Source organism: Corallococcus sp. CA047B (assembly GCF_003612065.1).
GTDB lineage: Bacteria > Myxococcota > Myxococcia > Myxococcales > Myxococcaceae > Corallococcus > Corallococcus praedator.
In genome coordinates, this window is sequence record NZ_RAWD01000015.1 from 1 (window position 1) to 56,353 (window position 56,353).

At 68.4% G+C, this 56,353-nt stretch carries 49 protein-coding genes and 2 pseudogenes; 23 read left to right on the forward strand and 28 right to left on the reverse strand.

Translation table 11 applies throughout. The features are described 5' to 3' along the window. A partial coding sequence (locus D7X74_RS42915) for a hypothetical protein (RefSeq protein WP_158622178.1) occupies positions 1–1,175 on the forward strand: 1,175 nt, incomplete at its 5' end. A gap of 48 nt (positions 1,176–1,223) precedes the next feature. On the opposite strand, the gene D7X74_RS04495 is transcribed toward D7X74_RS42915, so the two are convergent. Beyond that, on the reverse strand, positions 1,224–2,075 hold the full coding sequence (locus D7X74_RS04495) for an urease accessory protein UreD (RefSeq protein WP_370450708.1): 852 nt from the start codon (positions 2,073–2,075) through the stop codon (positions 1,224–1,226). A 90-nt stretch (positions 2,076–2,165) separates the two neighbouring features. On the opposite strand from D7X74_RS04495, the gene D7X74_RS04500 reads away from it, so the two are divergent. After that, positions 2,166–3,248, forward strand: a complete 1,083-nt coding sequence (locus tag D7X74_RS04500) for an SMI1/KNR4 family protein (RefSeq protein ID WP_120531668.1) — start codon at positions 2,166–2,168, stop codon at positions 3,246–3,248. A gap of 89 nt (positions 3,249–3,337) precedes the next feature. After that, a complete protein-coding gene (locus D7X74_RS04505) occupies positions 3,338–5,608 on the forward strand; it encodes a hypothetical protein (protein WP_233601968.1) in 2,271 nt (756 codons plus the stop codon). Between the two features lie 137 nt (positions 5,609–5,745). On the opposite strand, the gene D7X74_RS04510 is transcribed toward D7X74_RS04505, so the two are convergent. Beyond that, complete coding sequence (locus tag D7X74_RS04510; RefSeq protein WP_120531669.1) at positions 5,746–5,949, reverse strand: YtxH domain-containing protein; 204 nt, start codon at positions 5,947–5,949, stop codon at positions 5,746–5,748. 215 nt (positions 5,950–6,164) lie between these two features. Here D7X74_RS04510 and D7X74_RS04515 point away from each other — a divergent pair, with 215 nt between their 5' ends. From D7X74_RS04515 to D7X74_RS04525, 3 genes are read left to right on the forward strand one after another with little or no spacing between them, the layout of a single operon-like run. Further along, complete coding sequence (locus tag D7X74_RS04515; protein WP_120531670.1) at positions 6,165–7,733, forward strand: alpha/beta hydrolase-fold protein; 1,569 nt, start codon at positions 6,165–6,167, stop codon at positions 7,731–7,733. Next, the gene (locus D7X74_RS04520) at positions 7,730–8,059 is read left to right on the forward strand and encodes a hypothetical protein (protein WP_120531671.1); all 330 of its coding nucleotides are present in this window, start codon (positions 7,730–7,732) and stop codon (positions 8,057–8,059) included. Before D7X74_RS04515 ends, D7X74_RS04520 begins: the two co-directional genes overlap by 4 nt. A 54-nt stretch (positions 8,060–8,113) precedes the next feature. After that, on the forward strand, positions 8,114–9,352 hold the full coding sequence (locus tag D7X74_RS04525; protein WP_233595818.1) for a hypothetical protein: 1,239 nt from the start codon (positions 8,114–8,116) through the stop codon (positions 9,350–9,352). 553 nt (positions 9,353–9,905) lie between these two features. Here the strand turns inward: D7X74_RS04525 and D7X74_RS45185 are convergent. The 3 genes and pseudogenes from D7X74_RS45185 to D7X74_RS43995 form a co-directional block, all read right to left on the reverse strand. Next, positions 9,906–11,321: pseudogene (locus D7X74_RS45185) on the reverse strand (IS66 family transposase). 115 nt (positions 11,322–11,436) lie between these two features. After that, the gene (gene tnpB, locus D7X74_RS04535) at positions 11,437–11,787 is read right to left on the reverse strand and encodes an IS66 family insertion sequence element accessory protein TnpB (RefSeq protein ID WP_120531673.1); all 351 of its coding nucleotides are present in this window, start codon (positions 11,785–11,787) and stop codon (positions 11,437–11,439) included. Continuing rightward, positions 11,784–11,933 carry a hypothetical protein gene (locus D7X74_RS43995; RefSeq protein WP_158622179.1) on the reverse strand — a complete coding sequence of 50 codons (150 nt, stop codon included), beginning with the start codon at positions 11,931–11,933 and terminating at the stop codon, positions 11,784–11,786. The genes tnpB and D7X74_RS43995 overlap by 4 nt, the downstream gene beginning before the upstream one ends. 219 nt (positions 11,934–12,152) lie before the next feature. Between D7X74_RS43995 and D7X74_RS45190 the strand changes: the two are divergent. The 5 genes and pseudogenes from D7X74_RS45190 to D7X74_RS04550 all read left to right on the forward strand — a co-directional run. After that, positions 12,153–12,551: pseudogene (locus D7X74_RS45190) on the forward strand (phage minor tail protein L); the annotation flags it as partial. Continuing rightward, complete coding sequence (locus D7X74_RS45195; RefSeq protein WP_370450709.1) at positions 12,515–12,757, forward strand: hypothetical protein; 243 nt, start codon at positions 12,515–12,517, stop codon at positions 12,755–12,757. The pseudogene D7X74_RS45190 and the gene D7X74_RS45195, both read left to right, overlap by 37 nt. 186 nt (positions 12,758–12,943) lie before the next feature. Next, positions 12,944–15,871 carry a class I SAM-dependent DNA methyltransferase gene (locus D7X74_RS04545; RefSeq protein WP_158622180.1) on the forward strand — a complete coding sequence of 976 codons (2,928 nt, stop codon included), beginning with the start codon at positions 12,944–12,946 and terminating at the stop codon, positions 15,869–15,871. Beyond that, on the forward strand, positions 15,868–16,533 hold the full coding sequence (locus tag D7X74_RS42580; RefSeq protein ID WP_147446469.1) for a hypothetical protein: 666 nt from the start codon (positions 15,868–15,870) through the stop codon (positions 16,531–16,533). The genes D7X74_RS04545 and D7X74_RS42580 overlap by 4 nt, the downstream gene beginning before the upstream one ends. A 575-nt stretch (positions 16,534–17,108) precedes the next feature. After that, positions 17,109–18,323: a methyltransferase gene (locus D7X74_RS04550; RefSeq protein ID WP_120531676.1), complete on the forward strand. Its 1,215-nt coding sequence runs from the start codon at positions 17,109–17,111 to the stop codon at positions 18,321–18,323. Between the two features lie 12 nt (positions 18,324–18,335). On the opposite strand, the gene D7X74_RS04555 is transcribed toward D7X74_RS04550, so the two are convergent. Continuing rightward, entirely contained in the window at positions 18,336–19,583 is a 1,248-nt protein-coding gene (locus tag D7X74_RS04555) for a sterol desaturase family protein (protein WP_120531677.1), read from the reverse strand. Between the two features lie 66 nt (positions 19,584–19,649). Here D7X74_RS04555 and D7X74_RS04560 point away from each other — a divergent pair, with 66 nt between their 5' ends. After that, entirely contained in the window at positions 19,650–20,237 is a 588-nt protein-coding gene (locus tag D7X74_RS04560) for a Crp/Fnr family transcriptional regulator (protein ID WP_120531678.1), read from the forward strand. Positions 20,238–20,354: 117 nt separating this feature from the next. Here the strand turns inward: D7X74_RS04560 and D7X74_RS04565 are convergent, their stop codons facing one another. From D7X74_RS04565 to D7X74_RS04595, 7 genes are all read right to left on the reverse strand, one after another. Beyond that, entirely contained in the window at positions 20,355–20,705 is a 351-nt protein-coding gene (locus tag D7X74_RS04565) for a DUF3969 family protein (RefSeq protein ID WP_120531679.1), read from the reverse strand. Positions 20,706–20,718: 13 nt separating this feature from the next. Then, positions 20,719–20,919: a hypothetical protein gene (locus D7X74_RS42585; protein ID WP_147446470.1), complete on the reverse strand. Its 201-nt coding sequence runs from the start codon at positions 20,917–20,919 to the stop codon at positions 20,719–20,721. Positions 20,920–21,096: 177 nt separating this feature from the next. Then, positions 21,097–22,191 (reverse strand): hypothetical protein, encoded by a 1,095-nt coding sequence (locus D7X74_RS42590; protein ID WP_147446471.1) that lies wholly within the window; start codon positions 22,189–22,191, stop codon positions 21,097–21,099. Next, the gene (locus tag D7X74_RS04580) at positions 22,188–23,270 is read right to left on the reverse strand and encodes a DUF2169 domain-containing protein (protein ID WP_158622181.1); all 1,083 of its coding nucleotides are present in this window, start codon (positions 23,268–23,270) and stop codon (positions 22,188–22,190) included. The genes D7X74_RS42590 and D7X74_RS04580 overlap by 4 nt, the downstream gene beginning before the upstream one ends. Positions 23,271–23,272: 2 nt before the next feature. After that, complete coding sequence (locus D7X74_RS04585; RefSeq protein ID WP_147446472.1) at positions 23,273–23,668, reverse strand: hypothetical protein; 396 nt, start codon at positions 23,666–23,668, stop codon at positions 23,273–23,275. 109 nt (positions 23,669–23,777) lie between these two features. Beyond that, positions 23,778–24,200, reverse strand: coding sequence for a hypothetical protein (locus D7X74_RS04590; protein WP_120531684.1), 423 nt, complete (start codon positions 24,198–24,200; stop codon positions 23,778–23,780). Between the two features lie 10 nt (positions 24,201–24,210). Then, on the reverse strand, positions 24,211–25,011 hold the full coding sequence (locus D7X74_RS04595) for a DUF4150 domain-containing protein (protein WP_120531685.1): 801 nt from the start codon (positions 25,009–25,011) through the stop codon (positions 24,211–24,213). 157 nt (positions 25,012–25,168) lie between these two features. On the opposite strand from D7X74_RS04595, the gene D7X74_RS04600 reads away from it, so the two are divergent. Next, entirely contained in the window at positions 25,169–26,476 is a 1,308-nt protein-coding gene (locus D7X74_RS04600) for a TIGR02270 family protein (protein ID WP_120531686.1), read from the forward strand. A 509-nt stretch (positions 26,477–26,985) separates the two neighbouring features. Here the strand turns inward: D7X74_RS04600 and D7X74_RS04610 are convergent. Further along, positions 26,986–28,011: a methyltransferase gene (locus tag D7X74_RS04610; RefSeq protein WP_120531688.1), complete on the reverse strand. Its 1,026-nt coding sequence runs from the start codon at positions 28,009–28,011 to the stop codon at positions 26,986–26,988. 152 nt (positions 28,012–28,163) lie between these two features. Between D7X74_RS04610 and D7X74_RS04615 the strand changes: the two genes are divergently transcribed. Beyond that, complete coding sequence (locus tag D7X74_RS04615; RefSeq protein ID WP_120531689.1) at positions 28,164–28,796, forward strand: glutathione S-transferase N-terminal domain-containing protein; 633 nt, start codon at positions 28,164–28,166, stop codon at positions 28,794–28,796. Positions 28,797–28,852: 56 nt separating this feature from the next. Here D7X74_RS04615 and D7X74_RS04620 read toward each other — a convergent pair whose 3' ends face one another. From D7X74_RS04620 to D7X74_RS04645, 6 genes are all read right to left on the reverse strand, one after another. Next, entirely contained in the window at positions 28,853–29,968 is a 1,116-nt protein-coding gene (locus D7X74_RS04620) for a spore photoproduct lyase family protein (RefSeq protein WP_120531690.1), read from the reverse strand. 90 nt (positions 29,969–30,058) lie between these two features. Further along, the gene (locus D7X74_RS04625; RefSeq protein ID WP_233601969.1) at positions 30,059–31,801 is read right to left on the reverse strand and encodes a glycoside hydrolase family 88 protein; all 1,743 of its coding nucleotides are present in this window, start codon (positions 31,799–31,801) and stop codon (positions 30,059–30,061) included. Between the two features lie 139 nt (positions 31,802–31,940). Continuing rightward, positions 31,941–33,062, reverse strand: coding sequence for an aldo/keto reductase (locus tag D7X74_RS04630; protein WP_120531692.1), 1,122 nt, complete (start codon positions 33,060–33,062; stop codon positions 31,941–31,943). A gap of 80 nt (positions 33,063–33,142) precedes the next feature. Beyond that, positions 33,143–33,721 (reverse strand): TetR/AcrR family transcriptional regulator, encoded by a 579-nt coding sequence (locus D7X74_RS04635; RefSeq protein ID WP_120531693.1) that lies wholly within the window; start codon positions 33,719–33,721, stop codon positions 33,143–33,145. A gap of 51 nt (positions 33,722–33,772) precedes the next feature. Next, complete coding sequence (locus D7X74_RS04640) at positions 33,773–35,566, reverse strand: amidase (protein WP_120531694.1); 1,794 nt, start codon at positions 35,564–35,566, stop codon at positions 33,773–33,775. 45 nt (positions 35,567–35,611) lie between these two features. After that, positions 35,612–36,331, reverse strand: a complete 720-nt coding sequence (locus D7X74_RS04645) for a sterol desaturase family protein (protein WP_120531695.1) — start codon at positions 36,329–36,331, stop codon at positions 35,612–35,614. Positions 36,332–36,460: 129 nt separating this feature from the next. Here D7X74_RS04645 and D7X74_RS04650 point away from each other — a divergent pair, with 129 nt between their 5' ends. After that, entirely contained in the window at positions 36,461–37,312 is an 852-nt protein-coding gene (locus D7X74_RS04650) for a hypothetical protein (RefSeq protein ID WP_120531696.1), read from the forward strand. Positions 37,313–37,324: 12 nt separating this feature from the next. Here D7X74_RS04650 and D7X74_RS04655 read toward each other — a convergent pair whose 3' ends face one another. The 4 genes from D7X74_RS04655 to D7X74_RS04670 all read right to left on the reverse strand — a co-directional run bounded on the left by D7X74_RS04655 (position 37,325) and on the right by D7X74_RS04670 (position 40,149). Continuing rightward, on the reverse strand, positions 37,325–37,804 hold the full coding sequence (locus tag D7X74_RS04655; protein WP_120583526.1) for a DUF4126 family protein: 480 nt from the start codon (positions 37,802–37,804) through the stop codon (positions 37,325–37,327). Between the two features lie 110 nt (positions 37,805–37,914). Continuing rightward, a complete protein-coding gene (locus D7X74_RS04660) occupies positions 37,915–38,745 on the reverse strand; it encodes a hypothetical protein (RefSeq protein ID WP_120531698.1) in 831 nt (276 codons plus the stop codon). 68 nt (positions 38,746–38,813) lie between these two features. Beyond that, complete coding sequence (locus tag D7X74_RS04665; protein ID WP_120531699.1) at positions 38,814–39,254, reverse strand: group II truncated hemoglobin; 441 nt, start codon at positions 39,252–39,254, stop codon at positions 38,814–38,816. A gap of 10 nt (positions 39,255–39,264) precedes the next feature. Next, positions 39,265–40,149, reverse strand: a complete 885-nt coding sequence (locus tag D7X74_RS04670) for a 5'-3' exonuclease H3TH domain-containing protein (protein ID WP_120531700.1) — start codon at positions 40,147–40,149, stop codon at positions 39,265–39,267. Between the two features lie 257 nt (positions 40,150–40,406). On the opposite strand from D7X74_RS04670, the gene D7X74_RS04675 reads away from it, so the two are divergent. The 5 genes from D7X74_RS04675 to D7X74_RS04695 all read left to right on the forward strand — a co-directional run bounded on the left by D7X74_RS04675 (position 40,407) and on the right by D7X74_RS04695 (position 44,811). Further along, entirely contained in the window at positions 40,407–40,772 is a 366-nt protein-coding gene (locus D7X74_RS04675; RefSeq protein WP_120531701.1) for a DUF4398 domain-containing protein, read from the forward strand. Between the two features lie 33 nt (positions 40,773–40,805). Beyond that, the gene (locus D7X74_RS04680) at positions 40,806–42,050 is read left to right on the forward strand and encodes an OmpA family protein (RefSeq protein WP_120531702.1); all 1,245 of its coding nucleotides are present in this window, start codon (positions 40,806–40,808) and stop codon (positions 42,048–42,050) included. 131 nt (positions 42,051–42,181) lie between these two features. Continuing rightward, on the forward strand, positions 42,182–42,778 hold the full coding sequence (locus D7X74_RS04685) for a GNAT family N-acetyltransferase (RefSeq protein ID WP_120531703.1): 597 nt from the start codon (positions 42,182–42,184) through the stop codon (positions 42,776–42,778). A gap of 120 nt (positions 42,779–42,898) precedes the next feature. Then, a complete protein-coding gene (locus D7X74_RS04690) occupies positions 42,899–44,038 on the forward strand; it encodes a hypothetical protein (RefSeq protein ID WP_120531704.1) in 1,140 nt (379 codons plus the stop codon). After that, on the forward strand, positions 44,035–44,811 hold the full coding sequence (locus D7X74_RS04695) for a hypothetical protein (protein WP_120531705.1): 777 nt from the start codon (positions 44,035–44,037) through the stop codon (positions 44,809–44,811). Before D7X74_RS04690 ends, D7X74_RS04695 begins: the two co-directional genes overlap by 4 nt. Positions 44,812–44,833: 22 nt before the next feature. Here D7X74_RS04695 and D7X74_RS44965 read toward each other — a convergent pair whose 3' ends face one another. Together D7X74_RS44965 and D7X74_RS44970 are read right to left on the reverse strand one after the other, a co-directional pair. Next, entirely contained in the window at positions 44,834–46,924 is a 2,091-nt protein-coding gene (locus D7X74_RS44965) for a S9 family peptidase (protein WP_120531706.1), read from the reverse strand. Positions 46,925–47,019: 95 nt separating this feature from the next. After that, positions 47,020–47,541 (reverse strand): hypothetical protein, encoded by a 522-nt coding sequence (locus D7X74_RS44970; RefSeq protein WP_120531721.1) that lies wholly within the window; start codon positions 47,539–47,541, stop codon positions 47,020–47,022. Between the two features lie 404 nt (positions 47,542–47,945). Between D7X74_RS44970 and D7X74_RS04710 the strand changes: the two genes are divergently transcribed. The 3 genes from D7X74_RS04710 (at position 47,946) to D7X74_RS04720 (ending at position 53,253) form a co-directional block, all read left to right on the forward strand. Further along, positions 47,946–49,031 carry an AI-2E family transporter gene (locus tag D7X74_RS04710; RefSeq protein ID WP_233601970.1) on the forward strand — a complete coding sequence of 362 codons (1,086 nt, stop codon included), beginning with the start codon at positions 47,946–47,948 and terminating at the stop codon, positions 49,029–49,031. Further along, positions 49,031–49,642, forward strand: a complete 612-nt coding sequence (locus tag D7X74_RS04715) for a DedA family protein (protein ID WP_120531708.1) — start codon at positions 49,031–49,033, stop codon at positions 49,640–49,642. The genes D7X74_RS04710 and D7X74_RS04715 overlap by 1 nt, the downstream gene beginning before the upstream one ends. Positions 49,643–49,887: 245 nt before the next feature. After that, on the forward strand, positions 49,888–53,253 hold the full coding sequence (locus D7X74_RS04720) for an ATP-binding protein (RefSeq protein ID WP_233601971.1): 3,366 nt from the start codon (positions 49,888–49,890) through the stop codon (positions 53,251–53,253). A gap of 17 nt (positions 53,254–53,270) precedes the next feature. Here the strand turns inward: D7X74_RS04720 and D7X74_RS04725 are convergent, their stop codons facing one another. Together D7X74_RS04725 and bioA are read right to left on the reverse strand one after the other, a co-directional pair. Next, the gene (locus D7X74_RS04725; RefSeq protein WP_120531710.1) at positions 53,271–54,725 is read right to left on the reverse strand and encodes an FAD-binding oxidoreductase; all 1,455 of its coding nucleotides are present in this window, start codon (positions 54,723–54,725) and stop codon (positions 53,271–53,273) included. 175 nt (positions 54,726–54,900) lie between these two features. Further along, positions 54,901–56,232, reverse strand: coding sequence for an adenosylmethionine--8-amino-7-oxononanoate transaminase (bioA, locus tag D7X74_RS04730; RefSeq protein ID WP_120531711.1), 1,332 nt, complete (start codon positions 56,230–56,232; stop codon positions 54,901–54,903). Between the last annotated feature and the right edge of the window lie 121 nt (positions 56,233–56,353).

The window sequence follows — 56,353 nt, forward strand, 5'->3', positions numbered from 1 at the left end:
CGCCCAAGGCGCCCCCCGCCCCGCCGAAGGTGGACAACACGGTGGCCCAGGGGAAGACCTCCACGGGCGCCCAGCCCGTGTCGAAGCCGGCGGCGCCCGTGAAGACGGCGGGACCGGACAAGACGCCGCAGGGGGACTCGTTCAAGAAGCCCACGCCGAACGCGGAGGCGTCCTCTTCGTCGTCGCGTCCGAACATCAACGCGCACGACCTCCAGGGGCCGCAGGTGCAGGCGCCGAAGCTCTCCGAGAGCGAGGTGCAGGACCTGGCGATGGGCCGCACCCCGGGCAAGGGCAAGGCCGCGCCGGTGCGCCCTGAAATCCAGAAGGTGGCCGAGGAGATGAAGGCGGAGGTGCCGGGCTCGGAAATCCTCCGCTACACGGACCAGGGCGGCCACCCGATGTTGAAGAAGCCGAACCTGCCCTCCGGCACGCAGGACGGCGTGTGCAGCGCGATGACGTCCGAGTGGATCCGCACCGGCATCGAGGCGGGCGGCGACCCGAAGAAGGGCTCCCAGGCGTTCGGCAAGCTGACCGACAACCACTTCGGCGGCCTCATCGACAAGCAGCACGCGGAGTCGCTCCAGAGCAACTCCCTCACGAAGCTGAACAACGAGCACATGTCCGCCGTCTCGAAGTTCCAGGACAGCGTGGAGCAGCTCAAGGACAAGCGCGCGCAGCGCAATGAGATCAACGAGCTGCTCACGAACCCGGACCTGACCCCGGACGAGCGCCAGGGCCTGAAGCAACAGCGCGCCGAGCTGAACCAGGAGTTCAAGGCGGGAATGGCCCAGTTGAACCAGGACAAGGAAGCCCTCGAGCACAAGCAGGCCGCGATGCAGAGCCTGACCGACGACTTCCGGACCGGCCGTGGCGGCGGCAACCCGGGCGTGCGCGTGCAGGACTACGAGCCCATCGAAGGGAGCACCTTCGGCCAGAAGCTGTTCGACGGCACGAAGGAGGACGGCCACTACCGGATGGGCCTTCGCAAGCCGGGCGAGTCCGCGGATGGCCACGTCATCGGCTTGCACAAGACCGACGGCAAGAGCCGCCTGATGGATGCCAACACCGCCGAATGGCAGACGAACAGCCACAAGGACCTGGTCAACCTGACGGCGGAGCACATCGACCGGCTGTATCCCGACTACAAGTCCTTCGACCTCACCCGCTACAACTGACGCACTCCCGGGAGCTCGGCGGCCCTCACGTGCCGCCGATGACCTCCATCACACCCGCCGCGCCCACGGGTCGTCGCCCAGCAGGCCCGGCAGGAACGACAGCCAGTCACGCGTGGTGGAGAGCAGCGTCTCCAGTGAGACGGCCGCCACGCGCAGGAGCAGCCCATCCTCGCCCAGGGGGCTCGCGGAGAGGATCTCCTGCGCGCGCGGCTTCACCGGCAGGCCCGCCACCCGCGCGGCCAATGCCTCTCGCGCGGAAGCCAGCGCGGGCCCTACCAGCAACACCGTGGCCAGCGCGTCGAAGCGGCCCAGGCGCGCAGGCAGCGCCCCCTGCGCGGGATCCAACACCCACTTCTCATCCAGGAGCGCGCGGCCTTCCCGCGCGACGCGCAGGCGCGAGGCGTAGTGCAGGAAGGCCCACCGCTCACCCCGCGCGCTGCGCCCGGCCGTCACCACGTCCGCGAGCACCAGCGACGCCCCGGCCGCGAGTGACATGTCCAAGGTCTGGGCATAGCGGGCGCCGGTGAAACACACGGTGGGGTCCGGCACCCACGCGAAGAGCGCGTCCGGGCCCACGCGCGCGTGCAGGTCGCTGCGACAGCCCTTGGGAGAACGGTAGACGCGGTTGGAGCCCTGGGTCGCGAGCAGCGCCGTGGCCCCTTCCGCCACGTCCACGTCCAGCCGCAGGTGGTCACCGTCCACCAGCCCGCCGCCAAACGAACTCGTATACGCCCAGGCCGCGTGGCCGTGGTTGCGCGGGGTGAGCAGCCGCAGCGGGCTGTGCGCCAGCGCGGTGCGCACCACGGTGCGTGGACCGGAGCGCTCGAAGGCGAGTCTCGCGACGCCTGCGCGGCCCTGGGATGCGTCTGCTTCGTTCAGGGCGGGAAGGGCGGAAATCACCCGTCCCTTCTAGCACGGCGCCTCCAGACCTCCGGGAGGCGTGGTTGATGAGCAGCCCAATGAGGGATGCGGCAGGTATGGTCCGGCACGATGACGACCGCCCTGCGCCCCAAGGACGTACCTCCCGAAGCCACCTTCGATGCCGACGCCAACCTCTGGCGGCTCGGAGGCCCCAATGACTCGCGCGAGCGCCTGTGGATCCACCCGTCGGGCCTCCTGCTGCTCGACGCCACACGCAAGGACGGCAAGCTGGATGGAGAGATCAAGTGGTCGCTCGCCATCCACCAGATGTCCGAGCACGCGCCGCGCGTGGCCCTGCAGGCGGCGCTCGGCCTGCCGAAGGGGCCGACCAGCACGATGCTCGCGACGTTCGCGGACGGCGCACTGGTCGAGGTGCGCTTCCGCCCCGGCTTCGACTTCCCGGACACGCTGCGGGTCGAGCTGCGTGACGGTGTCATCGACGGTGCCCTCGAGTGGGTCGTCGGGCCGGTCGAAGGGGCCCTGTTCGAGCACGCCGGCACCAAGCTCCTGCACAAGGTCTTCAAGGTCCCGAAGCCCTGGCCCCATCGCATCACGGCGGTCTTCGCCAAGGGCAAGCTGAAGAGCACGTCGTACTTCGCCAAGGACGGCACGCCCCTGGACGTGGGCAAGACCTCGCTCACCGAGTGGGGTGAGGCCACCGAGGTGAGCGCCCTGGCCGGCTACATCGAGCGCGGTGACTTCGCGGCCGACGCGGCGCGCTTCTTCCCGAAGGCGCCCCGCGTGTCGAAGCCCGGCAGCGAGAAGGTCCGTGCCGTTCCCGCGGGGCGCGCGCTGGACGCGGTGGTGATGAGCGGTGGAGTGCCGTCGATGACCCTCGCCTTCGACTTCGACAGCTACGGCTTCGACTGCAAGAAGGAGGAGCTGTTCGGTGCAAACGACGACAAGTTCGTCGGCATCGCGAGCGACGGCTCCGGCGAGATGTTCCTTCTCGACGTCACGACGGGGGCGGTCGTCCGCTACGCGCACGAGGAAGGCACTGTCGCGCCGGCCTTCACCTCGCTCGATCAACTCGCTTTTTCGCTCCTGCGTGTCGAAGCGGCCGCGAAGAAGCTGATCCCGAAGGCGAAGGTCTCGGCGCTGTTCAAGCGGCTGGGCCTCACGGTGGCCGGCGCGCTCCTGAAGGAATACTGAGCGCGCGGTCCGTGTCGGGTTTTCGTCCGGCGCGTCCTGGGCCAGACTGCCGGTGGCCGGCACGGTGCGTGGACGCGAGGGGGATCCGGGTGGACCACAAGGACGATGGCAGCGGCGAGGTGGAGATCGGGACGCAGTATCCGCTAGGGCAGCTCGCCCGGGCGCTCCAGACGAGCCAGGAGCACCCGGACGCGGAAGCGCGGGCCCGAGCTCAGGACAAGGTGCGCGCCTGGACGGAGGTCTTCTCCGGCATGATCCAGGGCACGCTGACCGTCGGCTCGCGCGTGCCCGTGGCGGAAGTCCCCGCCTGGGCGACGCTGGAGGTCGCCAAGGGCGGCTTCGCCACCGGGCGCCTGCTGGCGGAAGGGGCGCTGCAACCGCATGAGCAGGCATTGCTGTCCCGGCTCCAACGCGAGGACACGGACAACGCGCGGGCGGTGCTGAACGCGTGGTACCTGGGCGAGGAGGGGCTCGCGGAGCTGCGGCGGATGCTCCGGACGGGCGGCTATCGCATCCAGGTCCCCGAGGAGGGCGCGCTGCTCGTGGTGGCGTGGCTGCTCGACCATGACCAGGCGGAGCGCGCGCGAGGCCTGCTCGACCAGCTGGCACCGTTCTTCCCGCGCCTGCGCTTCTACCCGGTGCCGGCCGCGACGCCCCAGGCGGACACCGCGTTCGTCCACGTGCGGGATGTGGGGGAGACACGAGGGGCGCTCGCGCGGGTCCGTCCGCGTCCGGAGCTCCAGCGACAGTGGGAGTCCGCGCGGGTATGGACGCCCCTGTATGACCGCCTCGTGGCGCTCTGGGCGGGGGCCTTGCGCGAGGCCCCTCCGGCCTTCCATTTCGACGCGGACTTCGAGCCGCGTGCACGCACCCTGCTCTCCGACATCGACCGCGCGCTCGAACAACACACCCTCTGCGCCTGGCCCCGCAAACCCCAGCTCAACTTCGGCCGGCTCCACACCGTGCTCAAGGATGCGCTCCAGGCGCGCACGTCCCTCCTCCCAGGACAGGCGCGGCGCGTGCGCGGCGTCCTCGAAGCCATCTCCCAGGCGCGCGGCCTTCCGGGCTCCGAGCGCCTGGACGCCCTTCGCGCGAGGCAGCGGGAGCAGCTTGAACGCCCCAGCGGCGTGGACTTCGCCCGGGAGGCCCTGCGCCGGATGGACGGACTGCCCGGGGACGCGGGGCTCGACTCACTCGAGGCACTGACCGCGCCCGTGAAGGGCTTCGCCTTCCCCGCCAGCATCGAGCGCAAGCTGCGGCTCTCGCTGAACGCCCCCGTGGAGATGCTGGTCGAGCAGCGCCTCATCCGCTCCAGCGAGACGCTCGCCCGCGTCGTTCCGCAGTTGTCGGCGCAGGTCCGGGCGCTCGGCATCTCCCAGCCGTCCCTGCGCGCGCTCTACTCGGCCCTGTACACGGCGTTCCGACGGCGGCGCTCGCTGCTGCTCGTGAACCTGGAGTCCCAGGTGAAGTTGGAGGAGCTGCCCTGGGTGGGAGCCATCGACGCGTACCGGAAGCTGGGGCTCGCGGCGGAGACAGCGTCCAGGCGGACCCTGGAGCAGTTGGTGCGGCTCACGCTGAGCTCGTTCCCGGAAGTGCTCCTGCCCAACAAGCTGCTCCAGGAGGTCAGGGCCCTGCTCAAGGGCGCGGACCTCCAGGTGCCGGTGGTGGACGAGCTGGCCGCGGACATCTTCATGGGCGCCTTCACGGAGAAGTACCTGGAGGCCGCGCGTCAGGCGCAGGAGCAGCTCGCGGGGACGCTGTACGCGCGCTACTACGACCTGCCCTCCGCGCTCCAGGTGATGAACGACACGAAGCAGTCCAGGCATGGCCCCAGGACCTCGGAAGCCTTCGCGGCCCTGTGCACGGCCCGCGCGAAGGATGGCGAAGGCAGCGCGCAACGGAGCGTCGCGGCGAACGGCCGGGTCATCGAGCAGGCGCAGATCCTCACCACGCACAACCTGGCGACCCTGGTGGAGGCCCTGGACTTGCGGCCCGTGCTCGAACCCCACCTGGAAGCGCTGGCGCTCCGCTGTTTCACGCGCGTGTGCGAGCTGCTGGAGGCGCGGCCGCCCGCGTATCGCTCCAGGCTCCGGAACGTGAAGAACGCCGCCTACGCCTGGCGGCACATGCTGTTCTTCCTCTCGCTCCGGCCCGAAGCGACCCATCCGGCCTTCCTCCAGGAGATGGAGGCCCGGCTCTCGCAGCGGAGAGGTGACCTCGCCCAGCGGCTCGCGCCCGCCATGCTCGGACTGCGCCACGCGGTGAGCGGAGGACAGAGGAAGGACGCGCCCCCGGGAGCGCAGTGCTTCCTGGGGTGGACCGTGAAGCGCCACTGGGTCCTGGGCGCGGCCCCCGGCTGACCGCCCTGGCCGGAAACGACGACACCCCGGAGGCCGGCACCACGAAGGGTGTCCGACGTCCAGGGTGTCCACGTCAGCGCGGCCCGGCCCGTCCCCGGTCAACGACCCCGGACCCACGGACCTCCGCTTGCGACGTCCTACTTGTCGGTCGCATCCTCGATCTTGTCGCCGGCCTTCTCGGCGGTGTCGCCCGTGGCGTCGGCGGCGTCCTCGGCGGTGTCCTTCACCTTGTCGCCGGCCTCCTCCACGTCGTCCTTGGCCTCGTCACGGGTGTTGCGGTGGCAGCCCGCCCCCACGACCAGCGAACCCAGCGTCACGGCCAGCAGCGTCAGCTTCTTCATGCAGTGCGACTCCTTCGCTTGAGGGGGCCGGGACTCCGCGTCCCGGTGCCCGCTGTGCGCGGCGCAAGGTAGGCACTGTCCGCCATCTGCCAAGGGGTCTGTCCCCCGGGACACTTCCCCCGTCTCCGGGGACCCGCCTGACGGTGTCGGAGGGCACTGCTACGATGTGCCTTCGCGTGGGGCCCCTGTTCCGGCCCCCGGAGGCTCCACCACCGATGTCGTCTCCTTCGCCTTCCTCGCGGCCCTCGCGGCCCGTCCTCCTGCTCGTCCTGGGCCTCGCGGCTCTCTGGGGCTGTCACTCCGACTCCCAGGTCCCCGCCGAGCAGCACTTCTCCGCGGTGCAGTTCGACGTGACGGTGCCGCCGGAGACGCCGGCCGACGCGGCCATCTTCCTCACCGGCCCCAGCGACACGTTCGGAGGCCCCGCGGGGCCGGGCCTGGAGATGGTCTACCAGGGTGGCCGGGTGTTCAGCCTGAAGGCCCGGCTGCCCAAGGACACCGCCTTCACCTACGCGGTGCGGATGACGGCGCCCGTCGCCTGGGTGGCGCTCGACGCCGCGGGGGCCCCGGAGGCGGACCACACCCTCACCGTCCACGAGGACGAGGAGAATGTCGCACTCACGGTGGAGCGCTTTGGACCGGCGGAGGGGGAGACAGGCGCCCGGACCGTGTTCATCGTGAAGACGCCGGACATCACACCCCGGGATGCGAAGGTGTGGTTGTCCGGGAACCAGCCGGAGCTGGGGAACTGGAACGGCGCGGAGGTGGAGCTCTCCAAGGCCGTGGACAATGCCTATGCCGGTGCCGTCACCTTCCCGGTGGGAGCGGCCCTGGAGTTCAAGGTGACGCGCGGCGCGTGGGAGACGGTGGAGAAGAGCGAAACGGGCGCGGAGGTGGCCAACCACACCTTCACGACGGGCGGCGGCTTCGAGCGCGTGTCCGTGGTGGTGGGCGGCTGGGCGGACCTTTCGACCCCGCCGCCGCCGCCGGACCCCACGCTCACCGGCGACGTGCGCTACCTGCGCGCGGTGACGCCCACGGACCCGACGCTGAAGCCGCGCGACGTCATCGTCTGGCTGCCGCCCGGCTATGAGACGGACACCCAGCGCCGCTACCCGGTGCTCTACATGCACGACGGCCAGAACCTGATGGACGTCGTCACCGCGTTCGCTGGGGAGTGGAACGTGGATGAGACGGCGCAGGCGCTGGTGACGGCCAAGGAGGTGGAGCCGCTCATCATCGTGGGCGTCTACAACACGTCCGACCGCATCGCGGAGTACACGCCGGTGCCCTTCCCGCCCGAGTACCCGGACGCGGGCCGCGCGGACGCCTACGGCCAGTTCCTCATCAACGACCTGAAGCCGCGCATCGACGCGGAGTTCCGGACGAAGACGGGGCCGGAGTCCACCGGGCTCGCGGGCTCGTCGCTGGGCGGGTTGGTGTCCCTGTCGCTGGGCCTGAAGCACCCGGAAGTGTTCAGCCGCCTGGGCGTGGTGTCGCCGTCCGTGTGGTGGGCGAACCGGGACATCGTGCACACGGTGGAAGCGCTGGGCACGAAGCCCGCGCTGCGCATCTGGGAGGACATCGGCACCAACGAGGGCTCCGGCAGCCAGGCGGAGACGGTGGCGGATGCCCAGGCGCTGCGCGACGCGCTGGTGGCCAAGGGCTGGGTGCTGGACGGCGACCTGAAGTACACCGTGGTGCAGGGCGGCCAGCACAACGAGGCGGCCTGGTCCGCGCGCTTCGGTGACGTTCTGCGCTTCCTCTTCCCCGCGGTGCCGTGACGCACGCGCCGCCCCCCACCACCCCGGATGGACGCTACCTGGTGGTGGAGGGACGGCTGTGGCGCCGCTCCAACCCGGCGCTCGGGCCCCGGCAGCGTGAGCTGCTGGTGGCCGCGCTGATGCGGGCCCGCGCGGACGTGGGCCGGGCGAAGCGCGCGAAGGATGCGGCGGCCGAACGCAACGCCCGCGCCCGCGTCCACCGCGCCAAGGTGGGCCTGGGCGAGCGGGGCGCGCCGTGGTGGACCGACGGGGCCCCGGACTTCAACCGGCACCTCGTGCGCAACACGCCGTATGCGACGTGGTTCCAGGACCTCGCCGTTCCCTGAGCTGTCGTTCCCCCCAAGCCAAGGAAGTGCCTCATGCGTCACGCGTGGAATCGGATGTCGTCGTGGCTCCTGCCGTCGTTGCTGCTGGTGGCGTGCGGTCCGTCGCAGGAGCCGGTGGAGGACACTGGAGCCTCGGAGGTCGGCACGAGCGCGCAGTCAGTGCTGTATCCGCCGCCCGCGCCGTCCAGCGGCAACATCGTGGACAGCACGGCGTTCCTGGGCCCGGTGGGGCTCAACAGCTTCGTGCAGACGAGCTTCACCACGAACCCGCAGTACCTGTCGTTCAGCTTCAAGGTGGCCGCTGGCGCGCAGGTGGCCCTGGAGGTGACGCACGGGGGCAGCAGCATGGGCCTGGACACGGGCCTGTTCATCTACGGCCCGAAGAACGCGAACGGCAGCTACGGCACCACGCTGCGCGCGCAGGACGACGACGCGGGCTATGGCCAGCTCAGCAAGGTGACCGGCCTGACGCTGGCGCAGGGCGGCGAGTACCTGGCGGTGGTGAGCACCGGCACGGGCGCGGGCAAGCAGTTCCGCCTGGTGCTGGGCTGCCTCAACAGCGCGTGCGCGGAGCCGTCGCTGTTCACGGCCTGTGACCTGGACGTGGCCACGCGCATCGAGGTGTGTGACGAGAGCGTGGTGGAGACGCAGGGCCTCACGCCCGCGCAGGCGCTCCCGCAGTGCACGGACGCGCAGGACGCGCACGCGGCCTTCGTGGAGAACTGCTTCGTGTCCTCCGGCGCGAAGCCGTGGTGCGCGGATGGTGAGTCCGCCTTCACCACGAAGATGTGGCCGGTGTGCAAGGACTTCTACTACCGCTACTACGGCGCGGGGCCGCTGCCCCTCACGCAGCTTCCGCTGAGCAGCACGCTCCAGGCGGCGCAGGCGGCGGGCCACACGCACTGCAAGACGGGCGAGAACTGGTGTGATGAGTCGCTGTGGGCGCTCAACGTGCCCTCGGTGGCCGGCACGACGCCGGTGTCCCTGGACCGCGTGGCGGAAGGGGCGTTCGCGTCCATTCCCGCGCTGAGCGCCAACCAGAACCTCCAGTTCGAGCGGCAGCCAGACCTGACGTACGCGGAGTTCGGCAGCCACGTGCAGCAGTTCTTCCCGGAGCTGGTGGCGGCGCTGCCGGGCGCGCTGGGCAACGGCACGGAGGCAGCGCAGGTGGCGCGCTTCTACGCGAGCGAGCCGGTGGCCCCGGGCGCGAAGGACTACCACAGCGTCTACGTCGTCTACTTCCCGGTGTCGCACCAGACGGCGGTGTTCTGGCTCATCCGGCACGAAATCTGAGCCAGGACAGGAGACACGCGTGCGGTGCGCCGGACCCAAACCGCTGATTTGAGCAGTCCTGAAGGCCCCGCTCCCGCGCGTCGTGGACCGGGGCCTTCTCGTTTTCACCCCAAGGTCCCCGCGAGTTTCCGAAGAAGCCCGCCACTCCCCCTGCCCTTCCACGAGAACGTGATGCGCCAGGGGCGCTCCGTGCTCGGGGCAAGGTGCGCTCATACGCGTAGGTGGCGCTCTACGCAGGACGGCCCGGCGTGGCGCGCGGTTTAGGCGAGGGCCACGGCATGAAGCCGCACCCTGCCCTCGAGCAGCGGCGCACGTCGGCAGAGGGAGCGTGCTCGACGTATCCACAGCGGCGGCACTTTTGGGTTCCCTCTCGACAAACCGGGCCCGGTTCATCGCGGACCGGAGCAGCGCGGCAAGGTCAGCGTTCGGGGACTGCATCGAGCCATCCGGGCGGGGGAACACCGTAACCGTCCGGCCAACGACGTGCCGGATCGACTGAAGGCGGACGACTGGCGTGCACGGCACGAGCCGTGACGGATGGAAACGCGAGGCTTCAGGCCGCGTCGGCAGCGCGCAGTCGCTTCCACTCGTGCGGCAGCGCTCCCCGATGCGGGCGTTCGGGTGCGTCTGGACGCGCAGCAGCACGTCGGCGAGGTAGTCCTCGGGATTGACGCCATTGGCCTCGCAGGTGGCGACGAGGGCGTAGAGGCCGGCGAGGTTCTCGCCCGCGGCTTCGTGGCCGACGAAGAGAAAGTTCTTCCTGCCCAGGGCCGCTTTTCTCAGCGCCGCCTCGCTGCGGTTGTTGTCCAAGGGCAGGCACTCGTCGGAGACGAAACGGGTGAGCGCGTCCCACTGTTTTCGGGCATAGGAGAGGGCCTGCCCCAGCGGCCCCTTGGGCAGGTGGCGCGGGGCCTGTTCCTTCAGCCAGGCACACAGCGCGGCGAGGACAGGCGCACTGAGCTGCAGTCGCAGTTCACGGTGGGCGTCGGTGCGCACAAGGCCCGCGTCGCGCGGCCTGCGCCTCCACGCGGTAGAGGGCGAGGATGAAGTCCAAGGCCTCACGGGCTTCCGGCGCGGAGGGAAGCGCGTCGAAGAAGCGGCGGCGCACGTGCGCCCAGCAGCCGACGCGCACGCGCCCTTCGGGCAGCGTCACCGCGTTGTAGCCAGTGTACGCGTCCACCACGAGGGCGCCCCGGGTGCCGCCCAGCACGTGCTTGGGCGTCGTGCTGGCGCGCCCCAAGCTGAAACGGTAGCCCACCAGCCACTCGCCTTTCGGCGTCTGGGTGAGGAATGTCCAGAGGTCGCCTTGGCGCGTCTTCTTCACGTCCATCACGCGCACGGGCGTCTCGTCGGCGCACAGCACCTCGGCGGCCGCAATGCCTTGCAAGAGGTGCGACGAGAGAGGCCGCACCACCGAGGCGGCCTGGTGGAAGAGGCCTGTCAGCGTGCTGCGATGCCTGGGCACGCCGCCCCTTTCAATCCGCTGCGCCAGCCGGTGGAGGGGCATCGCGTCGGCGCACTTGGACGTCACCACGTGCGCCAGGAAGCCGGGGCCGTACTCGCCTTTGCCCACACCCTCGCGGGCGCGGGCGCTGTCACCACGCCCTGGCCGCAAGCGCACGCAAGGGCTTCCTGGATGTGCACTTGGCGCTCGAAAAAGGCGGGCACGTACTCGTACACCACCGAGGTGCGGCCCTTTCCCAGCGGCTTCAAGTCCTCGCGGCCGCACGCTGGGCAGTGCTGCGACTCGGGCGGCACCGCGTGCCGCACCTCGCGCGCCGGGGCCTCCACGGCCTTCCGGGCCGCGCGCTCCCGACGCTTCGCCAGGGAGGCCTCGGCTTGTGCCGCTTGCTGCTCGGGGTTTCGTGCCTCGCCTTTCAGCTGCTGGGCGACAGGCGGTAGCTCCTTCCGTCTTCTTACCAAAGACGCGCCGCTCCAGCGCGGCCATCTTCGACTCCAGCGACGTCATCCGCTCGCGAAGCTCCTCGGCCTCCTCACGCCAAGGGCAGAAATGGTCGAGGGGGAGGACTCTGGGCACCCGCTCTCAACGACGCGCCAGATAGGCCATTCACGAGGTGACGTGCTCAGCTACCTGTACGCCCCGGGGGCGCCCAGGCAGACTGGCGCTTCACCTCGGCCACGTCGATGCCGTCCAGCAGCATCGCCAGCTGCGTGGCGTCCAGCGTCACCGCCTTCGCCTCCACCCGGGGCAGCCGGAAGCGGCCCGTCTCCAGTCGATTGTAGAGCAGCACGAAGCCGCCCTGACTCCACATCAGCACCTTGATTCGGTCACCCCGGCGCGAGACGAAGGCGAAGAGGTGCCCTGAGTAGACGTCTTCGCCCCAGGCCGCCGTCGATGGACTTGCGCATGTCCACCGGCTCCGTCGCCAGCACCACGCGTACCCACGCAGGAAGGGTAAACATAGCCGCCTCACCGCCCCAGCGCCGCGACGAGCCGCGCCACGTACGTCACGTCAGTGCCCACGTTGACTCGCACCCGCGCTCCGCTTGCCGCCACCACCTCCAGCACGGACTCGGCCGCTGCGGGCGCCGTCGTCACCTGCACCGGGAGCAGACGCACAGGCTCGGCTCGCGCCGCCCCAGCCCGCCGCCTGCGGTACACCCACGACTGCAACGTGCTCAGTCACACGCCTCGCGCCAGTGCGAACTCCTGCTGCGTCTGCCCGCTGGAATCGAAGGCTTCCGCGATGCGCGCCCACTCCGGCTTCTCCACCTAATTCGCCATGTCCGGAAGCGTCCGCCGTGCACCGCTACCCCGGCAATCCCTCACAGCACGTCGTTGGCCGGACGGTTACGGACCAACGGCCTCCGCGGGCCCGTCGTCTGGCAGGAGATGGCCTACCAGCACTGGGCGGTGCAGGCGAAGGGCTTCGACAAGTCCGGCATGGGGCGCCTGCCCCGGCCCACGCTGGCGCTGGCCAACGTCGCCTGCACCATCGGCGCCATGGCGCGGGACTTCAATGACCTGCAGGGCGCGCGCGTCCTGCGGAAGCGCACCTTCGTCCGGTACTTGGACGCCGTGAACTTCCCCGGAGGCGCCAACCCCACCGCATCGCTGCTGGACGCCTTCACGGACGACGAGTTCGTGGTCGACCAGAAGACGACGGAGAACAAGCACATCACCGAGTTCAGTCTGGCCGCATGGTGCGAGCTGAACGGGGTGCGAATCCCGCTGCGCGTCATCACCCAGATGAGGGCTGGGAGTACCGGGGCGAGGGCTGCGGCTACGCTGGGCCCCCGGCGGCGAAGCTGGACGACACGCCCACGTCCAGCGCTGCGGAGGACCGCTGCGGGAAACGCCTCGCGAGCTGCAAGCTTCGCTCCGGGAGACGGCGGTGCTCCCGTACGGGGGCTTCCCGGCGGTCGGGCTCATCCGGTGATTAGCCTCATTGAGGCCAGTGGACGGTATCGCATGGTCGGCATCCGGCGCTTCCCCTCTGCGGGCTAACCCCTGGAGACCGCCGTCCGGGATGAGTATCGTGATGCATGGCAGGCAGGAGACGTGTAGAGGGGGTAGCGGCCGACGCCTATGGGCGTCGGCCGACAGGCGCCTACAATCGGGGCACACGGATGCAGGGCACATCGAGAAATATCCTCAAGGAGCTCGAAGGGTACGGTGCCCTGCCGTCTCAGCTCGTCGACACAGACCGCGACGACCAACCTCGCGTGCTCAGTTACCTTGATCTGCGTGCGAGTTCCCCCGACTGGCGTCGCCCGGTTGTCGTGGAGAATGCCGGGCGGCCGTGTGTCCATGTCTTCGATGGCCGTGACGGGGTGTCGGACGAGCAGTTCGCACATTGGTGTTGGCGCATCGCATTGCGCGGTGATGGGGCATGGGTCGGCGTGCTGCATCCAGGACTCCTGCGTGTGTTCCGCGTCGATGTCGACAGCCAGCAAATCAGCCCCAGTGAGGAATTGTCTGCTAGGTCTGGAGAGTGGGCGCTGCCAAGGTTCCTTAACGACGTTCGCGCTGGCCAGAACGATGTTGCTCGTCGCAGATACCTAACGCAACTGCTCCACCGCTCAGCGAGGGATGCGACTGCTCGCGGCCTTTCACAGACGGATGCTCTGTCCCTTGTTGGGCGGGGGCTTTTTTGGCGATTTCTCGTCGACCGCAAGCTCTTGATGGGCTTGGAGCCGCATGATGTCTGCGAGAACGCGAAGGATTGGGCACATTGCCTCGACGGCAAGGCTCGGGCCTTGCGAACATTTCAATGGCTTGATGAAGTGTTCAACGGCGGCCTATTGCCGTTCGCTCAAAATCCGAAACAATTTGACCCTGAACTCTTCTCATTTGTGCTCGGCAACATCGCACACGGGGCAACTGAGTCGGGTCAACTACGGCTTCCAACTGACTGGAAAGAGATAAATTTCTCGTATGTTCCGGTAGGTCTACTTAGCGAGGTGTATGAGGCGTTCGCGCACAGTATTGATGCGAGTGAGGCGGCGCAGAGAAGTATTCACTATACGCCATCGCATCTCGTCGAATTCGTAGTGACGCAAGCGCTGGCGCAGCTGCCGCCGGGCTCTCAGCCGCAGATCCTCGATCCAGCAGTAGGGGCGGGCGGCTTTCTGGTAACTGCATTTCGAGGGCTTGTTGAGCGGGAGTGGCAGGAGAAGGGCGAAAGGCCGAAGCGGAAGCGGATTCGTGAAATCTTAAATAAGCAGCTTGTTGGCTTCGATATTGACGGTCGCGCACTTAGGCTCGCAGAGTTGGCTCTATATCTGACGGCGCTTGAGCTTGACCCAAAACCGAAGCCGTTGAGCGAATTGAAGTTTGATGATTTGCGCGACAATGTTCTGTTCGATCTTTCGTCTAGCGCCTACGGAAGCCTCGGGGCGGTTAAGGAGCAGTTCCGGGGCCGGTTTGACCTAATTCTTGGCAATCCTCCGTGGACAGCGAAGCAGGAGGGGATGTCGGACAAGACGGCATGGGTTACTCATTCTAGGGAAGTAGTCCGCGAGCGCCTTGGCGATGCTCACGCGGCGGCGTTCGACCTTCCAGACACGAATATGGACTTGCCGTTCGTGTGGCGTTCCATGGAGTGGGCAAAGGAGGGCGGACGGATTGCGCTGATAACCCATGCGCGTTGGTTGTTCGGCATTTCAGATCGTTCGACACAGGCTCGGAATAATATTTTTCGAGCCTTCAGGGTGACGGGGATCCTAAACGGATCGATGCTGCGTCTGACTAGCGTATGGCCAGAGGTGGATGCCCCATGGTGCGTGCTCTTTGCAACGAACGAGTTGCCTGAGCCGTTTGAGGATGCAGCATTTCAGTTCGTAAGTCCTGCTCTAGATGCAGAACAGGACTCGAAGCAGGCGCGCATGCGGGTCGACTGGCTTGCCGCACAAATCGTGCCTGCCTCAGCCGTTGTCGCGCGCCCATGGGAGCTGAAGATACGGTTTCGTGCAAACCGGCTTGCGGCTCGCGCGCTTGAGTCCATGCGATGCTGTGGCGAGGAACTCGGCCAGTATTTGCAGAGGCTTGGGACCGAGTTCAAAAACGGCTACCAAGTCGGCGGGAAAACGGGGAAGCAACTTGATGCGAGCCACATGATTGGAATGCCTGACACGAAAGGCATTGATCAGCTTGGCTTCGTGGTTGATGTGGATGCTCTTCCAAGATTCGAGCGCAGCACGCTACTGTTCCCTCGCGATAAATCCATATACAAAAAGCCTCTTCTTTTGTTGAGGGAGAATATCTCCGCTGATCGGCTGGTTCCGCGCGCGAGCCGCTCTGATGTCAGCATTGTGTTTCATGCGTCTTATCACGGATTATCTCTGGCGCATGTAGAAGAGCGAGATTTTGTCGCGCGCTACTTGCAGCTCTGGTTGCAGTCGAGCTTGATGGTGTTTGTGGAGTTGTTGGTGGATGGCAGGTATGGTGTTGAGCGTGATGCTATCTACAAAGAGAGCCTTGCATTTCTTCCAGTCGTTCCACATGAGAAGCTTAGTCGCGACCAGCGGCGTGTCGCCATGGAACTCTCGGAACAGCTAGAGAAGGGTATGTCTGTTGAGACTGCCAATGCAATAGATGACTTCATTCTCGGCACTTTTGGTCTATCTTCTGTTGAGGATGAGGCCATCCGAGATACGATTGCTACTGCGCTGCCATCTGTTGAATCGAAGCGCAATGCGGTCAGGGCACCTAGTTCTCAGGAGCGCAAGCGCTTTGCCAACGTGCTTGCAGACTCATTGGGGAGCGTGCTCGCGGCATCTGAAATGCATGCGGCAGTGATCGAGCGCGAGGACTTGAGGTGCAATCCTTGGCGCGTCATTCAAGTCGATTTGGATATCGCCAAAGTGGTGGCCGACTTGGCTCCTCCGATGCGAACATTTCTGGAGGAGGCGGATACCAATGGCGCATCGCTCGTCGTAGCACGTGCAAATGAGACGACGTGGTTCATCGGCTTGTTGGAGCGCTATGCGCTGTGGACGCCGACGCGCGCGCGCCTTCTTGCGACGGACCTCATTGCGGAGCAGTCATCGCCATGAGTCGTCAGCTTCGTCTTCCGCTCTCTGTTGCGCCTAAGATCATCTCGCACGAGCCGGATCTTGTACCAGTGCATAAGGAAGCAATTATCCAGGCGCTGCGGTGGGCTTGGTCGCAGCTCGTGGTGCGGGAGCCGCAGGTTCTTCGGACGACTGATGAGGAGACCCTTACGGAGAAGCTGCAGATGTTGCTGAACCAGCGTTGCGATGGTGTGCGGCTTGCGACATGGATTAAAGATTTCGAGTCGGTTTCGCGCAGCGAGCATCAGCGAACGGCCGATGGGCGTTTGCAGAAGATGCCTGACCTAACGTTTCGGCCGCCAGCATATACATCGGTAAGAAATACGACGCGTTGGGGCTGGTTTGTTGAATGCAAAATTGTTAATGGCGTGAAGTCCGTGAATGATTATCATAAGAAAGGCGTACATCGGTTCACCTCCGGAGAGTACGCTGCGTGGATGCCGAGCGGAGCGATGCTTGGTTATGTCCGAGACGGGTCGACGCCTATTCAGGCGCTGCACGTTGTGTTGACTGGGAATGCCGGCTTTAAACACCACCGCCCTGGGTCGACAAGTGATCGAAGCGAGAGCGCACACGAACGCTCAAGGCTTTCGAATCCGTGTGTGGATGTGACGCTGGTTCATCTGTGGTTGGCGACGCCGTGAGAAGCCTTCGGCTGGAGTGCCGTTAGAAAGCTCCGGTGCGCCCAGTCGCTGATTGGTCGCACGATGAGAAGTGCTCCTGGATTTCCAATGCGGTCGTTGCGGCGTAACCGTCCGGCCAATGACGTGACGGATCGCTTGAGCGCAAACGGCGGCCGTGCTCGGCGCGCGCCGCGAAGGATGGAGCGGGTGAGGGTTGGGGAGCCGCGAACGTCAGGAAACCGGTGAGTGTCAACGTAGTTGTCGCGTGAGAGGGTTCAGCCGATGCGTTTGAGCTCCTGCACTTCCGGTGTAGTTGTCGCGTGAGAGGGTTCAGCCGATGCGTTTGAGCTCCTGCACTTCCGGTGAGGACTTGAGCCTCAACACCATGCAGCCTGGGGGCCCTCGCGCCAGGGCCCGCCTGCACTCGGCGTGGGCAGTCCCAGGTGCTCCTGAATCGCTCGCACCCTTCCTGTTTCCTTCACGAACGACGCAACCCACATCCAGGCCACGCTCCACGAGGGGATCGCCTCCAGTCCCTGGGAGTTCGGCCCCGTCATCACCTACTGGCGGAGCAGCGGCGCATAGGATGCGCCGACATGGACTTCCAGGCGCGACTCGAGGCGCTCACGCACCAACTCCGGCCCTGGTCCCCGCTCTGGTCCCGCTCCATCCTCCAGGGCCGGCCCGGGTCCGGCGCCGCCTGGCCCGAGGACTGGCTGGCCTATGCCCGGTCGCTCGATGAAGCAGGCGAGCGGCGGCTGGACCAGGGGGCGCTCGTGGGCGTCCCGCCTCCGTCCCTGGGCGCTCTCCTCGGCGCGCTCCAGGAACTCACGGCCCTGCCCTGGCACGAGGGCCTTCACGCGCTGACGGTCGCGGAGACGCAGGGACTCAGCGCCAAGAAGACCCACGAACTCGAGCGGGTGCTCGCCCTGCTCGCGCAAAGGACGCACTTCATCCGCCAGGCGGTCGATATCGGCGGCGGCATGGGACATCTCGCCCGCCTCTGTGCACGGACGTTCGGGTGGACCTTCCACAGCATCGATCGGGACGCCGCGTTGCAGGACAAGGGCCGGCGGTGGCTGACGAGAACCCACCCCCCGGGCAGGGACACCCTGTGTTTCATCCAGGCCTCCGTCGAGGACCGGCTCCAACCACAGATTGATCCGCTCTTCTCCGGCCGGGACCGGGCCTCCATCGGTCTGCACACCTGCGGGCCGCTCGCCCTCACGCAGCTCCGCAAGAGCCAAGAGGCGGGCTTCGTCCTGAACATCGGCTGCTGCTACGACAAGCTGGAGGCCCCGCGGGATTACCCCGTCTCCCGCTTCGGGGGCGCGCATCCGCTGCCCTTCACCCCGCATGCCCTGGCACTGACGACGCGGGGACGGCATCACAAGACGGAGGTGGAGTTCGCACGGATGAAGCAGGTGTACGCGTGGCGTTTCGCGTTCGAACTCCTGTCGAGGCGGCGCTTTCCCGAGCGCGGCTTCGTGAGGGCAGGAGACGCGCCCCGGGCGCTCTATGCCGGACGCTTCGCCGTCTATGCGCGCGACCGCCTGGAGCGCCTGGGCCTCGATGCCGGCATGACGGACACGGAGCTGGATGCCTTCGAGGTGTCCGTTCGCGCCGAGACGCGGGATCTCCTGCTCTGCCATCTGCTGAGGGACCGCTTCGCGAGGCCGTTGGAGGTCGTGCTCCTGCTGGATCGCGCGCTCCTCCTGGAGGAGTCGGGCTTCCAGGTCGAGCTCCTCCAGCTCTTCGATCCGCGCCTGTCTCCGCGCAACCTCGCGCTCATCGCGTCGCGGAGCGCTTGAGCACGTACCTTCTCAGCCTGCGAAGGGATTCGTCTGGGACCTCCGGCCGGCGCCACCGCGCGCCACCCGCAGCCAGACCAGCGAGACCATCAGCCACGACGCCGTGAGCGCGCTCCACGCCGCGGGCGCGCTGGCCCCTACCAGCCACAGCGTCACCCCCACGCCCATGGCGAGCACCCGTGCGAGCTCCAGCGGCTCGCTCCACCCTTTCGACTCCAGCATCCCGCTCCAGGCGGTCGCCATCGCCCAGAGCAGCAGGCTCAACGCGACCTTCTGCCAGCCCGACAACGGTGAGGCATGGTGGCTCACCAGGAGCATGAACGGCATCGACGCGAACAATTGGAAGACGAGGTAGCCCCGGACGCCGGACAGCTCCTGGGAGTGGTACTTCACCTCCGCGCCCTCCTGCTTCCAGTACCCCAACACGCGCGGAGGAAGGTCCGCGGGCCGCCAGCCCGTGGGCATCACCCAGAGGCGCAGCCGGTCCCAGTGGCTCTTCGTGGCGACGGCGTCCGCAGCGAGCCGGGCCCACGCCTGGAAGTTGATGGCCGTCGGATCCCAGGTGTTCGCCGGGGTGGTCAGGCCGTAGGAGCACGGCTCGGTCTCCTCCGCGTAGGTGCCGAACATCCGGTCCCAGATGATGAGGAAGCCCGCGTAGTTCTTGTCGATGTATGCGTCGTTGCGCGCGTGGTGCACGCGGTGGTGCGACGGCGTGTTCAGCCACGACTCCACCCACCGGGGGAGCTTGGGGATGACGCGCGTATGGGGGATGAACTGGAGCACCAGGTGGAAGGCCACCATCGCCAGCACCGCCTCCGGCGGGAAGCCCACCAGCACCAGCGGCCAGTAGAAGAGGAACGAGAAGAGGCGCTGCGTCACGCTCGCGCGCAAGGCCACCGCGTAGTTGAGCTCCTCGGTGGAGTGGTGCGGCGAGTGGGCCGCCCAGCCGATGTTGGTGCGGTGCCCGAAGCGGTGGAACCAGTAGAAGAGGAAGTCGACGCCCAGGAAGAGCGCCACCAGCGACAGCGGCGACGAAGCATCCAGCCGCCACGGTGCGTACTCACCCAGTTGCGTGAAGAGGGGGAGCACCAGCAGGGCCACCGCGACGTTGACGCACTGGTTCATCACCGCCGTGCCCATGCTCGCGATGGAGTCCTGGAAGCTGTAGTAGCCGTTGCGCCGCGCCACGCACCAGGCGAACTCCGCCAGGGCCAGGGCGATGACGAAGGGCGTGGCCACGGCGTAGACATTGAGGGACATGCCCCCGGTATATGTTTCCCAAAGCCGCCTCCGCCTTAACCCAGGTCAAGCCCAGGTCCCCGCGACGTGAGATTCCCGAAGCTCTTCGAGCGCCTCGCCACCCTGGCCCCGCTTCCTCCCGAGGAGTGGGTGAAGGCCGAAGCCGTGGCGAAGGAGCAGTCGCTCGCGAAGCGGGAGCTCTTCATGCGTCCGGGGGACGCGGCGGACCGGTTCGCCGTGGTGCTCCAGGGCGTCTTCCGGGGCGTGCGCGTATCGCCACGCGGGGGCGAGTCCATCAAGGCCTTCCGCGCCGAGGGAGAGCTGATTGGCGCCTACGCGGAGATGTTGCAGCGGCTGCCGTCGATGACCGCGATTGAAGCGCTCGAGCCGAGCCACGTATTGGTGTTCCAGACGCAGGACTTCCAGCAACTGGAGCAGGGCCACGTGTGCTGGGAGCGGCTGGCGCGCCGGGTGGCGGAGCAGCACTTCGTCCTCAAGGAGCGCCGTGAGCAGGAGTTCCTGGAGCTGTCCGCGGAGGAGCGCCTCGTGAAGTTCTGGGAGGAGCATCCCCACCTGAAGGGAAGGATTCCCCAGCGCGACGTGGCGGCCTACCTCGGCATCACCGAGGTAGCCCTGAGCCGCATCATGTCACGGCGCCGCAAGCGGGCGGAGTGAGCGGGTCCCAGGCACTCCCGGGCCAAGGGTCAACCAGACCCTTGCTGCGCCTCTACGACCCGGACGGCACACAGGTGACCTACAGCGATGACGCGTGGGGCGGGGGCTGAGAAGGCTTTACTCCCCCCGGGAGGGAAGTCTTCCCAGCCACCTTTCGCCATCGGCAGTAGGAGCTGGCAGGGTCGCGAGCAACTTCAGGAGCCTGTCCTCGATCTCCGCGATGGAGCGGGTCAGGGCTTCTGGCACGAGTTGATCCACATCCTCCAACTCCGTCGCCAGGTGGATGGCGTGGCGCAGCTCAGGATGCACTTCCATCGCTTCCAGGCGGGTGAGCAGCGCCGGTCCAAAGAGCCGGCTGCATGCATACGCTGGCGAGACCGCACCCTGGAGGATTGCACGGCACATCCCCAGGGCGGTGACCGCCACGAAGCGCTGGACTTCCTCGGGCCCCGTTGCCTGGAGCGTCATGGTAGACCTTGAGCTAGGTCCCCCGCTCGACCTTCCGAAGCTTCTCCAACAGGTCCTTGTCGGATGCGCCAGCGGCGACCTTCCAGAGGGTCCCGGCCACCGAGATGGCATGGGGCTCCGCCGCCAGGACCGCCCCCGCGAAGGTGGGAAGCGGGGGCGCACATCCGACACAAAGCATCGCCAGGAGCAGCAGGCACACGCCCTGTGGGTTCATGCCGTCTTCGTAGCGGGGGTTCCCCGGGGAATTCACGACCTCAATCCCTCCGTGCCCCGCAGCTCGCCCCTGCGGCGCCGCGCGCGCCACGCCGCCCCAGCGGTCCTCGGCGGGGCGCAGCTCGTCATCCAGCAATGTGCCGTCAGAGGTGAGTGTCAGCGCCTTCGGAATCCTGTCCTACGCGTGCCTGGCGAGCCGCCGCTGCCCCGGCGCCGAGAACGGAGAAGACACCGGTGACGGCCCCACGACGCAGGCGCCCCGGAGTGACTCCTCGGAGCGACATTCACAGAGGGCTGTCTTTCCTGGCGCATACTCCCTTGCGACGGCTACGCCCGCGATGATGACAGACAAGGCGGCTGCCGCCGTACCGACATCGCCAATCGAGGCCGCAGGGTACATCACGGGCAGACGCTCGCGGCGGGTACGATAGGTACGCGCATGCGAGAACGTCGTTTCCCAGGCCGCATAGCGCTCTCCGTTGTGATTCGAGACGACGAATGAAACCTCGGCTTCGCTGATACGCGCGTCATCGATTGCCAGGCGAACCGCTTTTCCAAGCCCCTCGCCGACGGAGTACCGTGGGCCGTCCACGGTCTGATGTTCGTGAGCCGTACCCGAGCCACGAAGCGCGGCGATCGGAACATATGGACTCTCGCTGCCCGAGCGCGTGACGCAGAGGAAGGCAGCCGCTTCTCCCGGAATGAGCCCCTGAGGGTTCCCTTCCTCATACAACCGGTGGCCTCTGCGCAGTCGCTCGATATCCCTGTCGTTGAGAAGCGAATCTACGCCGCCAATGAAGGCGCGTGCGATGGCATCCTGAGCAAGGAGTTCCCGTGCGACAGCGAGCGCGTCGAAGACAGAGGCCGCGCCTCCGTCCAACACGCGCGAACCCGGATGGAGTTTCAAGCCATGACGCGCCGCCAGCATGGAAACGAAGTCCTGGCGTGCGATGCCTTCGAGTCCGGGGTGTTTTCGAAATGGCTCGGGAGGACACACGAACAGCGCCACAGGCCGGGTTGAGGGCTGCATCGAGACAACACATTCATTGAGGGCTCTGCTCGCCAGGTTCAGGAGCCACTCCCGAGGGGTGCGCCGGAGCGCACGTCCCGCCTTCACGCGAGCGGCCTTGAGCGGTTCCCCGGGCGGCGGTACGGGAATCGCGTAGGAGACCCGGTTGATGCCGGCACGGATCGCCGCGCACGTGGAAAAGCCATCAAGCCCAACGGGTGTCACCGCACCGCAGCTCTCAAGATATAGCGTGCGCATGTTCATACCCGGTATGTCGGTCTGGAAGGGTCGACACCGCGGGTATTCCGATGATCGATGTACATCCTCCCGCTTTGACGCGCGCGGAGCCAGGCCTCCCCCATGTGGCCAAGTACAATCTCCCGCAAGCGCTCACTCCCGCGAACGGTCTCATGGCTGACGCGAGCCGTGAGCCGGACGCGACGGGTATCGGGTTCAAGCTCGACAGTGTCCAGCTTCAGCGCGACGCGCTTCACGCCGCGATCGTAGAGGAGGTGAACGGGAACATCGAGGACGGGAAGGCGAAACGTCCAGAGCCCATCTGGAGTCAGGTTCAGGAGGCGAACGGGTTCTCCACCGACGATGGTGCGGCTCTGCTGGTCGACAGGCGCCGTCTGGTTGTGCTTCGGATCAAAGTCCGTTGGCAGGAGAGGCCACTTCGTTTCAAGCCAGCGCTGATCATACGTACCCGCCAGGGAGCGGCGAGGCTCCCAGGAAGGAGCAATGGGCGACAAGCCCGCAGGGGGTGGAGCGTCGGAGTGACGTCGGATGGGCGCTGTCTGATATTCGAGGTTCGGGAGTTCTCCAGGCAAGCCCTCGATCGATCTGGCGCCATCGAACCCCAGACCAATCGGGTTGCGGTCGAACGCAGCCCCAGTCCGCGGACTCACGCCTCCGAACGCACGCTCCCAAAGCAACGGCATCTTCGTGAACGGGTGCGGGCGCGTGAGCAAACCGGCCGCCCAGACACGGTGACCGAAGGCCCAAAGCGCCTTCTGGACATCGCCCACGCGGACCTCGATGGGCACCCGCTCCGCGGGCCTTCCACCGGGAGCATACGCGGACCCGCTAATGATGACATCGACAAGAGGCTTGAACAACGCCAGTTCATGCGTGGAGAGAAGGCTGGATTGGCCCGGGGGGCCGGAATAGGCATCCGTGAGGCGGACGCCGGCCTGTTCGTCCGCCAGTTGGAGCACCGCGTTGGATGTCTTGAACGTCGCGGCGAGCACCACCAGCACCGCTTCCTGTCCCTGGGGACCGATGAGGACGAACTTCTCCGCGGCGAAAGGAGTGTGGTTGCTCAGTGGAGTCTGGAAGGACATGGCTACCCCCATTGAGCATCAGCGTCGATTCCCATGGGCCAGTATGGCATTGCAGTGAGAACCTGGACCCAATCGTCCTGCCCCTCCTGCATGATCCAACCGAGCAGGAGCACCTGAGGAGGAACACGCTCGTCAGGCGAGACGTCTCGGTTGAGCGCATCACACTTGAGCCAGTACGTCCGCAACACCCAGATGAGTTGCGGGCACGCGGCCGGACCCGCGAAGAAGGAACTGTAAGCCGCCTGCAGCGCGGCGTCAGGGTCCAGGCCCCGATCCTCATGGGTACGGACCCGGTCCTCCCACAGGTCGAATGCGATCAGCATCGAATCCGCGAGAAACTCCTTATATTCCCTGAACAGCGCGCGGTGGCCGTCCGAAGCAGCCGCCAGGGTCAACATGGGCTCGCGCCAGGGGACAGGGGCCTTGACGGGTACGTCCTGCGGCGCCATGAGAAGCCGATGGATACCGCGCTGCAGATTGTGAGTCGTCCGCAATGTCATATCGAACCTAGACGGTCCTTCCATTGACGTCCAAGCCAATGGGCGAGAACACAAATCCCTCCATGAACCGGCTCAGCTCGGGATCCGCAGGCTCAAGCCCATCGAGCAGGAGACGGACTGGCGGAATGATTCCGGGGGCATCATCCTCGTCGTCCTCGCCCCAGCCCGCCGACGGGCGGCTGGACGACTGGCGCGTGGATTCGAGTTCCTCATTCAGCGCGACACACGCCAGGTAGTAATTCCGATAGACGGCGATGATCCGTGGGTATGACACAGGACCCGCGGGCCAGCGAAGCCGCACCTGGGCGTACGCGCTTTCAGGGTCCTCTCCCGCGAATTGAACGAGCGAGTCCCACCACCGCATCGCCTCGTCGCGAGCCGTACGAAGTTCTTCGAGGTAATTGCGGAACAGGGAATCGTACGAACTCATCGATGCTCCTCTACATCCAACTGCGGATGTCGGACGCTGTGACATGTTTAATGACGCCGCCCTGGGCGGGTGAGCAGTTCTTGCAATGTGCCTTCACAGACGCCGTGCTTTTCGCCCACTGCTCGAACTGAACGGGATCATGACATCCCCCCATGTACCATGCCGTCTTCTGGGGAGGTTGGTGATCGGGAGTGAACCGCTCGTCGGTCTTGAAGTCGTGGAAGAGCTGCACCTTGGATTTCCGGGCGCCATAGCCGGACTTGGGACTGCTGCACTGCCAGCATGGACCGCCACGGCAGACATCCTGCTGTGCTTCGTTGGTGCCGACATTGCCCGGATAGGAGTCCGGGGGACAGGGCGTCACCGTGTTGACCCAGGACAGGGCCTTGAATGCGGTAATGGCGGAAGGGTCGACGCACCCCGGCGGGGTCGATGCACTGTTCTGCCCCATCATGTCGCCATGGCGGCAGACACCCTTGCCCTCGACCTTGACGGTGAAGGACCAGAGCGTGAAGTATCCCTTGCCCTTGGTCTTATGGGTGACGACGTTGCCGCCCTGGGTTCCCGGCTCGTCACCCGTACTCGTGGAGACATAGGATGAATCTTCGAGGGCGGTCGGCTGCCCTTCGACCTTCACCGTCTTGCTGCCGTTCGCGAGATCCGAGGAGGAGAGGACATTGACATACGGGACCGGCACGGGACCCGCGGGCGGAGGAGGCGGGGTGAGGCACACGTCTGCCGGGGCAATCCCCTTACCACCACTGCCTTTGTGGAAGAGGCCCATGTTCTCCGCATAGACGAGCACCCCCATCTTACCCTCCCGACTCGCAGCATTTCGACGTCACGTTATGCCCGCACTCCAGGTGAAGTACAGCAGGCTTCCCAACGCCTTGAACATTCAAGCGTGACGATGACGTCCCGGACGTCCGGGTAGAGCTACTCCTTCAGGTTGGATTACGCTTCGGCGCATGCGGGACGTGCTGATGGACGTGCTCGAGGAGCATCTGGGCGAGGCCTCTTTTCTTTGGAACCAGAGGGAGCGCGGCCTTGTCGCATCCAACCTCACGCTGGTGGACGTAGCCGAGATCGAGGCGCGACTGCTGGCCCATGTGGACGGGCTCATCGTCGCTGGAGTTCCTGCGGTCGAGAAGCTGCTCATTCCAGCCTTGGAGGAGATGGAGGCCGAACAGGTCGCTGCCGCGGCCTATACCCTCCTCAATGTCCAGGAGCCCTCGGGAACAGACCTCGTGCGTACAGCCCTTGAAGCGACAAGCTCCGAGGTTCTCCCCGCCTTGTACAGAGCACTCGAGCTGAGGGGCTCCGAGGCGCTGCCCTCCTGGCTTCCCACGCTGCTGAAGCAGGAAGACCCCACGCGGCTCGCCCTGTCATTGGAATTGCACGCCACCCATGGCGTCGATCCGGGCCCGACCCTTCCCGAACTCCTGCGGCACAAGGAGCCCAGGGTCGCCGCGGCTGCGCTCCGAGTCGCAGCACGCATTCACCACCCGCTGGACCGACACCTGTTCCAATCCTATCTGAACTCGACCGAACCCAAGCTCCGGGACGCCGCCATCGAGGCAGGGCTGCTCGGCGGACATCGCTCCGCGTGGGCAGCCTGCCAGTCAGCGGTCGAAAGCAGGGCGCCCGACCTGAGGTTCCCGGCACTGCTGTTGGCCCTGGGAGGCGAGGCAAGGGATGAGGAACAGCTGAGGCAGCTCCTTCATGAGCCGCGCCACCGTCCGGATACCTTGTGGGCGCTAGGCTTCAGCGGCCGGCGGTCCGCCGCCGAGGCGTGCCTTGAATGGATGGAGGACCCGACCGTGTCTCACCTTGCGCTCGAGGCCTTCTGCGCCATCACGGGCCTTCCTCTGGAAGAGCGCTTCGTTGTTCAGCCCTCGGAGGAGGACTCCCTGCCTCCACTGGAAGAGGACGACCTCACGGCCGACCTCACGCACAAACCGGAGGATGACCTGCCCCGACCGGCAACAACAGCGGTTCTCGCGTGGTGGAAGGATGAACAGCCGCGATTCGAAATGGAGCGGCGATACCTGTACGGAAAGCCTTTCGGCCTGGAATCACTGTACGAGTCCCTGCTGACGGCGCCGATGCGTCGGCGCCATGTGCCAGCGCTGGACCTGGCGCTGCGCAGCCGAGGGGAACTGACCGTACCGACGCGAGCATTGACATCCCATCAGCGGCAAGCCCTGGAGAAACTCCGTACAGCCTCTCCATCTCTCTTCAGGACTCCCTTTACGTCAGGGCTCCGTAAGTCGTGAGAGTATAGGAAGGAGGTGGGGGCTGTGCGCCAAGCCGCCAGGGGCTCTGCGGGTCGCGGAAGTAGACCTGGACATGGGTTTCGACGCTGAAGCTCCACCGCCGCGCCATTTCCATGCCGCAGTCCCAGGTGAGAGTGCGACGCAGGGCTGTGGGGGCGTCTGCACCTGTCGAGAGAGGTCCGAGGTGACGCTCTCAGCGTCCTTGCCACCGACCTTCACCAGCATCGTGAAGCGTGAGTGGCGCGCGACGAGTTCGTCGATGAATCCGTGCGCCAACTCGGCTTCGCCCTCAAGGAAGCGCCTGAAGGTCCCACGCAAGAACCTCCAGACCGCCTGGACATCCAGACCCGGGGCAATCTGGCGGCCGAGTATTACAAGGTGGTGACCGAGCCGCCCCGCGCGAGCTCGATCCCGCGAACCTGGCCTCGCGCGCCACGGTGGCCGCGATGAAGGCCTTCCTCGGGATGTGATGCTTGAGGAGTGCTTCCCTTCCGTGCGGGTTCAACCGCTCAGGCCCTCACCGCCTCGATGATGCTGACCCCGCTCCGGGTGGGGATGATGCGCTCCACCTTCCAGGAGGTCGCGGCGAGCAACGCGCGGAACTCTTCCGTGGTGCGCTCGCGCCCGTCGGCGACCACCAACATGTTGAGGTCGATGAGGTGGGTCGGGTCTGGATTCCGGTCGTCCGGAATCACGAACTCCACCACGAAGAGCCTGGCCCCGGAGGGGGCGGCCGCGTGGAGCCGGCGCAGGAGGGTGAGCGAGGCATCATCCTCCCAGTCATGGAGGATGTGTTTGAGCAGGTAGGCTTCGGCGGAGGGCATGCCGGGCTCGAAGAAGCTCCCGGCCACCACGTCCACCCGGCTGGCGAGGCCTCGGGATTCCAGCACCGTCTTCGCGCCTTCAGCGACCTGGGGCAGGTCGAAGAGGATGCCCCGGCAGGAGGGATGGGCGCGCAGCACCTGCGCGAGCAGATCGCCGTGGCTTCCTCCAATGTCCGCCACGCGGGCGAAAGGGGCGAAGTCGAGGTGGTGCGTCACCTCGCTGGCCACCAGACCGGACATGTTGCCCATGGCCTGGGCGAAGTGCTCTGCCTCCTCGGGATGCCGGGCGAAGTGTCCCCAGATGTCGGAGCCGAGGGCGGCTTGCACCGGGGACCTTCCGGTGCGAATCGCTTCGGGAAGCAGCCCCCAGGGCAACCAGTGCGACGGGGCGCTCTGGGTGATAGCCATCTCCCTCAGCGAACCGGGGACGTTCGAGCGCAGTCCTTCGCCCATTGGTGTCAGGGCGAAGGTCCGCTCGGAGACGGCCTCGAGGATGCCGGCGGAGATGCCTCCCCGCATCAGCCGGAACAAGGCGCCCGGGTGGACGTCGAGCTCGGCCGCCAGCGAATCACTCTCACGGGCGCCTGTCGCGAGCAGGTCCGCGATGCCCAGACGGGCCACGGTGCCAATGACCTGGGTGCGCCAGTAGGCAGTGATTGCCGCATGGAGTTGCTGTGTGGGAGATGGCTGCTCGTCCGGGATGAGATTCATGGCAGGAGTCTAATCCCATTCAAGGCGGGCTTTGTCAGGGGTCATGGCCCCATGCGCCAGCCCTGGCCCCGTGTCCTCGCGGTAGAGGAACGAGCCCCCGTGTCCTCCCGTGGTGCGGTAGCCTGCCACGGGATTCCGCTCGGAGGGCCCCCATGTCCACGCTCGACAAGCCCGTCATCATCGGCCGTTCAAGCTCGCATTTCACGCGCATCGCCCGGCTCTTCGCGGCGGAGCTGCACGTCGACCATTCCTTCCAGGCGGTGCGAGACCTCCTGTCCAAGGACCCGGCGGACTATGGCGGCAACCCCGCGCTCCGGATTCCCGTCCTGAAGACCTCCCGAGGCGTCTGGTTCGGCGCGCTCAATGCCTCCCGTGAGCTATGGCGGCAGTCGAATCCCAGGCCCCGAGTGGTGTGGCCGGAGGCTCTGGACGTGCCCCTGCTGGCGAACATGCAGGAGCTCACCCTGCAAGCCATGGCGACGGAGGTGACGCTGGTCATGGAGAAGATGGCCGGCGCCGGTGAGGGCACGACCCATGCGCTCAAGCTGCGCGAGTCCCTGCTCAACATGATGGCGTGGCTGGAGCAGAACGCGAGCGCGGCGCTCGCCACCCTCCCGCCTGAGCGGGACCTGAGCTACCTGGAGGTCACGCTCTTCTGCCTCGTGACCCATCTGGAGTTCCGGGACGTCTTGCCCACGGCCCCCTATCCAACACTGATCCGCTTCTGTCAGCAGTTCGCGAAGCGGCCTTCCGCCAGCAGCACCGACTTCCGCTTCGACACCTGAGCGTCAAGGCATCGACTCTCGCGCCCCGTACAACCACAGGACCGACCCCGGGTGGTCTAGAAGGCGTACCGCACGCGGCAGTACGTCAGGTGCCGGGCGAGCAGTTCCTGGAACTCCGCCACGTGGCGTCCCTTGAAGCCGGTGCGGTAGCGCACGTTGACGCCGCCGCCCTGGGACACCTTGGTCTCCTGGATGTCAGGCGTCCACAGCACGGCCTCCGCCTTCGGGTGCCAGCGCAGGTTCACCTCGTGCAGGCCGGTGTTGTGCGTGAGGAAGATGATTTCACACGCGAGCTGCGCCTTCGCCGCCTTCCCGATGCCAGCATCCACCTGCTGGAACAGCTCCGCGTAGGCGTCCTGCCAGCCCTCCTGGAGGACCACGGGTGAGAAGTTGAGGTGCACCTCGTAGCCAGCGGCCACGAAGTCGTCGATGGCGGCGATGCGCTCCGCGATGGGGCTGGTGCGTACATCCAGCAGCTTCGCCTGCGCATGGGGCATCAGACTGAAGCGCACGCGCGTCCTGCCCTTGGGCGCGTAGGTGAGCAGCTCGCGGTTGACCCACTTGGTGGCGAAGCTGCCCTTGGCGTTGGGCAGCGTGGTGAACAGCCGCACCAGTTCCTTCACGTTGTCACTGATGGCGGCGTCCACGGAGCAGTCGCTGTTGCAGCCAATGTCGTAGACCCAATCATGCGGATCCACGGTATTGGCCACCAGCTTGGGCCCCCGCTTGTGCGCGTGCCGGCGGATGGCCGCCGCGATGCCGTCGATGTTCACGAACACCGTGACGGGATTCGCATAGCCCTTGTTGCGGGGGACGTAGCAGTACGCGCACGCCATCACGCACCCGTTCGCGGTCGAGGGCGCGATGAAGTCCGAGCTCCGGTCGTTGGCGATGAAGGACAGCGTCTTCTTCACGCCCAGCACCAGCGTGCTGCCCTTGATGCGGTTCCACGCTTCCACGTTGCCGGCGTTGCCGAACAGACCGGGGATGTTCTGGTGGGAGGCCACCTCCACCCGCTCCGCGTCCGGGAAGCGCGCCAGGATCTCCCGCCCGCGCGCGTGCTCCTCCACCGCCGGCTCCAGGTAGATGCGCGACACCTTGAGCAGCCGGTCCAGCGGCCCAGGGCCCGGGGGACGTGCAGGAGGCTCCGGTGGGAAGAGGTCCAGGTTCATCGCCCGGGCGATGTAATCGCCCCCGGGCCCGGATGCACCCCTGGCGGCCTGCTCCGCGTGCTGAGCAGGCCGCCAGGCGACGAAATCACGTCAGCGTTCGGACGCACCGGGCCTGGCCGAGGCCGGCTCGGGGGCGTCCAGTTGCCGCGACAGGGCTTCGGGCAGCGGGGCCCGTGGCGCGAGCGCCACGTTGCTCGCCTGACCGGGCGCGTAGACGCGGTGGTTGTTCACGCGGAAGTCGCTGTCCACCACGGTGGAGATGACCGCCGCGCGGCCCAGGTCGTTGATGGCCGGCCCATCCGAGCGGAAGGCGACGCGGTCCACGAGCAATATCTCCGCCGCTCCAGGCGGCGTCACCCAGACGGTGTAGCGCCGCGCGGTCAGGTCCACGTTCATGCGGAAGTGGTACGTCTGACCGCTCACGTACGGCACCCGGCGGATCCACGAGTAGCCCGCCCCGTTGCGCACCTGGAAGATGCCGTCCTCGCTCATGCGCACCGCCATGTTCAGCCGGTTGAAGGCTGTCACCTCCGTGGAGCTGTCCGTCCAGCCCACGACGCCGCCGTTGAGGTTGGACGCCAGGGGTGTGAGGTCGAACTCCACGTTGCGGATGCCCGTGTTGGTGGTGCCCAGCAGGTGCTGGCTGCGCGCGAAGGACAGCTTCGAGTACCAGGGGTAGTCCGGGCGCGGGTTGAAGCGCAGCAGGGCCTCCAGGAAGTAGTAGTCGCCGTAGATGAGGCTGACGTTGATCTCCTGGTTCGCGGGCAGGTTGCCCACCCCGTGCAAGAGCAGGCCGGGGCTGTTGGTGCCCTGCGCGAGGTACGCGGGCGACGCCAGCGAGTCGAGCATCGCCAGCGCGGCGGTGCGGTAGGTCGTGCGCCGGGCGGCATCCGTCTCCAGGCCGCTCAGCTCCAGCAGGGCCGAGGCGACGACGGCCGCGGCGGAGGAGTCCTTGTACTGGCTGGGCGCGTTGAAGTCCCAGTTGGGCACGCGGTCCGCCGGCAGGTTCGCCAGGTAGTAGTCCGTCACCCGGCGCGCCGCCGTGAGGAAGCGCGCGTCCTGCGTGTAGCGGTACACCATGGTGTAGCCGTAGATGAGCCACGCCTGCCCGCGCGCCCAGGTGGAGGTGCTGGAGTAGCCCTGGAAGGTGCCACGCGAACGGATGGTGCCGTTGGTGGCGTAGTCCACGTAGTGGTACGAACTGCCGTTCGGGCGCACCGCGTCCGCGAGCGTCTTGAGCGCGTGGTTCACGGCCATGGTGCGCCACACGGCCGGGCCGCCGTTCTGCGCGCCCCAGAGCAGCAGCTCGATGTCCATCATCGTGTCGGTGACGAGCGGGACCTGCCAGGCCGAGTTCCAATCACAACAGTCGATGATGCCAATGGTGCTGTTGTAGCGCGTGGCCAGCGACCCGGCGGAGGTGAGCAGCACGTCGCGGTAGTACGTGTTCCCGGTGAGCCGCCAGGCATTGCCGTAGCTCAGGTACATCTTGAAGCCCAGGTCGTGGGTCTCCGTGTTCGTCTTCTGGACCTCCAGGGGCCGCGTCCACATGTCCGCGCGGTCCCTCCAGTAGGGTTCGCCCCCGACCTGGTACATGAACCACATGCTCCCGGGGAAGAAGCCCTGGGTCCAGGCGATGCGGTCCGTGTTGGCCACCGTCGTCCACGTCCCGTTGGACAGCGAGGACTTGGGGGAGCGGTTCACGCTCGGCATCTCCGCCGTGGTGTCGCCCAACTGCGCGCGGGCGAAGGTCAACACCCGCACCTCATCCGCGTCACTGAAGGCATTCGCGACGGGCGCCACCAGCAGCGCCAGCATCCACCACAACTTCACCCCAGGCCGTGTCAAAGACATACCACCCCCCCCAGCAATGACTGGCGCGGAAGGTGGCGGTGCGCGGCTCCGGAGCACAGGGGCCCCGGAGACGCGGGCTGGCAGTCCCCCCCGCCCTGCCGGAGGGGATGGACGTGTCCTATCCGACCGTGGCGGGTGGGCCCGCGAAGACCGGGGACGTGTAGCCCGCGGGCTTGTCCCCCACCGCGGCCCGGCCTTGCAGGTCGAACTGGTGGGGGATGGCGAACATGGAGTGGGGGAACGGGACGGACGCCGGCGTGCTGACCGCATCCAGTTGCCGCCGCAGTTCGGGAGGCAGGGTGAAGTCGAGCGCGGCGAGGTTGCCGTCGAGCTGCTTCACGGAGCTGGCGCCAATGATGACCGAGCCCACCGCGGGTTGCGTCGCGACCCAGTTGAGCGCCACCTGGGACATCTCCCGGCCCAGCTCCTTCGCCACCTTCTCCAGCGTGGCGACCACGGCCCAGTTGCGGTCGGTGAACAGGCCCATCTTGTCTCCCCCCACCGCCGACGTGAGCCGGCCTTCGCCCTGGAGGCGGCCTTCGCTGGGCTTGTACTTGCCGGACAGCAGGCCCATGCCCAGGGGACTCCAGGCGGTGATGCCCATGCCCAGCGTCTGCGCCAGCGGCGTGAACTCCGGCTCCAGGGTCCGCTCGATCAGCGAGTACTGGAGCTGCAGGTTGATGAGCGGCGTCAGCGCATGGGCCTCCGCCCAGGTCTGCGCGCGCGCCGCGTACCAGGCCGGCACGTCGGACAGGCCCGCGTAGCGGATCTTCCCGGCCCGCACGAGGTCGTCGAACGTGCGGACGACTTCCTCGGCCGGGGTGATGCGGTCCCAGGTGTGCAGCAGGTACAGGTCGATGTAGTCGGTGCGCAGCCGGCGCAGCGACGCGTCCACCGCCCGCACCATGTTCTTGCGGCCGTTGCCCCCGGCGTTGGGGTCCCCCGGGGTGGTGCTGTTGTAGCTGTACTTGCTCGTCAGCACGATGCGGTCCCGCCCGCCCCGCTCCGCGATGAACTTCCCGAGCAGCGTCTCCGCGGTGCCGTAGGTGTAGAGGTCGGCGGTGTCGATGAAGTTACCGCCCGCGTCCAGGTAACGGTCGAAGAGCGCCCGGGAGACTTCATCCGTCGAACCCCAGACGCCGCCGTAGGGCCCGTCCTTTCCAAACGTCATCGTGCCCAGCGAGAGGGGGCTGACCCGCAGTCCCGAACGGCCCAACAGATAGTAGCGATCCATCGACATGATGTGGACTCCCTTTGCGGCTATTTTTGACTGAACAATCCAAATTCAGGCATGCGAAGACGAAAGCAGGCGGCAGAGGGTCACCGGGCCTTGAGGCCCGCGATGGCGAACTCCACGATGTCGCGGAGGGCTTCCGGAGGGAGCCCCGCCTTGGCGCTCACGCGCAGGCCCGCGATGGTGGCGAGCAGGAAGTTCGCGGTGACGCGCGCGTCCAGCCGGGGGTTGAGCTCCCCCTTCTGCTGGGCCTCGCGCACGGCGCGCGTCATCACCTCTGGACCGACGTTGGCCTTGAGCATCGCGGCGACCTCCGGATCCGCGTGCGCCAGCTCCGTGGTGGCATTCACCGACAAGCAGCCCCGAGCGCGCTCCTTCGGGCTGCCATTGGGGATGGTGAGGAGGAACTCCCGGATGGAGGCCAGGGGCGACGGTTTGGAGTGCAGGCACTCCATCAGGTTGGCGCCGTACTCCGCCTGGTAGAGGCGCACGGCCTCCAGGTAGAGGCCGTGCTTGTCCCCGAAGGTGTCGTACATGCTCTGGCGCCCGATGCCCATGGCGCGCAGCAGGTCCTCCGTGGAGGTGGCCTCGTAGCCCTGCTCCCAGAACACCACCATGGCCCGCCGCACGGCCTCATCCCGGTCGAATTCCTTGGTCCGTGCCATGGCAGAGACTTAAGAATTCTGGACCGACCTGTCAAATTAATCGGGCAAGGGCTAGAAGCCGGACGGGCGCTCCTTCGCGACGCCGGCCGCGCGCTCCAGGGCGATGCCCACGCGGCCCAGGGTGCCTTCGTCGAAGAGCTGGCCAATGAGGGTCACGCCGTGGGGGACGCGGCGCGGGGTGGCGAAGGTGGGCACGGGGCGCTTGGGGTCCGGGGCCCAGTCGCTGCGGGCCTTGGATACCTCCACGAAGCCGGTGCGCAGTGTGAGGGACGGGTGGCCCGTGTGGTTGGAGATGGTGAGGGCTTCGTCGCGCAGCGAGGGCACGAGCAGCACGTCCACCTGGGACATGACGCGGGCCATCTCCTGGGCCACCTTGCGGCGCAGCCGGTCCGCCTGGACAAAGTCCACCGCGGACAGGAAGCGCGACTGGCGGAAGAGGTTGGGCCACGCGTCGGGCACCTGCATCTTCAGCGCGTCCACACCGTGGCTGAGCGTGAGTTCTTCAAAGGCTGCGGCGGCCTCCGCGAAGAGGATGACGTTGAGGGCGGAGTACGGCCAGTCGGGGAAGCCCACCTCCACCGGGGTCATCCCCAATCGCTTGAGCGTCTCCAGCGCCGCGCGGTCCACGTCGGTGGCGGGGTTCTCCTTCATCCATGCAGGCACGTAGCCCACGCGCAGGCCCTTCACGCCCGCGTTCGCGTCGAAGTCGAGCTTCGCGGGCACGCTTGCCACGTCGCCCGCGTCCGGGCCGTCGAGCGCGGCGAGCACCAGCAGCGAGTCCTCCACCCCGCGCGTCATGGGCCCCAGCTTGTCCAGCGACCAGCACAGCGTCATCGCGCCGGTGCGCGGCACGCGGCCGAAGGTGGGCCGCAGGCCCGTGATGCCACAGCGCATGGAGGGCGACACGATGCTGCCGCCCGTCTCACTGCCCAGTGAGAAACCCACGAGCCCCGCCGCCGTCGCCGCGCCCGGCCCCGCGCTGCTGCCCGAGGAGCCCTCCTCCGGCAGCCACGGGTTCTTCGTCTCGCCGCCGAACCAGATGTCATTGAGCGCCAGCGCGCCCAGGCTGAGCTTCGCCACCAGCACGGCGCCCGCCTTGTGCAGCCGGGCCACCGCTGTGGCATCCGTGGTGGGGACGCGGTCGCGGAAGGGCTCGGCCCCGTAGGTGGTGCGGATGCCCGCGGTGTCCACCAGGTCCTTGGCCCCCCAGGGGATGCCGTGCAGCGGGCCCTTGTACCTCCCCGCCGCGATGTCCTTGTCCGCCTGACGGGCCTGGGCGAGCGCCAGCTCCGGCGTCAGGGTGATGACGCACTGGAGCTTGGGGTCGAAGCGCTTCAGGCGCTCCAGGTAGAGCTGGGTGAGGCGCTCGGACGTGATGGCGCGCGACTCCACCCAGCGGGACAACTGCGTGAGCGGCGCGAAGGCGATGTCCTCGTCCTTCGTGGGCAGGGGCATCTTCGCGTCGCGGCTCCGGACGAAGCGGGCCTTGGCGGGGCGCGTCTCCTTTTGTCCCGGCAGCGTGGGGTTCCACTGCGAGGCGGGCGCCAGCGTGGGCTCCAGCGCGAGCTTGCGCGGGCCGGTGCGGCGCTCGTGCAGCGGGGCCAGGGACACGCGCCAGTTGCCGGCGGCCTGGGTGCGCTCGGCGGGCGTGAGCTGCACCTGCATCAGCTTCTCCGCCTCCGCGAAGGTGGTGGGGCCGACCTCCGGCCCCACGGTGGGCCCCGAGCCGAAGGTGGGCGGGGCGCCCGCGGGCGCGGACGTGCCGGCGTCCGGGGCCGCGGAGACGGTGGTGCTCGCGAGTCCAATCACGGTGTGGGTCAGGAACTGCCGACGCGAGCTGGCCATGGCGCAACCTCACGAATGAAGCGGGGGGCGCCAGTGTGCCACCGCTCAGGAACGGTGCACGTCCCGGAAGAGGAGCATGGCCCCCAGCCGCTGCTCGCGGGCGTCATCGAAGCCGCAGGTGGCGTCCCAGGTCGCGGGGTTCGAGTAGGTGCCGAACAGCATGTCCCACAGCGGCAGGTCGCCGTAGTTGTCGCGGTGCTTGCCGTGCTCGTGATGTATCCGGTGCATCTCCGGACGCTGGAAGAACCAGCCCACCCACCTCGGGGTGCGAATGTTGGTGTGATAGAAGTATTCGCCCAGCGCGCAGCAGGCCGTGTAGATGGCGCCCGCCGCCGGACTCAAACCCAGCACCGTGTAGACGAGCAGCCCGCTGATGATGCTGTTGGCCATCATCTCCAGCGGGTGCTTGTAGAAGCTGGTGATGACCTCCAGCCGCTGGGGGCTGTGATGGATTTGATGGAACAGCCGCCAGAGCACGTCCACCTCATGCCGGGCGCGATGCCACCAGTAGAAGATGAACGTGGCCACCAGGTACGCCAGCACCCCGCCCACCACCGGGCCCACATGCCGGGACAGGTGGAAGAGCGAGTAGGCGGAGAGCCATTTGTCCCAGGTGTACCCGGCGAGCACCACCACGCCCACCTGCGCCAGGTTGATGACCACCACGCGCAGGTGCCACCCGCGCACGCGCGGCAGCTTCCACCCGTGGAAGCGCTGTTCGACGAGGAAGCAGACGACGGCGATGGCCAGGAGCCAGGGCAGCATGGAAATCCTCCGGAATGGCGGGTTGAAGACTCATACGCGTGAGCCTTTCGTTCCTGGCCTTCGCGCGGACTGACACTGTCACCAGGGAGGATGGCGACGGCGGCGACAGGTGCTGGCATCCTTGGGCCCATGGCGCGGAACAGCACGCTGACGGCGCGGTTGGGCTACATCGACACGCAGGCGACCTTCGTGCAGGCGGCCCTGCTCGCGGCGCATGGGGCCGGAGCGCGGGCGGGCGGCTTCCGCGTGTCGGACGTGCGCTTCTTCTTCCTGCTGTTCACCAACTGGGTGGAGCACGACGTCACCCGGCCCTCGCAGGACATCGACCTCACGCAGGTGCGGCGGACGCTGGAGCGGCTGGTGCGCGGCGGCCATGCGGAAGCCAGCACGGGGGCGGCGGTGAAGGGACTGCCCCGGGGGCGCCGGTATGTGCTCACCGGAGAGGGATTGGGTTCGCTTTCGGAGGGACTGGCCGCGCGCGAACGGGCGCCGCTGGAGGAGGCGCTGTTCGTGGTCTGCTTCGCGGCGAGCTACCGCGACGCGGTGCTGTCGCGGGTGGAGGGGCGCGCGCGGGCTCCGTCTCCGGCGGTGCGGCGCCGGGTGGAGCGGGCGTTGGATCCGCTGCGGCTCTTGAGGGAGGCCCAACGCACCTCGGCCGCGGTGCTCGCGGACCTGGAGGAGCGGGTGGAAGCGGGGCTGCGTTACGAAGCCAAGGCCCGCGAGGCCCTGGCGCGCGCGGAACCGGAGGCCGACGTGGTGCGCGCCCTGGAGGCCGCGGGCTCCTACCAGTTGCACCGGGTGCGGCCGCTGGGCGAGGTGCTGCTCGCGCTGCCGGAGGACCTGCGCAAGTTCGAGCTGACCGAGGGCATGGGCCTGCGCTCGCGGCTGCTCTTCGCGCCCCTGGCGGAGCGGGCGCGGGCCGAGCACGCGGTGCTGGAGCGATTGGAGGCGCGGCTCACCGCCGGCAAGGCGCCGAGGTGAGCCGGGCAGGCGCTAACGAAGCTGGCCGGAGAGGCGCGAGCCCAGGGCCAGCGCGAGGCCGTCCTCGATGAGGCCCGCGAGCAGGTTGGGCACCTTCAGCTTGTCCGACGCGAGCGTGCGGAAGCCGTAGAAGAAGTAGCTGGAGGCGATGGCCGCCGCCGCGCCCACCAGGGCCAGTCCGACCTTGGCGCCCTTGCGCTCGCGCGACACCGCGGCGCCGGTGATGGCCCCGGCGAGGATGCGGCCAGCGATGACCTTGGGGCTGATGCGCGGCAGGGCGTTGGGCGACTTGTCCGCCACCATCTCACCAAACGCCATCAGGCCCAGCTTGCGGGCCGTCTTCGGAGACGTGAGGCCGGGCAGGGCCCGCTTCAGGACGCGGCTCGGCTTGTGCGACAGCGAGGCCGCGAGGAACGCGGGCGCGGTCAGGGTCCGCATGCCCGCCAACACACCAAAGCCCGCCGCCTTCCAGACATCATTGTTCGAGCGCATCTGTCCCAACCCCCGTCCGGACCCGTGGCCTTGAGCAGCGGGTCCCTGCTGGTGAAAAGAAGAGGGTGGGGGCGCCCCGTCCGTCTGGCCACCGAAGGGCAGGCGGGCACTCAGGCGGTCCGTCGGTCGATGGGCTTCGGCAGGTTGTGCGCCGCGAGCAGGGCTCCGACGGCGGAGGCGAAGGTGCCCAGGGGCTGGGCACCACGCAGGGGCAACAGGAAGCCCGCCGCCAGCCCCAGGAATCCCAGCACCACGAACCCGCGCCGGGCCAGGAGCCGCTCCCTGGCCGTGTCCGCGATGGCGACAGCGAAGAGATAGCCCAGGGCACTCGCGATGAACTGGATCCACGGCACCGCGGGCTTCACGACCCGCCAGAAGGGCCCCAGGCCGTCCTTCATCTGCTCCCAGAGGGTGGGGGGCGGCAGGGATGCCGGATCCATTCCCGCGAGGACGTCCGCGCTGAGCCCTTCGAAGTAGGGGCTGTCATGCGAGATGACGAAGAACATCGCCTGGGACAGGGCCGCCACCGCCAGCACGAAGAACAGCTTCCCGCTCGGGGCCGGGGGCACGATGAAGTCGTCGAACTGGCGCAGGGTCTCCAGCCGCTCCGGAGAGACCTCCAGCGGATGCGGATAGGACAGGGCCAGCAGCGCCCGGGTGGCGGCGATGCCAACGGGCACACCCTGTTCGTCCACCAGTCGGTTCACCCCGTCCTTCGCGAGGAGCACATGCAGGACGGGCGCGAGCTTCTCCGGGTCCTCCGTCCGACTCATCCGGTCGATGCACGCATTGAGGGCCCCGACCTGCCGGCTGCTCGACGCGCTGGTGGCATCCGCCAGGGCCTGCTCGAACAGGGGCACGAGCTCGTCGACGGACGGCGTGGACACGACCTCGACGTCGGAAGCGGCTTCAGGACGCGGGGGCCGCGGCTGCGTGCGCATGGCGGGATTCTACGCCACGGGCCGGGGAGCTCCAGCCGCCCGCCGGAGCCTCACCCTTCGCCAGAGCCTCACCCTTCGGTGTTGCGCAGGAAGTTCGCCGTGTGGGCGAAGCGGTCATCCAGGAAGCGGCGCAGGCCGCCCGTGACGCCCTGGCGGTCCATCGCCTTGTGCATGCAGCGCAGCCACGCATCCCGCATCGACAGGTCCACCGGCACATGGCCGTGGCGCATGCGCAACCGGGGATGGCCGTGCGTCGCGCTGTAGTGCTGCGGGCCGCCCAGCCAGCCCACCAGGAACATGCCGAAGCGCTCGCGCGTGCCCCGGTTCACCTTGCCCTCGGCATCCAGCTCGTGGACGTGCGCGAGCGCCGGCTCCTCCGCGTCCATCACGTCGTAGAAGGCCTCCGCCAGCGCGTGGACCGCCGCCTCGCCTCCCATCCGTGTGAAGGGCGTGTCCTCCAGCGTGGGGACCCAGTCATCCGAAGACGGCGGCTTCAATTCGATGCTCATGGCTTCCTCGTCAGACCGCCCAGCGCTTCGGTCGGCGCTGGAGTGTCTTCAATCCCAATCCTTCACAGAACGCCTTGAAGCGCGCTTCCGGAACGCCCTTCCACTCCAGGTCCGCCAGCGACTTCGTGCCCGGCAGCGGTGCGTCCTCCACCAGGGTGGCCAGCGTCCGGTACAGCCGCGCGTCCTCGCGGTGCGCCTTCAGCGTCGCCGCCAGCTTGTCCGCCCCCCGGGGCTTCGCGGTCCACTCCGCCGCGCTGTCCGGGATGGCCTCCAGGTGCCCGTAGGCCTGGAGCACCGTCGCCGCACCCTTCGCCCCGAAGCCCGGCAGCCCGGGGATGCCGTCCGCGTCGTCCCCCATCAGCGCCAGCAGGTCCGGGACGCTCTCCGGGGCCACGCCCAGCTTCGCCTTCACCGCTTCCGCGTCCATCACCTTCTGCTGCCGCCGGTCCACCTGCACCACGTGCTGGCCCCGCACGCACTGGCCCAGGTCCTTGTCCGGCGTGAGCAGCCGCACCTGCTCCACCTCGCCGGCCCAGCGCGCCGCCGCCGTGGCGAGCGCGTCGTCCGCCTCATGGTCCTTCATGGACCACACGCGCACGCCCAGCGCCTCCACCGCGTGCTCCACCAGGTCGAACTGCGCGCGCAATTCCGGCGGCACGCCCTCGTCCCCCTTGTAGCCAGCGAACAGCGCGTTGCGAAACGAGCGGATGGGGTTGTCGAAGGCCACCGCCACATGGGTCACGGCCTCGGATTCGTCGTGCAACAGCGCGAGCAGTGAATCCATCACCCCCGCCGTGGCCTTCACGTCACGCCCGTCCGGGGAGGTGGTGCCCGGCCGGGGCGAGTAGTGGGCCCGGTACAGCTCATACGTGCCGTCCACGAGGTGCAGGCGCATGTTCCCCCTCTAGCGTCCCTCCCGCCGCACGGCCAGCAACCCGTTCGGCCGGGTGGCCCGAAAGGGAGCCGCGGGGCTTCTCCTGCCTGTGCGCCTCGTTCCCTACACGACGCCTGTCAACCCCCTAGGCCAGCAAGCCTGTCGGGAATGGGGCGCCGATGCCGAGTGGACGGAGGGCACCCATTTTCTGACCGACTCCCCCTGGGCCGCCGGTGCGTCCCAGCACTCCCGCCACCCGGCTTGACTTGAGGTGACCCATGCGCCCGAAGCTGTTCGCTGCTGCCCTGCTTTGCTTCGCCACCGTTGGCTGTGCGGGCAAGCAGGTGATTACGACCGCCACCCATCAGCAACGCGTCCAGGCCGAAGCGGCCTTGCGCTCGGCTGAGAATTCGCAGGCCCCGAACATCCCGGAGGCCGCCCGACACCTGGAGTTCGCCCGGCAGCAGATCTCCGACGGTGAGCGGCTGGTCCAGGAAGGTGAGCAGGCGGCCGCGGAGCTGCGCTTCCGCCAGGCCGCGGCGGACGCGGACCTCGCGTCGGCCCTGGCCCGCGCGGTGCCCATGCAGAACGAGGCGCGGCGGACCTCCGAGCAGCTCGAGTCCCTGCGCAGTGGTCAGCCTTGAGTTCCATCCCCTTTTGCCTGTGAGGAGAGCGTCATGCAGCGTTGGAAATTTGGATGGTTGGCATTCGCTGGAGCCTCCGCGCTCGCGGTGGGGTGCGCCCACAGCTCGCCCCCCAGTGAGCTGACCGCGGCACGTTCCGCGTACCAAGAGGTGTCGCGCAGTGCCGAGGGCCGCGAGCGTCCCGCGGACGTGGCGGCGGCCCGCGCCGCATTGCAGGAGGCGGAGAACGAGTACGCGGAGAGCAGTGGCTCCGTGAAGACCCGGTCGCTGGCGTACGTGGCCCTGCGCAAGGCGGAGATCGCGGAGGCCCGGGGGCAGGCGGACCTGGCCGCGCAGCAGCGGGCCCAGGCGGAACAGGCCCTGCGTCAGCAGCAGGAGGCGCGCTCGCAGACGCTCACGAAGCAGCAGGAGGAGGAGCGCGCCCGGTACGAGCAGCAGCGCTTGCAATACGAGCAGCAGCGGCAGCAGTACGATGCCCAGCGCCAGCAGGAAGCCGACCGCCTGCGCACGGCGGAAGCGCAGACGCGTCAGCAGCAGGAGGCGGAAGCGCAGCGCATGGCGCAGCTCAACCAGGAGCTGCAGCAGCGCACGCAGGAGCTGGAGCGGGAGCGCCAGGCGCGGCTCCAGGCCGAGCAGCGCGCGTCCACGGCCCTGACGCAGTTGCAGGACAAGGACGTGAAGGTGCGGGAGGAGGCGCGCGGCACGGTGGTGACGTTGTCGGGCAGCGTGCTGTTCGCGACGAACGCGACGGACCTGCTGCCCGCGGCGCGGGACCGGCTGAGCGACGTGGCCACCGCGCTCAAGGAGTCGAAGAACCCGCTGCTCATCGAGGGCTACACGGACTCGCGCGGCACGGACACCTACAACGAACAACTGTCGGAGCGGCGCGCGGAGAGCGTGCGCGACTTCCTCATCAACCAGGGCGTGCCCTCGGACCGCATCAACATCCGGGGCATGGGTGAGAACCGGCCGGTGGCGAGCAACGCCACGGCGGAGGGCCGCGCCAACAACCGCCGCGTGGAGATCGTGGTGGAGCGCAACGTGGCGGGCGCGCAGCCTTCGCGCTCCGGCGGCGTCGGCGGCAGCGGCGCGCAGCCTCCGGGTGCGAGCGACAAGGAGAGCGGCCAGAACGCGCAGCCGCAGCCCGGCGGCAGCGGGACGGAGCCGAAGCCGCACGGCGCGGGCATCGACCACCAGAGTCCGGCCCCGGATCAGGGCACCGGCGGCAGCGGCGCGCAGGAACAGGCGCCCGAGCAGCCACAGGACCACGGGGAGTAACGCCGCTTCGCGGCCCCTGAACCGGAACCTCGGGTCCCCATCCCACGCGGGTGGGGACCTTCTTCTTTTCGTCCGCGCTTCGCACGCGCGCGACCCGAGGGAGCGCGTTACCCTTGAAGTCCGGCCCCGCCATGTCGACCGACAAGTCGCCCCTCCTGCTCACCACCGAGCGCCTGCACCTGATGCTGCTGCCTCCCGACGCGGCGGAGCGCGTGCTCACGTACCACCTGGCCAACAAGCAGCACCTGGGGCCGGTGTCACCGGACCGACCGGCGACCTTCTTCTCCACCGCCTACTGGCGCACGCGCCTGGCGCAGGACCGCGAGGACTTCCGCCACGACGTGTCCCTGCGCGTGTTCCTGCTGCCCCGGGGCCAGCCCATCTCGCTCGCCCCCGTGCTGGGCAGTGTCGCGCTCACGCACATCCGGCGGGGTCCCCTCCAGGCGGCGGACATCGGCTACGGGCTGGACCACCGTCACGAAGGCAAGGGCCTGATGACCGAGGCCCTGCAGGCCGTCTGTGACTACGCCTTCAGCGCCATGGGCCTGCACCGCGTCCAGGCCAGCCACCTGCCGGAGAACCTGCGCAGCGCCGCCGTGCTGCGCCGCCTGGGCTTCGTCGTGGAGGGCTACGCGCGCGACTTCCTGCTGCTCGACGGCAGGTGGCGCGACCACGTGCTCACCTCGCTCGTGGCCGCCCCCGAAACCGGTCTGCGCGGCGGTCCCTGAGCGCCCCACCCGCCAATGCGGTGCAGCGTGGTCGGCTCCTCTAATTCTGTCGATAATGGGCTGATTCTGGTAATTTTGCCGTGCCTTTTGCCGCACTCAGCGCATTATCGACAAAATTGAATGAAGCGCGAAAACTCCAACTTTAGAGAGGAATTCTGGAAAAACCCACCGCCACTCCCTCGTGGCGTCGAGTTGGTACGCCAGGAGGCAGTCGTCGTGCCTCGCGTGGGTCCTGGAGGAGAATCCATCTACGACCTCGCGGAGATACGGCTGCCAGAGGCGCGTGTGCCCGTGCTGATGGGGTACCGGGCTCCGCTGTTCCCGGTGGATGTGCTGAACCAGCGGAAGAAGCTTCACGTCCTGAGTGACCATCTTCGGCAAAGAGATTCGAACGCTCGCTCCCTGCCCTCTTTCCGCATGCCAATGCTCGTAACGGACTCGGCGTCTTCCAACGTGATCGAGGCCTGCGAACGTGAAGAGTTGGCCCTGGTCGATCAGCGTGGGACGTTCTTCCTTCGCACGGGCAGCACGTTCATTCGTGTTCAAGGGCGCGAACCGACGAAACGAAGTCCTCGTGAACCGCTGTTCCACGGCAAGGGATGCCGGATCGTGCGCGTCCTGCTTCAGTCACCGGCGAAGCGATGGACGATTCTCGCGCTCGCGCAGATGACCCAGACGAGTTACGCCTATGCACATGGCGTCATCAAGAGGCTCGTCGTCGAGGGCTACGTCCATGGGGGATACGCGTTGGGGAGCCGGAGCGCTGGCTTCCATCTGCGGGAACCGGTGCCCTTGCTGAATGCGTGGCTGGAGAGTGGCAGGCCGACCGCCGTCTCGCGGGAGGGATTCAACGCCCCTTCCACGACGCCCGAGCAACTCCACAAGGGCCACTCCCTCCTTGCGTCCCAGGGCATTCGCTCCATCTTCACGCTGGCAAGCGCATTGCTTCCCGACGAGCGATTCGTCTCTGGATTGCCCCATGGGCTCTATCTGTCGGGCTCACTGGAGGCCGGTATCTCCGCCTTTGGACTGCGCAGGATGACACCTCATAATTTCTGGGTACTTCGCGCGGAGGCCGCCGCGGAGACCGAGGTGGGGGGCGTGTACCATGCGCCAAGATCGCTCCCGCACGGGCCAGGGGTCGCGCTGCCGCAGTTGGCCGTGGACTTCCAGCGAAGTGGCGGAAGGGGACCTGAGCAGGCGGAAGAACTCGTGCGGCGCTTCGCACAGGCCCTGCCCCTTTCGGACGAGCCGACATGACAGAAAAGGAAAGGTTCGACGAGATCCTGGGTGAGTTGGGCGAACTGACGCTCCATTTGGAGCGCTACGGGTTCCAGGTGCTCCTCATCGGGGGACAGGTTCTCGCGATGGAGTCCATCCAGCGGGGCGGAACAGGTGTCATCGCCATCGAGACAGACACCGGGACGGTGGTCGAACGAGGTTTTTCGTTCGAGTCGGATCTGTTGATCGACATCAACGGCAATGGGGGAATGGACAATGAGCTTCCGACCATTCTTGCGCAGCGTGGGTATGCAAAGAGAAACCGAACCTTCCGCTGGTCGAAAGACCTGCCCGGCGGGCCCATGGATTTCGACCTCTTCGCGCCCATTGAAGACGTCGAGCCCTTGACCCTTCCCACGACCATGACGCTCCTGCCAGATGCGAGGCTGGCGCTCCGCCGAAAGCGACGGCTGGAACTCACCATCGAGGGCAAGTCCGTGGGGATCCACCTGCCGGATGCCACGGGCTTCCTCGCGATGAAGGAGCGCGCCAAGCGTCAGCATCGACCTGACGCGACCAAGGACAGCTTCGACATGTTCGCTTACGTCAAGCTGGTGGGCAGCGAAACAGTGCGCGCATCGCTGCAACAGGCCGGAGAGGAGGGACGAGCCCTGCGCAATCGATTGCTCACCCTCTTTTGGAATGCCAGCGCGCCGGGCCCCCAGGACGTCATCAACTTCGCGACGAGCCTTGAGCTGGACGAAAAGGAACTGCTGGCCCAGGCGGCTGTCGACCTGTTCGCGGAACTTTGAAGCGCGGGCCTCAACAGGCTCCCTAACGCGCCGGCGCCCGCACCTTGGGCGCCGCAGGCGGCACCACTGGCGTCAGGTTCGCGTCGAACCAGTCCAGCGTGCGCAAGAGCCGGTCCTTCTGGTGCTCCGGCTTGCGGAAGCCATGGCCCTCGTCCGCGTAGATGACGAGCTGGGTCTTCACCCCCAGCGCCTTGAGCGCCTTGTGGAACTCATAGCCCTGAGACGCCGGCACCTCCACGTCCCGCTCGCCGTGCAGCACCAGCGTGGGCGTGCGCACCTGCTTCACCGCGTTGATGGGCGACGAGCGCGCGTACGCCTCCGGGTCGTCGTACACCGACGCGCCGAAGTACGGCAGCATCCACGTGTCGATGTGGTTCGTGCCGTAGTAGCTCTGCCAGTTCGCGATGCCCGCGCCCGCCACCGCCGCCTGGAAGCGCTGCGTCTGCGTCACCGCCCACATCGTCAGGAAGCCGCCGTAGCTCCACCCCGTGATGCCCTGCCGCGCGGGGTCCACCGGCGCCGACGCCAGCACCGCGTCCACCCCGGCCAGCACGTCGCGGAAGTCGCCGTGGCCGAAGTCGCGGCGGTTGGCCTGCACGAACGCCTCCCCCTGGCCGTAGCTGCCGCGCGGGTTGGGCAGGAACACCGCGTAGCCCCGCGCGGACAGCAGCGCCGTCTGCGGGTTGAATGACGGCGTCACCCCCGCCGCCGGCCCGCCGTGCACCACCGTCACCATGGGCACCTTGCGGCCCTTCACGTCCGCCGAGCCCGGGGGCAGCACCAGCCAGCCCTGCACCTGCCGCCCGTCGCTCGTCCACGTCACGCTGCGCACGTCCCCCACCGACACCCGCACGTCCGCGTTGAGCCGCGTCGCCTGCGTCCACGACCCCACCGGCCCCGTCCACACCTCCGGCGGCTGCGTGAACGTGTCGCGCACCACCGCGCTCGTCACGCCGTCGCGCGCCAGCGACACCGCCACGTGCTCCGGGCCCTTCCACAACACCGTGAGCTCCGCCGCCTTCGGGGACAGCGCCACCAGCGCGGACTCCCCCTGCACCTGCGCCGCGAACACCAGCCGCTCCGGCGTGGGCCAGAACAGGTCCGTCGCGGACGCCTTCACCCCGTCCGTCAGGTTGCGCGCGGGCGGGACACGCGAAGCAAACACCGCCTTGTCCCCGGGCCGCACCTTCGCCGCCAGCCGCTCCGGCACCGACACCACCCACACGTCTCCGCCCGTGTTGCCCTCGTCGCTCATCAACCCTTCGATGAACGCGAGCTGCTTCCCATCCGGACTCCACGCGGGCTCCGCCACCTGCCACGTGGGCGCATGCAACAGCGACGTCTCCCCCGTCGCCGCCTCCACCGCGTACACGCGGGCCACCCACCAGTTCGCGTCCCCCGGCGGCGGCGCGGCCGTGAGCGCCACGCGGGCCCCATCCGGACTCCACGCGTACTCGTAGACGAACAGGCCCGCGGGCGACACGAAGCGCAGCCGCGCGTCCTCCACCGACACCACCGCGAAGCGCTTCACCGGCGAGGACTCCCGCACCACGCCCGTCTCACGCGCCGCCGGCCCCAGCGGCCCCTGCGCGTCCTCCGCGCCGTCGATGACGAGCACCCCCACCGACTTCCCATCCGGCGACCACTTCGGCGTGGCCACCACGCCCTTCACCGTCGTGAGCCTGCGCGCGGGCACCGACGTCCCCGTCGCGTCCACCACGTAGAGCTGCCGCGCCGAGCCCTCCCCCGCCGTGGACAGGAACGCCAGCTGCTTCCCATCCGGACTCCACGCCAGCGACCCTTCCGCGCACGGCGCTCCGTCCTTCGACGCGGTGATGCGCAAGGGGGGCCGCTTCGGCTGCGCCCGCTCCAGCACCTGGAGCCGCGTGGACTCCGCGCGGGCGCCCTCCGTCACCGGCACCGACTCCACCCAGGCCACCCGCGCCCCGTCCGGAGACAACGCCACCTGCTTGATGCGCACCGTGCGCTGGAGCGCGTCGTAGACCGCGCCCGACTCCGGACGCGCGGGAGCCGGCACGGGCGGCGCGGCCCCGGCCGAAAGCGCGCTCCACAACAGGCACCCCACCACCAGGCCCAGGCTTCCCGCTCGCATCCACCGCCTCCGCGCAGAACCGCGGCGGCGGAGTGTAGCGGACCCCACGCGAACCGGAGCGGACCCTCACGGGGCCCGCCCCCTCCCCCACGCTTTCAGTGAAGCAGCTCCGGCAGCATGGGCAGCCCGTGGAAGAAGCGCCGCCCGCTCTCGAAGCGGTGGTGGAAGGTGACGCGCTGGTCCAGGTACAGCCGCGCCATCTCCTCCTCGCCGTAGGCGCGGAAGAACGCGGCGCGCGCTTCGTCACACGCCCGCTCGTACTCCACGCACAGCGCCTCCCAGTCCTCCGGAGGAATGTCCCCCTCCGGCCAGCCCTCCCCCGTGAGGCCGTACTCGCGCTCCATCGCGTCCAGCTCCCCGGCCCGCATCCGCACGCGCGGGTCTTCCGCGATGGCCTCGTCCGCCATCGCCGTGAGGATGTGCGCCACCAGGAAAAATCCCGCGTCCGGCGGCACCGCCCCCGCGTCGCGCGCACCCCGGAACGTCACCAGCAACTGAGCGTCCATCGCCTCGCCGCCCAGCTCCGTCAGCTTCGCCGCCAGCACCCGCCACCGGGCCTCCGTCTCGCGAGCCTCCCGCCGCATCCCGTCCAGCTCCTGCTCACCCATCTTCTTCATGGTGTCCTCTCCCATCCCGCGAAGGTCCCCTCCCCACGAAGGTTCCCATCCCGGTCTGACGCGTGGGCCCCGCAAAGCGTGCTGTCCTGGTTTCCCAGGACCCTCCGGCCCGTCCGCTGCCGGACGCGGCGCGGCACGGCCGTCGCCTTGAGGACGCACGCCCGCCTTCCGGGGACGGACGACCGGCGGCTTTCCGCGCTGTGCGGGGGACGAACCGGGCGCGCCGCGATTGCCTCCCGTGAACGCTCCTGCGGCAGCGCCGGATGTCCGCCGCCGGACACCTGGCCCGGAGGCGCCCCCGGCGCACACACTTGGGAGACGAGGACGGTTGCCGTCAGGCGAGGGATGTCGCATCCGCAGGACACGGGCCCGAAGACGGTGGCCCCCGTTGGGGAGTCGAACCGGTGGCTGAACCCGAAGTCAGGCTGGAGCAGCGTTCCCAGGTCACGCTGCGCACGGTGCTCACCGTGTGCTTCACGGTGCTGGGGGTGATGATCCTGGCGACGCTCGTCGTCAAGACGCGCGTGGCGCTCACGCTCACGGGCATCGCGGCGCTGCTCGCCCTGTCGCTGGAGCACGGGGTGTCGCGGCTGGAGAAGCGCGGCCTCAAGCGGTGGCTGGCCATCGCCCTGGTGCTGCTGGCGCTGTTCCTGGCGGTGTCCGCGCTGGGCCTCTTGGTGATTCCGGACCTGGTGGAGCAGGTGGACGCGCTCGTCACGCAGTGGCCGCAGCTGTGGCGGCAGGTGCGGGGCACCGGCATCCTGCGCGCGCTCAACCTGCGGCTGCACAGCCTGGGCTGGAATGAGCGCCTGGAGGAGGCCACCCCGGCGCTCGCCGGCCCGCTGCCGGAGCTGCTGATGAGCGCCATTGGCGGCGTGGTGGGCCTCTTGGGCGGCATGCTCACCGTCTTCTTCCTGGTGGTGTTCATGCTGGTGTTCGGCGGCGGGGTGCTCAATCGCCTGCTGGAGCTGTCCCGGCCCGACCACCGCATGCGGTACGTGCGCGTGCTGCGCAACATCTACACCGCGACGGGCGGCTACCTGTCCGGCATCACCCTCATCTGCGCCATCAACGCCACGCTGACCACCACGATGCTGGCCGTGCTGGGCATGCCCTTCTACCTGCCGCTGGGGGTCGCCAGCGGCTTCTCCAGCCTCGTGCCCTACGCGGGCCCCATCATCGCGGGCGGCCTCATCACGCTGCTCACGCTCGTCACCGGGGGCGCGTGGAAGGCGCTGGCGGTGTTCGTCTACTTCCTCTTGTACGGCCAGCTGGAGGGCAACGTCATGGCGCCGCTCGTCTTCAAGCGCACCGTGCACGTCAACCCGCTGCTCACGCTGCTGGCCGTCCTCTTCTGTGTGGAACTGGCCGGTATCGTCGGCGCGGTGGTCGCGGTGCCGGTGGCGGCCACGGTGCAGATCATCGTCCGGGAAGTCCTCCTCTTCCGCCAGGAGCGCCGTGGCACGGCGGTGCTTCCCATGGAGTCCTGATGGCCTCGCCGCTCCAGCTCCTGCTCACCCACGGCTCGGGACCGCTCATCTTCCTGGTGCTGGTGGCGGGAGGACTGGGGCTGCCGTTCCCGGAGGACATCGTCCAGCTGGCCGCGGGGGTGCTCGCGCACCGCGGCCTGATGCCGCTGCCGGTGGCAATGGCCCTGTGCTTCCTGGGCGTGCTGTGCGGCGACACCGTGCTCTTCCTCACCACCCGGCGCCTGGGACAGGCCCTGTACACGCACCCGCGCACCCGCCGCCTGTTCCCCCCGGAGCGCCGCGCGCGCATCCAGGCCCTGTACGCGAAGCACGGCCCGCGCGTCGTCTTCGTGGGCCGCTTCATGTCCGTGCTGCGCGTGCCGGTGTTCGCCATGGCCGCGGCCGAAGGCATGCCCCTGCGCCGCTTCCTGCTGTGGGACGGCCTGGCGCTGTGCCTGAGCTCCCCCCTGGTGGTGCTGCTGGGCTACGTGGGCTCCGCCAGCGTGGACCGCGTGGCGAAGGGGGTGGGTCGGGTGGAGCACTTCATCGCGCTGCTGGGCGTGGCCGCGCTGTTGCTCTTCCTCGGCGTGCGCCACGTGCGCGAGCGCCAACGCGACCGCGCACCCGCCTGACGCAGCGGTCGGCCTCACCCCACCCTGCGTGGGAGCAAACAAGCACACACTCCGAAGAGGGTGGCGCGGCAGGGCCTCCACGATTTCGATATCCACGGGGCGTGTTCTCCTGAAGTGACGCGCCGGAGACACCGCCTCGCCTCGCCCCTGCCGGCGAACGCCAGGCTCCCGCCTCCCGAGGAGACATGGAACAGGACAGCACCACGCAAGGCGGGTCAGGGGGGGTGTTGTCCTCCGGAGCCGGGATGGACTGGCTCTCCGGCGGCGGCGAGATGGGGAAGCTCATCCGCGCCATGGACTGGTCGCGCACGCCGCTCGGTCCGGTGGAGACCTGGCCGCAGAGCCTGCGCACGACCGTCAGCCTGTGCCTGTCCTCCACCTTCCCCATCCTCATCGCGTGGGGGCCGGAGCGCGTTCAAATCTACAACGACAGCTACCGGCCCATTTGCGGCGCCAAGCATCCGGAGTCCATGGGGCAGCCCTTCCGCGACTGCTGGGCCACGGCGCTGCCGGTGGTGGGCGGCGCGTTCGAGAAGGCGGGCGCCGGCACGGGTTCCTACATCGAGAACCAGCGCATGTTCCTGGACCGGTACGGCTACCTGGAGGAGGCCTTCATGACCTTCTCCTTCAGCCCCATCCGCGACGAGTCCGGCACCGTGGGCGGGCTCTTCCACCCCATCACCGAAGTCACCGAGAAGATGCTCAGCGCGCGGCGCACGCAGACGCTGCGCGAGCTGTCCGCCCTGCTGGGCAAGGTGAAGACGGTGGAGGACATCGGCGAGGCGCTGTCGCAGCTCCAGCCGGACGCCGCGCTCGACGTGCCCTTCCTCCTCTTCTACCGCCGCGACGAAGCCCCGCCGCGCGTGCGGCTCGCGGGTGCCATGGGCCTGCCCCGGGGCAGTGCGTGGAGCCCGGAGGAGACGGGGCTGGACGGGCCATGGCCCTTCACCGACAGCGCGACGTCGGAGCCGCGCGCGGTGGACGTCCCGGGCGCGCTGGACGACGGCGTGACGTGTGGCCCGTACGAGGAGCCGCCCGCGCACGCGCGCGTGCTGCCGCTGTGTCCCGCGGGCATGACGGAGCCCTTCGGCTACCTGGTGGCGGGCGTGAGCCCCCGGCGCGCGCTGGATGACGCGTACCGGAGCTTCTACGAACAGTTGCAGGGCACCGTCACCACGGCGGTGGTGAACGTGCGCGCCTACGAAGCGGAAGCGCAGCGCGCGGAGGCGCTGGCCGCCATCGACCGGGCGAAGACAGCGTTCTTCTCCAATGTGTCGCACGAGTTCCGCACGCCGCTCACGCTCATCCTGGGCCCGCTGGAGGAGTCGCTCACGGACACCTCCACCCCGCTGCCGCCCGCCCAGCGCGCGCGCCAGGAGCTCACCCACCGCAACGCGCTGCGCCTGCTCAAGCTGGTCAACTCGCTGCTGGACTTCTCACGCATCGAGGCCGGGCGGGTGAAGGCGAGCTTCCACCCCACGGACCTGGGGCGGCTCACCGAGGACCTGGCCAGCGTCTTCCGCTCCGCGATGGAGAAGGCGGGCCTGACGTACACCGTGGACGTGCAGGACGTGGGCGAGCCCGTCTACGTGGACCGGGACATGTGGGAGAAGGTTGTCCTGAACCTGCTCTCCAACGCCTTCAAGTTCACGCTCCAGGGCGGCGTCACGGTGCGGCTCATGCGCGAGGGCGACCGGGCGCGGCTCACCGTGCGCGACACCGGCACCGGCATCCCGGAGGCGGAGCTGCCGCGCGTGTTCGAGCGCTTCCACCGCGTGGAGACCTCCCGGGGACGCACGCACGAGGGCACCGGCATCGGGCTGGCGCTCATCCAGGAGCTGGTGAAGCTGCACGGCGGCACGCTGGGCGTGCAGAGCGAGGAGGACGTGGGCAGCACCTTCTTCGTGGAGCTGCCGCTGGGAAGCGCGCACCTGCCCGCGGCGAACGTGCAGGCGACACGCGGTGACGCGCACGCGGGCAAGCTGGGCTCGGCCTTCAGCGAGGAGGCCCTGCGGTGGCTCCCGGACGCGCCGGACACCCTCCCGCCGCCGGCGCCGCGACAGGCCTCGTGCGTGGATCCAGGCACGGCGCTGGGGCACCTGGGCGCGGGGCTCGGGCGGCCGCCGGGACGCGGGCGCATCCTCGTCGCGGACGACAACTCGGACATGCGCGCGTATGTGAGCAGCCTGCTGTCCCCGCAGTGGGACGTGCACGCGGTGGGGGATGGCGAAGCGGCCTTCGAAGCGGCGCTCGCGACCCTGCCGGACCTCATCCTGAGCGACGTGATGATGCCCCGGCTGGATGGCTTCGGCCTCCTGAAGAAGCTGCGCGAGGACGTGCGCACGCGCGGCATCCCCTTCGTCCTCCTGTCGGCGCGCGCGGGAGAAGAGGCGCGCATCGAGGGCCTGCGGGCCGGCGCGGACGACTACCTGGTGAAGCCCTTCTCCGCGCGCGAGCTGCAGGCCCGGGTGGACAGCCAGCTGCAGCTCGGGCGTGCGCGTCAGCAGCTCTCCGACTTCTTCATGCAGGCGCCCGCGGCCATGTGCGTGATGACGGGCCCGGACCTGGTGTTCACGGTCATCAACCCGATGTTCGCGAGCCTGATGGGCCGGGACATGCTGGGCAAGCCGGCCCGCGAGGCCCAACCGAAAGGAGGCCACGGCGTCCTGCTCAAGCACCTGGAGAACGTCTTCCACACGGGCCAGCCCTTCGTGGGCCGCGAGGTGCCGGTGCGGCAGCCGGACGGCCGGGGCGGTCTGAAGGAGCTGCTGGCGGACGTGGACATCCACCCGCAGCGCGACGGGGAGGGCCACATCCAGGGGCTGCTCGTCGCCGTGCAGGAGGTCAGCGAACAGGTCCGCGCGCGAAGGCAATTGGAAGCCCTCACGCAGGACCTCCAAAGCGCCCTCACCTCGCGGGACACCTTCCTGGGCGTCGCGTCCCACGAATTGAAGACGCCCGTCACCGCGCTGCTGCTGCACCTGGAGGTGACGCGCCGCCGCCTGTCCTCCGCGCGCAACGAGCCCCTGTCCCCCGCGAGGATGACGACGGCCGTGGACACGGCGGTGCGGCAGGTGGAGCGGCTGGCGCGGCTGGTGGACGAACTGCTGGACGTCTCCCGCATCCGGGCCGGCAAGCTGGACTTCCACCTGGAGGAGAGCGACCCGGCGGAGCTGGTGCGGGAGGTCGTCGAGTCCTTCCAGGAGCAGTTGGACCAGGCCCGCTGCGCGGTGGAGCTGCGGGTGGAGCCCGGGGCGCGCGTGTGGTGGGACCGCTCGCGCATGGAGCAGGTGCTGGTGAACCTGCTGTCCAACGCCATCAAGTACGCGCCCGGTCAGCCCATCCGCATCGAGGTCGCCCCGCACGATGGCCAGCTGGCCATCCGCGTCGCGGACTCCGGCCCCGGCATCCCCCGCGAGCACCAGGCCCGGGTCTTCGAGCGCTTCGAGCGCGGCGGGCCGCCCCGCTCCGTGCACGGCCTGGGGCTGGGGCTCTTCATCGCCAGCCAGATTGTCGAGGGCCACCACGGCCAGCTGCGCCTGGACAGCGACGCGGGCCGGGGCGCCACCTTCACCATCGAGCTGCCGCTGCGCCCCCACGCCCGGGCGTGAGGCGGCGGCGGCCCGCCTCAATGCGAGACGCGCGGGGGCTTCTCCACGTTGGGCCGGATGTTCTGGTTCCAATGGAAGAAGTTCGTGGGGTCGTAGCGGTTCTTCACCTCCACCAGCCCCGGGTGGTTGTCGCGGTAGGTCGCCTGCACGCGCTCCTGGCCCTCCTCCATCATGAAGTTCACGTAGGCGCCGCCCGCCGAGTAGGGGTGCAGCGCGTCGTAGTAGGCCTTCGTCCAGGCGGTGACCTCCGCCGCCCGCTCCGGCGAGGGATCCACGCCGACGATGACCTCCGACCAGCGGGCGTCGCGGTAGCTGAAGGCCGTGTCCTTCGCGCCCACCCGGTGCACCGCCCCGTCCACGGGGTAGAGGTGCATGGTGGAGTGCATCGACGGGAGGTGTTCGGCGAACTGCACGTGGCGCTCGATGGCCTCGTCGCTCAGCTCGCGCACGAAGTCCGCGCGCCAGTACCATTGCAGCCCCGGCGGGTAGAGCCCGTCGAAGGCGGTCTGCAGCATGGGGAAGGGCATGGGTTGCACCCCATACAGCGCAGGATTGAGCGCTCGCACGGGGGCGAACAGCGCGTCCGCCTTCGCGGGGTCCCCGGTGTAGCACCACACCACGCCGCACATCTTCTTCAGATGCAGCTCCTCCGGGAAGGGAGGCGCGGGCGGCACGGTCATGAAGGCGAAGAAGCCGTTGAGGTCCTCGGGCGCGGCCGGCAGGAATTCGCGGTACCAGCGCATCACCTGCTCCGCGCGGTCCAGGGGCCAGAGCGTGGGGCCGGCGATGACGGTGTCCACCGGACAGGCCCGGAAGAGGAACGACGTCACCACGCCGAAGTTGCCGCCCCCGCCGCGCACCGCCCAGAACAGGTCCGGGTACTTCTCCGCGTTGGCGGTGATGAGGCGTCCGTCAGCGAGCACCATGTCCACGGCGAGCAGGTTGTCGACGGTGAGGCCGAAGCGGCGCGAGAGGTGGCCCAGGCCGCCTCCCAGCGTGAGTCCGCCCACCCCCGTGGTGGAGATGATGCCGGAGGGCACGGCGAGCCCGAAGGCATGGGTGGCGTGGTCCACGTCTCCCCAGACGGCACCGCCCGCGACCCGCACCGTGCGGGCCTCGGGGTCCACCCGCACGCCGCGCATGTTCGACAGGTCGATGGCCAGCCCGTTGTCGCACAGCCCCAGGCCGCCGCCGTTGTGTCCGCCACCGCGCACGGACACCTCGAGCTTCCGCTCCCGGGCGAAGTTCACGGAGGCGATGACGTCCGCCGCGTCCGCGCACTGGACCACCATGGCCGGGTGCTTGTGGATCATCGCGTTGTAGAGCTGGCAGGCCTCCTCGTAGCCCGCGTCCCCCGGCTGGAGGAGCGTTCCCCGCAACTGTGCCCGGAAGGGTTCCACGCTGTCCGGCGTCAGCCCGGAGGGCGGCCCCGTGCCGCTCGTCGGAGTCGGGCGTTGGGTTTCGACAGTCATGGGAATTCCCTCCTGGGTGGGCTGGAGACGACACGGCGCCTGGATCAACGAATGCGCACGCCGCCCGCCGCTCGACATAAGGGGGCGGCAGGGGGCTTCCAGGCACGCGCCGACCGGCGGGAGCGGACGCAGCGCTCCGACCCTCCGCCTCTTCCAGAACGGACCTCCGCCGGCATCAGCCCGAGGCCACCTCCCGCAGGCTGTCCTCCACGCCGGCGAGCAGCACGTCCAGGTCCGCGTCCGGGATGTTGAGCGCGGGCGCGATGTAGACGGTGTCGCCCAGCGGGCGCAGGTACAGGCCCCGGCGGCGGGCGGCCTCGTACACGCGCCAGCCGCTGTTGGCGAAGTAGCCCCCGCCGCCCAGGTCCAGCGCGCCCACCATGCCCACCGCGCGCGGGCGCACGAGGCCGGGAAGGGTGGCGGCCATGCGTTCGAAGGCTGCCTTCACGCGGGGCGCCTTGCGCTGCACCTGGCCCAGCACGTCCTCGTCCCGGTACACGGCCAGCACCTCGCGCGCCACCGCCGCGCCCAGCGGGTTGCCGCAGTACGAGTGCCCGTAATAGAGCGCCCGGTCCTTCGCCCCCAGGAAGCCCGCGAAGATGCGCTCCGACGCGAGCGTGGCGCCAAAGGGCAACAGGCCCCCGCTCAGCGCCTTGGCCAGGCACAGCAGGTCCGGCACCACCTCCGCCAGGTCCACCGCGAAGCGGGCGCCGGTGCGGCCCAGGCCGGTGAAGACCTCGTCGGCGATGAGGAAGGTGTCCACGTCGCGGGTGGCCTTGCGCACCTCGCGCACGAAGTCCGGCGACGACATCCACATGCCCACCGCGCCCTGGATGACGGGCTCCAGGATGACGCCGGCGATGCCGTCCGGATCCGCCTGGAGCGCCGCCCGCAACTGGGCCAGGGCGCGCGCGTGGCCCCCCTCCTCCGCGGGGGACGGCACGTGCACCACGTCGAAGAGGAGCGGGCCGAAGACGTCGCGGAACTCGGACACGCCGCCCACGCTGGTGGCGCCCAGCGTCTCGCCGTGGAAGGCGCCGGACAGGGTGATGAAGCGGGTGCGGCGGGGCCGGCCGTTCTGGGCCCAGTACTGCGCGGCCATCTTGATGGCCACCTCCACCGCGGTGCTGCCGTTGTCCGAATAGAAGACGCGCGACAGCTTCTGCTCCGCCGGCACGTCCGCGCGGTCCGCGCCGGGGGCCAGCGCGGTCAGTTCGGAAGCCAGCAGGGCGGCGGGGCCGTGGGTGATGCCCGCGAGCGAGGTGTGGGCCAGGCAGCCGAGCTGGTCGGTGAGGGCCCGCACCAGGCGGGGGTGGCGGTGTCCCAGGGTGGACACCCACCAGGAGCCGTTGGCGTCCAGGTAGCGCCGGCCGTCGGCGTCATGGAGGTAGACGCCCTCCGCGCGGACGACCACCAGCGGGTCGGTGTCCGCGATGTACTGGGCCATGGCGGTGTAGGGGTGCCAGACGTGCTGCTTGTCCAGACCGACGATGGCTGCCCGCTCCACGGTGTGTGCTCCTGACTGGGGGATGATCCATGCCCCGGGTGACGCGCCGCGTGCCGTTCTGCCCTCCCTGGCGGCGGGCCGCAACGTCCTTGCCGCACCGCGCCCTATCCATCAGCGGACA

Excerpts from the sequence above, each read along its gene's own strand:
- D7X74_RS04500 (WP_120531668.1), top strand. The coding sequence starts at position 2,166 with ATGACGACCGCCCTGCGCCCCAAGGACGTACCTCCCGAAGCCACCTTC.
- D7X74_RS04510 (WP_120531669.1), bottom strand. The coding sequence starts at position 5,949 with ATGAAGAAGCTGACGCTGCTGGCCGTGACGCTGGGTTCGCTGGTCGTG.
- D7X74_RS04515 (WP_120531670.1), top strand. The coding sequence starts at position 6,165 with ATGTCGTCTCCTTCGCCTTCCTCGCGGCCCTCGCGGCCCGTCCTCCTG.
- D7X74_RS04525 (WP_233595818.1), top strand. The coding sequence starts at position 8,114 with ATGTCGTCGTGGCTCCTGCCGTCGTTGCTGCTGGTGGCGTGCGGTCCG.
- D7X74_RS45195 (WP_370450709.1), top strand. The coding sequence starts at position 12,515 with ATGGTGCGAGCTGAACGGGGTGCGAATCCCGCTGCGCGTCATCACCCA.
- D7X74_RS04545 (WP_158622180.1), top strand. The coding sequence starts at position 12,944 with ATGCAGGGCACATCGAGAAATATCCTCAAGGAGCTCGAAGGGTACGGT.
- D7X74_RS42580 (WP_147446469.1), top strand. The coding sequence starts at position 15,868 with ATGAGTCGTCAGCTTCGTCTTCCGCTCTCTGTTGCGCCTAAGATCATC.
- D7X74_RS04550 (WP_120531676.1), top strand. The coding sequence starts at position 17,109 with ATGGACTTCCAGGCGCGACTCGAGGCGCTCACGCACCAACTCCGGCCC.
- D7X74_RS04555 (WP_120531677.1), bottom strand. The coding sequence starts at position 19,583 with ATGTCCCTCAATGTCTACGCCGTGGCCACGCCCTTCGTCATCGCCCTG.
- D7X74_RS04565 (WP_120531679.1), bottom strand. The coding sequence starts at position 20,705 with ATGACGCTCCAGGCAACGGGGCCCGAGGAAGTCCAGCGCTTCGTGGCG.
- D7X74_RS42585 (WP_147446470.1), bottom strand. The coding sequence starts at position 20,919 with ATGAACCCACAGGGCGTGTGCCTGCTGCTCCTGGCGATGCTTTGTGTC.
- D7X74_RS42590 (WP_147446471.1), bottom strand. The coding sequence starts at position 22,191 with ATGAACATGCGCACGCTATATCTTGAGAGCTGCGGTGCGGTGACACCC.
- D7X74_RS04580 (WP_158622181.1), bottom strand. The coding sequence starts at position 23,270 with ATGTCCTTCCAGACTCCACTGAGCAACCACACTCCTTTCGCCGCGGAG.
- D7X74_RS04585 (WP_147446472.1), bottom strand. The coding sequence starts at position 23,668 with ATGTTGACCCTGGCGGCTGCTTCGGACGGCCACCGCGCGCTGTTCAGG.
- D7X74_RS04590 (WP_120531684.1), bottom strand. The coding sequence starts at position 24,200 with ATGAGTTCGTACGATTCCCTGTTCCGCAATTACCTCGAAGAACTTCGT.
- D7X74_RS04595 (WP_120531685.1), bottom strand. The coding sequence starts at position 25,011 with ATGGGGGTGCTCGTCTATGCGGAGAACATGGGCCTCTTCCACAAAGGC.
- D7X74_RS04600 (WP_120531686.1), top strand. The coding sequence starts at position 25,169 with ATGCGGGACGTGCTGATGGACGTGCTCGAGGAGCATCTGGGCGAGGCC.
- D7X74_RS04610 (WP_120531688.1), bottom strand. The coding sequence starts at position 28,011 with ATGAATCTCATCCCGGACGAGCAGCCATCTCCCACACAGCAACTCCAT.
- D7X74_RS04615 (WP_120531689.1), top strand. The coding sequence starts at position 28,164 with ATGTCCACGCTCGACAAGCCCGTCATCATCGGCCGTTCAAGCTCGCAT.
- D7X74_RS04620 (WP_120531690.1), bottom strand. The coding sequence starts at position 29,968 with ATGAACCTGGACCTCTTCCCACCGGAGCCTCCTGCACGTCCCCCGGGC.
- D7X74_RS04630 (WP_120531692.1), bottom strand. The coding sequence starts at position 33,062 with ATGTCGATGGATCGCTACTATCTGTTGGGCCGTTCGGGACTGCGGGTC.
- D7X74_RS04635 (WP_120531693.1), bottom strand. The coding sequence starts at position 33,721 with ATGGCACGGACCAAGGAATTCGACCGGGATGAGGCCGTGCGGCGGGCC.
- D7X74_RS04640 (WP_120531694.1), bottom strand. The coding sequence starts at position 35,566 with ATGGCCAGCTCGCGTCGGCAGTTCCTGACCCACACCGTGATTGGACTC.
- D7X74_RS04645 (WP_120531695.1), bottom strand. The coding sequence starts at position 36,331 with ATGCTGCCCTGGCTCCTGGCCATCGCCGTCGTCTGCTTCCTCGTCGAA.
- D7X74_RS04650 (WP_120531696.1), top strand. The coding sequence starts at position 36,461 with ATGGCGCGGAACAGCACGCTGACGGCGCGGTTGGGCTACATCGACACG.
- D7X74_RS04655 (WP_120583526.1), bottom strand. The coding sequence starts at position 37,804 with ATGCGCTCGAACAATGATGTCTGGAAGGCGGCGGGCTTTGGTGTGTTG.
- D7X74_RS04660 (WP_120531698.1), bottom strand. The coding sequence starts at position 38,745 with ATGCGCACGCAGCCGCGGCCCCCGCGTCCTGAAGCCGCTTCCGACGTC.
- D7X74_RS04665 (WP_120531699.1), bottom strand. The coding sequence starts at position 39,254 with ATGAGCATCGAATTGAAGCCGCCGTCTTCGGATGACTGGGTCCCCACG.
- D7X74_RS04670 (WP_120531700.1), bottom strand. The coding sequence starts at position 40,149 with ATGCGCCTGCACCTCGTGGACGGCACGTATGAGCTGTACCGGGCCCAC.
- D7X74_RS04675 (WP_120531701.1), top strand. The coding sequence starts at position 40,407 with ATGCGCCCGAAGCTGTTCGCTGCTGCCCTGCTTTGCTTCGCCACCGTT.
- D7X74_RS04680 (WP_120531702.1), top strand. The coding sequence starts at position 40,806 with ATGCAGCGTTGGAAATTTGGATGGTTGGCATTCGCTGGAGCCTCCGCG.
- D7X74_RS04685 (WP_120531703.1), top strand. The coding sequence starts at position 42,182 with ATGTCGACCGACAAGTCGCCCCTCCTGCTCACCACCGAGCGCCTGCAC.
- D7X74_RS04690 (WP_120531704.1), top strand. The coding sequence starts at position 42,899 with ATGAAGCGCGAAAACTCCAACTTTAGAGAGGAATTCTGGAAAAACCCA.
- D7X74_RS04695 (WP_120531705.1), top strand. The coding sequence starts at position 44,035 with ATGACAGAAAAGGAAAGGTTCGACGAGATCCTGGGTGAGTTGGGCGAA.
- D7X74_RS44965 (WP_120531706.1), bottom strand. The coding sequence starts at position 46,924 with ATGCGAGCGGGAAGCCTGGGCCTGGTGGTGGGGTGCCTGTTGTGGAGC.
- D7X74_RS44970 (WP_120531721.1), bottom strand. The coding sequence starts at position 47,541 with ATGAAGAAGATGGGTGAGCAGGAGCTGGACGGGATGCGGCGGGAGGCT.
- D7X74_RS04715 (WP_120531708.1), top strand. The coding sequence starts at position 49,031 with ATGGCCTCGCCGCTCCAGCTCCTGCTCACCCACGGCTCGGGACCGCTC.
- D7X74_RS04720 (WP_233601971.1), top strand. The coding sequence starts at position 49,888 with ATGGACTGGCTCTCCGGCGGCGGCGAGATGGGGAAGCTCATCCGCGCC.
- D7X74_RS04725 (WP_120531710.1), bottom strand. The coding sequence starts at position 54,725 with ATGACTGTCGAAACCCAACGCCCGACTCCGACGAGCGGCACGGGGCCG.